Consider the following 55,765-nt stretch of genomic DNA (forward strand, 5'->3'; position numbering starts at 1 on the left):
TCTACCCTGGCCATCGTCGCCTCAATGAACGACACCAATGGCGGCCTCTACATGGCGCTGATGGGACAGTACGGCGAACCCCGCGACGTCGGCGCCTATACCGTGATGACGCTCGAATCCGGGCCCTTCCTCACGATGGTCACCCTGGGCGTCGCCGGCCTTTCGGCCTTCCCCTGGCCCACCCTGGTCGGCTCCATCCTGCCGCTGATCGTCGGCATGATTCTCGGCAACCTCGACCGTGACATGCGCGACTTCCTCAGCCGCGCCATCCCCGTGATGATCCCCTTCTTCGCCTTCGCCCTCGGCAGCGGGCTGGATCTGGCGAAGGTTTGGCAGGCAGGTCTGCTCGGCCTCGGCCTCGGGGTGGCCGTGGTGGTCGTCACCGGCATCCCCCTCTTCCTGGCCGACCGCGCCATCGGCGGCTCTGGCGTGGCCGGGGTAGCGGCCGCTTCCACTGCTGGCAACGCGGCGGCAGTCCCGGCCATTGTGGCGGCGGCCAACCCGGTCTACGCACCGGCAGCCGCCCACGCGACGATCCTCGTGGCCGCGGCGGTCATCGTCACGACGGTGCTCGTGCCGCTGCTCACCGCCTGGACGGCCCGCCGCTTTGGACCCACCCCGCAGCCCGTCCAAGGACCGGTTCCTGCCGAATGACCACACGCTGGCTGATCCTGGCCGATGACCTGACGGGCGCCGCCGACTGCGCCATTGCCTTCGCCCGGCGCGGCCTCTCGGCTTCCGTCGGCTGGCAGGGCGTGGAAGGAAACCTGGACGGCGAGGTGCTGGCCATTGATGCGGACAGCCGCCGGTTGTCGCCGGGCGCGGCCGGCGATCGCCATGCCGCCCTTCTCCGTGCCCGGCACCGGCCGGGCACGGGGCTGATCAAGAAGATCGACTCCACCCTGCGCGGCCAGCCCGCGGCGGAACTTGCCGCCACCTGCGCCGTCCTGCGGAAGGCCGGGCAGCCCGCGCTGGCGATCCTCGCCCCTGCCTTCCCCGCCACCGGCCGCACCACCGAAGCCGGCCGCGTGCATCTAAACGGCGCGCCTCTGGAAAGTACTGCCCTCTGGGCACGCGACCACTCCTACCCCAGTGCCGTGCTGACCGAGGTCCTCCAATCCGCCGGCCTTTCCGCGCGGCTGCTGCCGCTGGACCTCGTCCGCACCGGTGAGGCGGCCCTGGCCGAAGCCCTGCGCGCCGCCCTGGTGGAAGGGCTCGATGCCGTCGTCTGCGATGCCGCGGCCCCGGGCGACCTCGAGGCGCTCGCCCGCGCCAGCCTGCCACTGGCCGGGGAGGTTTTCTGGGTCGGCTCGGGCGGCATCGCCGCGGCCCTGGCGGCCGCCCTTCCCGGCAGCGAGACGGCCGCCGCCCCCGCCCTGTCGCCCCTGCCCGGCGGCGTCCTCATCGTCGTTGGCAGCATCGCCGAGGCTTCCCGCATCGCCGCCCGCCTGGTGGTGGAGGACGGGGCCGCCGAGTTCCCGGTGCCGCCCGACCTGCTCCGCGCCGGCCCCGCCGATCCTCGCTGGGCTCCGCTCTCGGCCGGCATCGCGCGGGCGCTGGCCGAGGGCCGCGACACGCTGGTCGAGATCGCGGAGGACCCGAAGGCCGACCTCTCGCAGGGCGCCGCCCTGGCCGAGGCCCTGGCAAACCTCCTCGCCCCTGCCGCCAGCCGCATGGGCGCCCTCTTCGCCACGGGCGGCGAGACGGCCTGCGCCCTGCTAGGCCATCTCGGCGTCCATGGCATTCGCCTGCTGGACGAAGTGGAGCCCGGCGTCCCGCTCGGCCTCACCCAGGGGGCACTCGAAATCCCCGTCATGACGAAGGCCGGCGCCTTCGGCGATGGCGGAACCATCCTGCGCAGCCTCGCCCGGCTGCGCGAACTCACGCGGGAGAGCGCGATATGACCGAGGATACCCGCCCCATCGTTGCCATCACCATGGGCGACGCCTCCGGCATCGGGCCGGAAATCATCATGAAAGCGCTCGCCCGCGGGGACGTGCAGGCCATGTGCCGCCCCCTGGTCGTCGGCGACGCCACGCGCCTGCGCGAGGCCGACGCGATCACGAAGACGGGCCTGACGGTGAATGCCATTCAGTCCCCGTCCGAGGCGCGCTACGCCCCTGGCACCGTGGAGTGCATCGACCTCGGCATCATCCCGCCCGGCCATCCCTTCGGCCAGCTCTCTCCCCTCTCGGGCGAGGGGGCCTACCGCTACATCGAGCGCGCGACGCGCCTCGTGGAGGCGGGGGAAGCCGACGCCATCTGCACCGCGCCCCTCTCCAAGGAGGCGCTGCACGCCGCCGGCCATAAGTACCCGGGCCATACGGAGCTTCTGGCCCATCTGACCGGCACGCCCGAGGTCTCGATGATGCTGGTCGCGCCGAAGCTGCGCGTGATCCACGTCACCACCCATATCGGCCTCCTCGACGCCATCCGGAAGATCGAGCCTGGCTTGGTCGAGCGGGTGATTGCCCGCGGGCACGCCACCCTCGTGAAGTCCGGCATGGCCGATCCGCGGATCGGGGTCTGCGCCATCAACCCCCATGCCGGGGAGAACGGCCTGTTCGGCCAGGGCGAGGAGGAGGAGAAGATCATCCCCGCCATCAAGGCCTGTCAGGCGAAGGGATGGCGCGTGGAAGGCCCGTTGCCGGCCGATACCCTCTTCTTCCGCGCCGCCCGCGGCGATTTCGATCTCGTGGTGGCCATGTACCACGACCAGGGCCACGGGCCGGTAAAGGTGATGGGGCTGGAATCGGGTGTGAACATCACGGTCGGCCTGCCGGTGATCCGCACTTCCGTCGATCACGGCACCGCTTTCGACATTGCGGGCAAGGGCATCGCGGACGAGGGATCGCTCGTGGAGGCCTTGAAGCAGGCCGTGGATCTCGCGCCACGGCGCACCGAACGAAGCGAAATCGAAACGATGTCAAGCTGAGAAATTAATTAGCGGCGTTAACGAAGATCACGCTTGCGTGATACGCGCGATGGTTGCATACTCCTTCTCACAGCAGCTTGGCCTGCCAAGCCGCTGCTTTCTTGGACGTTTCCTCCTATAAACTCAGGCGGTGCCCCCGGGCACCGCCTTCTTTTTTGCCCACTTGATCGATGGTGGTCAGTTTACCCGTCCGGTTGAACCGAGGCCCAACTCCCGCCGGTAGCGCTCGAAGCAGGCCGCCCCACATTCCAGCCGCATCAGCGCTCCCTCTGCGATGGCTGGCGCCAGGGATGGGTCTGCCGCGACCAGCGGGTGGATCGCCTCCTTGTTCCAGGCCGCGGAGTGCTTCACGTCCAGCACCGCGTGCAGGTCGAAATAGTGCCGGTCGCCCGAGGGCACCCCCAACCGCTTCAGCCCCCGCGCCACCATCGCCGCCCTTCCTGGCGCCGTCTGCTCGATCACGCCCAGCGCGCCCACGGACTGGTAGGTGTAGCGTCGGTTGGCCGCCAACCCAGCCATGACATTCGCCAGAGCAAGCGATTCCCAAACCGTCGTCTCCAGGCGCGGATTGAGGCCGAGGCGGCGTGCCAGGGTCTCAAGCAGAGGCCCGTGCATTCCTTTGGGATTCCCCCGCCCCATCTCGTCCCAGTAGTTCCGCGCGATCTCGAGCTTCGGGCGGACCGGCAGGCGCACCTGGGTGATCGCCGCAAGGTCCTCGAAGCCGGCCTCACCGGCCACCTCCTGCGTCAGGAACCAGCAGAACTCCTCCCGCGTCGCCGTCTCGGCCAGCCAGGGGAAGAGGGGGTCGCCCTGGCCGGGGCCGTTATGCTCCAGCGCCTCGAACCAGGCGACAAAGCCGTCGGCGTCCCGCGGCGCCTCCGCGGCACGCGCCGCCACCGCGGCCCGACGCTCCTCCAGGAACTCGCCCTCCTCCTGCAGCCACTCGGCCGCGCGGGCGATGTCGCCCCGCCAGTCATGCTTCGGCAGCGCCGGCCGGAAGCGCTCCTCGTTGAAGGCAGCGAGGCTGCGCTGCAGGCGGTCCTCCCGCGCGAACGCCGCCGTCTCACCCATGTTGTAGCCGCCTTCTGGCATGCGTTACTTCCTCCTGTTCACCGTGAGGACCACGGCGGCGATCCGGTCAGCCTCGCGATAAGCCTCGGACTCCAGCTCCTCGCCGAAGACATCCGGGTCCATCTCGCGGTAGCTCCACTCGACCCCGCGCCCGGCAAGTCGCGCCGCCACGTCGGAACGGAAGGGGTCCGCCCCGTTCACGACAGCGGCACCGCTGTACAGAACGAGCGTTCCATTCTCTGAAAGACGCTCCAACGCGGCGTCGAGGATTGCGAGCGACAACCCGGCACCGAGGTCGCCGCCGCCGTGCCGGTAGGCGCGCCTTGCCGGATCGACGAGGTAAGGCGGGTTCGAGACGATAAGGTCGAAACGCCCCTCCACCCCTGTCAGCAGGTTGCTGTTCACCGCCCGCGCCCTCGTGGCGCCCGCAAGGAGGGCGTTCACGCGGGCCATGCGCAGCGCCGCATCGTTGATGTCGACCATCGCGACCTCGGCCCCGGGATGCGCCCGCGCGACCACGATCCCGCCCGGCCCGGCGCCGCAGCCGATATCCACCGCACGCCGCACCGGGCCCGGGCGCCGCTCCATCTCGGCCGCGATCGCATTCGCGAAGCGATAGGTGTCGGGCCCGAAGAACACCGCCTCCGCCCCCGTCGTCGGATAGGCGGAGTGCAGGAAGAGCATCCCGTCCAGTGACGACACCCGCACGAGGCTACGACAGAGCGCGCCCTCCCGAACCAGCACCCCACCTTCCTCCATCAGCCCGAGCAGTTCGGACGGAAGCAGCCCTGGCTTGAAGGGTCGGCTCCAGCCGAAGACGTCCCGGAGGCTGCGCGCCTCCTCGTTCCCCGGTCGGCCGTTCACCCGCGCATGGGTAAGAGGCGTGGCGGTGATGAAGTGGTACTCGCGCTCCCTGAGCGCCTCGACCAGGCGTCGGAGTGCCACGTCCGATGCAGGAAGGATGGTGGGGTCGGACATGGGGGCATTACGCGGGGCACCCCAAACGGTTGCGGTCGCCGGAACGGGGCAGCCGTCCCCTCGCCCGCGCGCCGGCCTGCGCGGGCTACACCTCGCGCCGCACTGTCACTTCGGCACGCAGGAGAAGTCGGCCACCGCCGTGCCCGAGTTCCAGATCGAGGACATCTGCCCCTCCCCCAGTTGCAGCTCGGCACGCTGGCCCCGTTCGGCGCAGAAGGATCGCGCCCTCGCCGCTACGGCGCCCTGCCCCCGCGGCTGCGAGATCCGCGTCGCCTGGGTTGCCCGGTACTGGTTCGGCCCGAGGGTTGTCACCTCTGGCGACGAGCAGCCGGCCAGCAGAACCGCCGCAAACAGGATCCTGCGCCGCATTCAGCCCTCCCGGTCCTACGAACGCCGAGCGTCCGTCGGCGAATCCCTCGGATGACCATAGACCGGCCATCACCGCCCAGGAACCGCGCCGCCCACGACACGGCTTCACGGGCTTATGCGCGTCCTGCCCAGTGACCATCGCCGGCCACGGGGACCATCTGCCTCGCGGCCGAACAAAGGAGAGAGCCCTTGGAGATCATGCGCGTCGGGTCCCGCCCTTCAGCGAAAGGCCTTGGGGACTGGTTCACCGGCACCGTAAGGGTGGACCCCCTCTTCGATGCGCCGGATCCGGCGCGTGCCGCCGCTGCCCATGTCACCTTCGAGCCTGGCGCGCGCACGGCTTGGCACACGCACCCCCTCGGCCAGATGCTCTTCGTGACCTCCGGCCTCGGCCGCGTGCAGCGGGAGGGCGGGCCGGTCGAGGAGATCCGGCCGGGAGACGTCGTCTGGTTTCCGCCAGGCGAGAAGCATTGGCACGGCGCCGGCCCAACCACGGCCATGAGCCATATCGCCGTTCAGGAGAAGCTCGACGGCTCTCCCGTGACCTGGATGGAAAAGGTTTCCGACGCGGACTACCTCGCTCAACCCGTGACTTGAGCAAGGCGGAGGTGCGTGGACCGACTCGGGTTCCCGCGCCTCGTCCTGCCGCCATCCTCGGCAGGTCCAACTCGACTGCTGACCCCCCCTCAGCAGCCGACAGTCGGGTGACGCGTAGAAAAGCGCGTCAAAGTGAGCCCTCGCCGCCTCCGCAAAGCACGCAGCAGAACACGTCGTCTTTCCAAGTTGCATCAACGATGGCGCACGTTCGTGTAAGTCTGGTAAAAAAATTGAGACTGCAACCTTCGGCGGAAGGCGGCCTCAGAAATGGTCACAAAACTCAGGAAGCTCCCCAGGACCGCGCCGAATATCCTTGCGGCGGCCCGTAGCGCCCCTCGCCGCCCGCCAACCCTTCGCCACCGCCTCCTGGTCTTCGCCATCGCGGCCGCCCTGCCGCTCCTCCTTCTCGCGGGCGGCGCCGTCTGGCAGCAGAACCGGGCCGAGCGGCTGCGCGCCGAGGAAGCGCTGGTCGCTCGGGCCCATGCCATGGCGCTGTTGCTCGATCGCGAGTTTGCCGTGGCCGAACAAATGCTTCGCAGCCTCTCGGGCTCGCCCGCGCTGGCGCGCGGCGACTTCTCAACCTTCTGGTCCGAGATGCGCGGCGCGACGATGGCGACCGGGGCCAAGGCGGTGAACCTTGTCGGCTCGGACGGTCGGATTCGGCTCAGCACCAGCTGGATGCCCGGGGAGCGCCCGGGCGTGATGTCCACCGGGCCGGCCGGAGAGGCATTGGCAACCGGCCGCACCGTGGTCAGCAATCTCTTCGTCAGCCCAAGCGTCGGCGGATGGGCGGTCGCCGTGGCCGTGCCCGTCATGGCGCCGGATGCCGCGGGAGAGCAGGGAAGGCAGGTTCTCGGCCTCGTCCTTCCGCGTGAGCGCCTGCTCTCGACGCTCACCGACCAACGCTTGCCGCCCGAGGCGGTGGCCGCCGCGCTGGACCGGGAGCTGACCATCGTGGCGCGCACCGCGCGCGACCACCAGACGGTGGCGAGCAAGCCGCCTGCCGAGGTGCTGGCCGCCATCACGGCCCAGGCAGGGGTCATCCCACCCTATGCTGCGCTCGAGGGCGGCCTCGTGCACGGGGCCTATGCCCTAGCTCCGCAATCCGGCTTCCGGGTGAAGGTGAGCGTGCCCGAGGCGGCCTTCGAGGCGCCGCTTCGCCGAGCCCTGCTGCCGACCCTCCTGATCGGCTCCGGCCTCATCCTGGCCACGCTCGTGTTCAGCATCCTCTTCGCTGACCGTCTGGCGCGCTCACTCCGGCGCCTCGGCGAGCCCGGTGGGCGGGGTACGCCTGGCGGGCACCTCGTCCGCGAGATCGACGAGCTCAGCCAGGTTCTGGCCCGCCGTGCCGAGGAGCGCGAGCGGGTTGCCGCCCGGCTGCGCGCGCTGTTCGACGCGAGCCCCGTCGGCGTCTTGCGTTCCGATGCCGGCGGACGCGTCTCCGACGCCAACGACGCCTTCCTGCGCATTGTCGGCATGACGCGGGAGGACCTCGCGGCGGGGCGCGTGCGCTGGGACGACCTGACCCCGCCCGAATGGATCGGGCGCGACGAGGACGCGATCTCCCAGGCCGCCCGGAGCGGTTCCTGCGCTCCCTACGAGAAGGAGTTCGTCCGCCCGGATGGCACCCGCGTCCCGGTGCTCATGTTCTTCGCATTTCACGACCGCGACGTGGGCGCCGCCTCGGCCTTCGTCGTGAACCTCTCGGGCCGCGCGGCAACCGAGGCGGCCCTGCTGCGCCTGCACGAGCGGATGCGCCTCGCGATCGGCGCCGCGGGGATGTTCTTCTGGGACTGGAACATCGTCACCGGCGAGGTCGAGTGGTCGGAAGGTCTGGAAGAGCTTTGTGGGCTGCGCCCGGGCGGCTTCGGCCGCAGCGCCGACGCCTTCATGGCCATGATAGACCCCGAGGACCGCCCCCGGGTGCAGGCGGCGCTGTCGCGCGCCCTCTCGGACGATGCGCCCTATGACGTCGAGTTCCGCATGCGCCGCGGGGATGGCCGCGAGCGCTGGGTGCTGGCGCGCGGCACGGTGCACCGCGACGGCACGGGCAGGCCGACCCGCATGGTCGGCATCGACCTCGACATCACCGGCCGCAAGGCCACCGAGGCGGCCCTGGCCGAGAGCGAGGCCCGCGCCCGGCATGCGCTCGAGGAGATCGGCGCCGTCTATGCCACTGCCCCGGTCGGCCTTGGCCTGATCGGGCGCGACCATCGCTTCCTCAACATCAACGCCGCCCTCGCCGGCATGAACGGCCTCCCGCGCGAGAAGCAGATCGGCCGCCCCGTCGCTGAGGTGGTGCCGGAGCTCTGGGCGGAGATCGAGCCGGTCTGCCGGGCCGTCCTGGAGCGCGGCGAGGCGGTGGTGGAGCGCCCCATCTCCGGCCGGACCGCCGCGGCGGAGAAAGCGGGGCACTGGCTGGCCTCCTTCCACCCCGTGCACGACGGGTCGGGCGCGGTCTGGGGCATCAGTCTCGTGGTCAGGTCGGTGCCGCCGCCGGCCCCTCGGGCGTCCGCCGACGAGGCCTGGCTGCGCGACCTTCTGGCGACGCTCGACCTCGGCGCCTTCATGGCCCGCGACCTCGACGGCAAGATCCGCTTCTGGTCCAGCGGCTGCGAGCGGCTCTATGGCTGGACCGCCGGGGAGGCTATTGGGAAGGTCTCGCACAGCCTGCTCCGCACCGCCTTTCCGATGCCGCTCGCCGAGATCGAGGCCTCGTTGGAGAGGACGGGCGAGTGGCACGGCGACCTGCGGCACCGCACGCGCGACGGGCGTGAGGTGGTCGCGGCTGCCCAGAAGGTCCTGCGCCGGCGGCCGGACGGCACCGCCTTTGTGCTCGAGCTGCTGGTGGACGTCACCGCTCAGCGCACGGCGGAATCCGAGCTCGCCCGTGCCAACACGGAGCTGGAGCGGAGCGTGGCCGAGCGCACGCGCGCCCTGAAGGAGGCCGCCGAGGAACTCATCGCGGAGATGCGGCGGCGCGAAGTCGCCCAGGCGGCCCTGTTGCAGGCGCAGAAGCTGGAGGTGCTCGGCCAGCTGACCGGCAGCGTTGCGCACGACTTCAACAACGTCCTCGCCGCCGTCATGGGCAGCCTCCAGCTGATTGCCCGGCGAGCGGGGGGCAACCAGCAGATCCTCAATCTCGCCCGCGGCGGCGAGCAGGCGGCGGAGCGTGCCGCGGCCCTCATCCGCCAGCTCATGGCCTTCGCCCGGCGCGAGGAGCCGACGCCGGTGGTTATCTCCCCGGCCAAGGTGCTGGAGGACGTGGACCAGATGCTGCGGCGCTCCGTGGGCATGGGCGTCACCCTCGCACTGCGGGCGGCGCCAGACGCCTGGCCCGTCCTGGCAGATCCGCACCGCCTGGAGGTGGCGCTGCTGAACCTCGCGGTGAACGCGCGCGACGCCATGCAGGGCGCCGGCACCCTGCGCGTCGAGGTGCGCAACTCCCCCGTCGGCATGGGGCGGCCCGAGGGTCTCTACGCCGAGGCCGCCTACGTTGTCTTCTCCGTACGCGACAGCGGGCCGGGGATGTCGGCGGAGGTGCTGGCCCGTGCGACGGAGCCCTTCTTCACAACCAAGCCGCTAGGCAAGGGCACTGGCCTCGGCTTGGCAACGGTGCAGAGCTTTGCCCAGCAATCCGGCGGCGTGCTGCGCTTGCTGAGCACCCCCGGGCAGGGCGCCACGGCGGAGCTCTGGCTGCCGCGCGCCGCGCGCGGGGTGCCGCTCGACGTCGAGCCGAGGGCCGAGCCCGACCCGGCGCTGCACGGCGGCGCCACCCTGCTGGTGGTGGACGACGAGGACCAGGTGCGCCTCGTCGTTGCCACCCAGTTGCGCGACCTCGGTTACGAGGTGATCGAGGCGGATGGCCTCGCCTCGGCCATGGTGCAGGCCCTGGCGGCCGCGCAGCTCGATCTCGTCATCACGGACGTCACCATGCCCGGCGGGCGCGGGCCGGAACTCGCCCAGCGCCTGCGCGCCGCCCGGCCCGGTGTTCCCGTCCTCTTCGTTAGCGGCTACGGCGATCCGGGCACGCCGGGCAGCGAGATCGTGCTCGCCAAGCCCTTCACCCCCGGGGAGCTCGCACGGCACGTCCTCTCGGCCCTCGGTCGCCTGCCCGCGCCCGCTGCTCCTGCGGCTCAGCCGGCCGGAGCTGCGCAACCTCCATGCCGCCTGGCACCGCCTGAGTGACACGGCTGGCGCCGGCACCCTTTCAAGGCCGGCCGCGCTGGACATCGGCCACTGCGCCGGGGCGGCGAACGCCTTCACGGTGGCAGTCGAACCGGCCAAGGACGGCGGCGGGCTGCGGGACGCGTGGCTAAGGATCAAGGAAGGCAGCGGGCGTGGCCGTAAGGGGAGTGTCCCCAGGAGGGCCAGCTTGCCGGGTCCGCCTCCGGACCCGCCCGCCTTATGTTGCAGGAACGACTCAGCACGTCGTCGGGTTGCCGAACTCGCCCCCTTCGGCGCTGAGCCCTGCCTTCAACCCATGTCACCCACGGACCCGAGAAGAGGGCCGATGCCTGCCCTCCCCCCGCGAAGGCCGGCCGCCCTTCCGGACGGGTCCCGCTCCCTGGCAGGCCACACTCACGCCGCTTGCTTCGAGGCCTTGCCCGTGCACAGGCTTCCTCATCATTCATGCGAGAATGCATGGCGGATGGGAGGGCAGGATCAATGACCAATATCCGACGCCGCGGCCTGCTCGGTGCCGCCGGCGCCGTCTTCGTCGGCTGTTCCTGTGGCGCAAATCCCGTCCTGGCGGCGGACGCGCCCGCCGAGCCGCGCCGTGTCTCGCTGGGCGGCCGCCGCGTGCAAGTCTGCGATGTGCACGCCCACTGCGCCTTCCCCTCGGTGGGCGAGGTGGTCCGCGGCACGCCCTTCGACCGGCCGATCGCACCGCCGTCTCTGGTCGTCGCGCCGGACCGGATCGCCGCGATGGATGCGCGCGGCATCGACGTCGCGCTGCTCTCGGTGAACATATACTGGTGGTACGACGCCGAGCGCGATCTCGCAGAGCGCGTCGTGCGCCTGCACGACGAAGGACTCGCCGAGCTCTGCCGCGCCTATCCAGGCCGTTTCCTCGCGGCCTCCTCGCCGGCGGTGCAGTTCCCGGAACTGGCGGCCGAACAGCTTGAATACGCGGTGCGGCACCTCGGCGCCCGCGCCGCCTCGGTGGGCGGCCACGTCAAGGGAGAAATCCTCTCCGCGCCCCGCTTCGACCCCTTCTGGGCCAAGGTCGTCGAGCTCGGCGTGCCCGTCTTCATGCATCCCGACAACGCGCAGAACCTCGTGCCGCCGCGCAGCTGGGCCGGCCGGGGGGATCTCGCCAACGTCATCGGCAACCCGCTCGAGACAACCATGTTCCTGAGCCGGATGATCTTCGACGGCACCCTCGACCGCTTTCCGGACCTCCGGATCATCGCGGCGCACGGCGCCGGGTACCTGCCCTCCTACCTCGGCCGCGTCGAGGTGGCCTGCGACGTCCGCCCCGGCGCAAACTGCCTCAACCGCCGCCGCCCGGCGGAGTACCTGCGGACGCAGATCATGGCGGATTCGATGGTCTTTTCGGCGGAGGGCATCCGCCACCTCGTCGCCGAGATGGGACCCGGCCAGATCGTTTTCGGCTCGGACATGCCCTATGTCTGGCCTGACACCATCGACAACATTCTCCGCACGCCGGGCCTGGGTGACGAGGAGAAGCTTGCGATCCTCAACGGCAACTTCCGCCGCGTGATCCGGATGGATTGAGAACGGCCCATCCTTCAGCCGAAGGGATTCCGCACGGTGTCGTTGCCCTCGCCCGTCACGACCCGTTGCGGAAGCCGCTCCCCTTCGCCCTCCAGCACCGCGATCGCGGCCTGCAGGAGCGATTGCAGCCTGCGCGCGCTCTCGAGTCCGGCGCGATCACGGGTGAGGTCCAGGCTGCCGTAGAGAGACACCCTGTCTAGCCGGTTCTCCACCATCATCCCATCCAGCCGCATCGTCGCTGCCTCGTCGGCATAGGGGATGAACTTCACGGCCCTGCCCTCCTCTACCGACGCCCGAGCACTCGGACGAGCGCGATCACCATCAGCACCGCGAACACCACCGCCAGGATCAGTCCCGACCGTTCCTCGATCCAGGAGGATGGCTGCGGCGCGGGCTGCGGCGGCTCGGGCCTTGGTCTGGACCTCGGCGGCTGCGCCTCACGATCGTTGCTCGCCACGTCCGGCTGATTGTCGCAGCTGCCCCGGACATTGCTCGGACGCGGCTCCGGCAGGGGCTCGGCGCGCGCCTTCATTGCAGCGGGAAGCAATGGAAAGGCGTCGATGCCAGCGATCCACTGCAGTTCGTTGAGCGACACGGCTCGCCACGCCAAGCCCGGCTCGTTCGGAGCCAGGTAAGCCCCCGCCACGCCCCGGCTCGGCACGTAGATGGCCTTGTAGAGAGAGGTCGGCACCAGCACCCGTCCGTTCAGCCGCCGCAGGTTCTGGCCCTCGAAGATGGGACCGGTGAGCACCCAGACCTCGCCCTCCTCCATGGCCAGCTCGCGCACGGTGCTCTCCACGCCTTCCCAGAGGCAGCGGTTCGAGCCGGGGCTCTGCGGCACCATGTTGGCGAGCGAGAAGCTCTCCGCCTGAGCAGAGGCGGTCGGCATGTCGCCGGAGGGCGCCATGTGGCCGCGGTCGAAGCCGGAGCGGGCGTAATCCGACAGCCGCGCCCTCTCGTCCTCCGGCAGTTCTTCCTCGGCATGGAAGGCATCGTCGCGCTGCAGCTGTCGTGCCCGCTGGATGCGCCGGCGCGTCAGGTGCTCGGCGGAAGCCAGGGCGGTGCGGGAGACGCCGCTATGCAGCACAGCATAGCCCTCGAAGCACAGCTCGCGCACCTTGGCCGCAAGGGCCGGGCGGGTAATGTCTGGCGCGACACCGCCGGGATAGTGCTGCGGACAATCTGTCGGCGCGGCATCCGCAGCCGTCATCAGCCCGAACAGGCAGAGAGCGATCATCAGGGCGCGGGTCGGCATCGTGCGGCCCACGATCATGGCTCCTGGTGGGAAAGCAACACGACCACTCTCTTTCAGGCGTCGCAAACGATCTGCGTGGAGAGGACAGATGCCGCGCTGAACGTCAGCGCGGGCTGCACCGTCCTCCCGCCGGCCACGAAGGGGCAGGCCGGCCGCTGCCGCAGATCCTGCCGCTCGGTGTCGGCCCCGTCATGGCCGGAGCATCCGGGGAAGAGCATGCCGTTACTCCCTCTCGCCGCGAGTGTGTGCGCACCGGCAGCGCCCGTCTAAAGCAAAATGCGACGAGGGGGAGATGGCAAATCGGTCCGCTGATCACGCCGAAAGCCGTCACCTGACGACGTGGCGCCCGGCAGCAAGCGGGGTCGTGACGGCCTCAACCCGCATCGGTCATCGCTGCGCGGTCCAGGGGATGCCGTCCTGCACCGTGAAGGACAGCGTCGAGACGTAGCTCGTGCGGTCGTAGGCGACCGCTTCCTGGCCACCCGCGGTGGGATCGACGTGCTGCACCTCGGCAACGTAGCGACCAGCCCAGGGCGTCGGCAGGGTGACATGCCCCTCGGCATCCGTCTGAAGTTCCTTGCTCCAGCCCGGCGGCCCGATCAGCACCACCTTCGCGCGCCGCAGGGGCTCTCCCCGGAACAGCAGGGTGAAGGCGTCGCCGTCCGAACGGACTGGCACGAGCTCGAGGTCCAGCACGGCCCGCGTGTCGGTCCGCCCTTCGCGGGCGAGGTAGACCGAGCGCGTCCGCCCGCCCCGCGCGCGGTCACTCCACGGGGCAAGTTGCCCGGTGGCGCGGGCGTCGCCGCCCGGCAGCGGCCCGAAGGCGACGTGATCGGCCTCACGCGAGGCGGACGCGTTGCTTCCGACCAGCTGGGGCGCCGCGATGGCGTCGAGGTGCCCGCCCCGGCGCTCGCGCAGGTTCTCGGCGTACTCGCCAAAGAAGAGCCGCACGGTGTCCTCCCCGCGCTCAAGCCAGACCATGTGGGCGGCGGCGGGCTGGACAAGACTGCCGGCGATCAGGAGGGCGCCGAGGAGCGAACGGTTCACGGTCATGGTCCTTTGCGAAGGGGCCGCGGGCCGCGGCCAGGATTACGGCGCCCGGGTGATGAGCGACGCGGCGGCTCGCCACGGCGCGTGGCAGGGGGCTCGTTCGTGAGATCGAGCATCAGCCCCCCTTGCCCGGGTTACACCGCGGTTATATGAGAACGATTCTCATTCACAAAGTAGACTGGGGTAGCGGCGCATGCAAGATCGAGTTGCGGAAGAGCGAGTGCGATGCTGGCGCTTCCTCGTGCTCGGCGCGATGGCCTCCGCCATCCTGCCGCCGCAAGCCCTGGCGCAGGACGGACGGTCACTCGGAGACCCGGCGGGCGCTTCAACCGTCCAGGTTCCGGAGGTGAATGTTCAGGCCGGGCTCGAGCGCGGCTACAGCCCTGTCGAGGGCTTCGTGGCAGGCGTCAGCGCCACCGGCACCAAGACCGACACGCCGCTGATAGAGACCCCGCAATCGATCTCCGTCATAACGGCGGACGAAATTGAGGCGCGCGAGGCGCGCACGGTGACGCAGGCCCTGCGCTACTCCGCGGGCGCCATCACCGACACGCGCGGGTCCACCGCCGTGCGGCTGGATGCGCTGACGATCCGCGGCTACTCCCCCGCCGCCTATCTGGACGGCCTGCGGACGGCAGGCGGCCGCGACGCGAACCCGAGCACCGACTTCTACCGCATCGAGCGGCTGGAGGTGCTGCGCGGCCCGGCCTCTGTGCTCTACGGCAGCTCGCCGCCGGGCGGGCTGTTCAACATCGTCACCAAGCGGCCGGCCGACCAGCGGATCCGCGAGGTGCTGCTCGAGGCCGGCACGCGCGACCGGTACCGCGCGGCCTTCGACCTGAACGGGCGGCTCGACGAGAGCGGCCAGTGGCTTGGCCGCGTGATCGGCTCCTATTCCGAAGGCGACGGCGAGTTGGACCGCACGCGGGAGCGCCGCTACTACATCTCACCCTCGCTCACCTGGCGCCCCGACGCCGACACCACCATTACGCTGCAGGGCCACTACCAGCGCGACCCGGAGTCCGGCTCCTACGGCAGCGTGCCGGCCTACGGCTCCGTCCTTCCCAATCCCAATGGCCGCATCCGCCAGCGCTTCTACGACGGCGATCCCAACCTCGAGAGATCCAACCGCGAGCACTATTACATCGGCTACCAGGCCGAGCACCGCGCGACGGAATGGCTGACCCTGCGGCAGAACTTCCGCTACCTGCACACGAAGGGCGAGTACCGCAGCGTCTACAACGCGGGCGTCACGCCTGATTACCGCCAGATGGTGCGCTCAGTATTCGGCACGGACACGGACATCGACGTGTTCACGATCGACAACCAGGCCCAGGTGCGATTCCGCACGGGCCCGCTCGAACACCTCGCGCTCGGCGGCCTCGACTACTACCGGGTGCTGAGCGACGTCTATCAGGGCTCGGCACTCTCCACCACGGCACTCGGGCAGCGGCTGTCGCGTCAGGATCTGTTCAACCCGAACTACGACAACCAGCGCACCTTCTTCCCGCCCTTCAACAGCTACTCCAGCCAGCGCCAGAACCAGCTCGGCGTCTACCTGCAGGACCAGGTGAAGTTCGACCGGTTGACGCTCCTGTTCGGCGGACGGCTGGACTGGTCCGACACCTCCACCGAGAACAGCAACCTGACCACGCAGACGGTCTCCTCCCGCTCGCGCTCCACCGCCCACGCCTTCACCGGGCGCGCGGGCGCGGTGTACCGCTTCGACAACGGGATCGCCCCCTACGCCAGCTACAGCGAGAGCTTCGAGCCGCAGGCGGGCGTGGACCGGTTGGGCAGCCCCTTCGAGCCGACGACGGGGCGGCAGTACGAGGTGGGCCTGCGCTACCAGCCGCCGGGCGCCAACCTGCTGCTGAGCGTGGCGGCCTTCGACCTGCGGCGCCAGAACGTACTGACGACCGATCCCGTGGCACCCAGCTTCAGCGTGCAGCAGGGCGAGACCTCCTCCCGCGGGATCGAGTTCGAGGCGAAGGCCAGCCTGATGCAGGGGCTGAACCTGACGGCGGCCTATGCCTACCAGGACGTGGAGTTCAGCAAGACGCGGAACACCACCGTCGTTGATCTCGGCTTCTTCCCGACGCGCACAGGCGGAACGGTGGCCCTGCAGGGCAAGACCCCCTGGGGCGTTCCGCGGCATTCAGGTTCCGCCTGGCTGGACTACACCTTCCAGGACGGCACGCCGGCGGCCGGGCTGGGCGTGGCCGGCGGCGTGCGCTACCTCGGTTCCTCGTTCGGCGACGACGCGAACAGCTTCAAGGTCGACGCCGCGACGCTGTTCGACGCCTCGATCCGCTACGACCTGGGCCGGCTGGGCCAGAGCTTCCAGGGCGCGACCGCCTCGCTGAACATCACCAATGTGGCGGACACGCGCTACGTCAGCAGCTGTTTCGCCTACTCCACCTGCTGGTACGGCACGGGCCGCACGGTGCTGGGCACCCTGCGCTACCGCTTCTGAGATGGCGCGGATCGGCCCCTCCTTCCGGAGCGTCGCGTCGCTCCGGGTCCGGCTTCCACCCGACACGGAACGGCGTCGGCTGGGGGGGTTGCTGCTGCGCTCCCTCGCCGGAATCGGCGGCGGCTACGCGCTGGCCGCGCTCGCGACGGTCGTGCTGTCGCTCTCCCTGCCGCTGGCACGGTCCGAGGCGGTGCTCGCCGCCACGATGGCGAGCTTCGCCGTTCACGCCGCGGCCATCATCTGGGCCTTCGCGGCGCGCAGCGCCCTGAGGGCCGTCACCGGTCTGGTCACGGGGGCGGCGTTGCTCACCCTCATCCACCTCGTCGTGCAAGGTCAGCTTCCATGAAGGAAGGCTTCCGCCAGTCCATGGCGTGGCTCCACCGCTGGGCGGGCTTGCTTGTCGGCTGGGTGCTCTTCGCCGTGTTCCTCACGGGCACGGCGGCCTATCTGCGGCCGGAGATCTCCTATTGGATGCGGCCGGAGCTTGCGCTCTCCCGCCCAGGACCTGCGGACGCGGAGGTGGCGGTACGGGCCATGCAGGCGATGGCACCAAACTCGCCCAGCTGGTTCATCAACCTCCCCGACGAGCGGGACACAACGCTTCGCGTGTTCTGGCGCGAGCCCGGCGCGCGCGGCCGCGGCTTCCGCGAGGCGGTGCTGGACCCCGCCACGGGCCGCACGGTGGAAGCGCGCGAGACGCTGGGCGGGGAGTTCTTCTATCGCTTCCACTTCCAACTGCACTACGTGGGCGTGCTCTGGGGCCGCTGGATCGTCAGCATCTGCGCGATGTTCATGCTGGTGGCGATCGTCAGCGGCATCATCACGCACCGGCGCATCTTTGCCGACTTCTTCACCTTCCGGCCCGGTAAGGGCCAGCGCTCATGGCTGGACGGGCACAACATCTGCGCCGTGCTCGCGCTGCCCTACCACCTGATGATCACCTACACCGGCCTGGTGCTGTTCATGCTCATGGTCATGCCCTGGGGGATCGACCGCGCCTATCCCGGCGGGCGCGCGGCCTTCAACGCGGAAGCGTTCGGCAGCGCGCCGCCGCGCCCGCGGGCCGGCAACGCCGCCCCGTTGTCGCCCGTCCTGCCCCTCGTGCAGGAAGCGGAGCGGCGTTGGGGCGGCGGGCGGGTAGGCCGCATCGTCGTGGCCAACCCGGGCGACGCGAACGCCACCATCCAGCTCGTGCGCGCGGATTCCGAGCGCATCTCCTACAACCCGCAGAGCCTGACCTTCGATGGGCCGACCGGCGCGCTGATCCAGGACAGCGGAGAGGGGCACCCCGTCGCCGAGGTGCGGGGCTGGATGTACGGCCTGCACATCGGGCGCTTCGCCGGGCCGCTGCTGCGCGCGCTCTTCATCCTCTCCGGCCTGGCGGGCACGGCGATGGTCGCGACCGGCTGCGTCCTCTGGGCCACGAAAACGCGGCAGCAGGCCGCCCGGCAGGGGCGGGTGGGCTTCGGCACGCATTTGTTGGAGCACCTGAACGTGGCGACCATCGCCGGCTTGCCTCTGGCGATGGCGGCCTTCTTCTGGGCCAACCGGCTGCTCCCGGCAGGCATGCCGCAGCGCGCTGATTGGGAGGTGCACGTCTTCTTCGCCACCTGGGGCCTCTGCCTGATCCATCCCCTGTTTCGCCGGGGGCGCCAGGCATGGATCGAGCAGTTCGCGATCGGCGCCCTCGCCTTCGCGCTGCTTCCGCTGCTGAACGTCCTCGTCACACAGCGCCACCTCCTCGCGACGCTGTCGGAAGGCGACCACGTGCGAGCCGGCTTCGACCTGGGGCTACTCGGCTGCGCGCTTATGCTCGGCGCGCTGGCGTGGAAGGTCGCGCGGCACAGGCCGGCGCCGGCGTCCAGCCGCGTCCCCTCATCAATCCCAAGGCCGGGCCGATCGGTGGAGGCGGCCCGATGATCGGCTTCGGCGCCTCGCTCGCCTATGCCGGCTTCGTCGCGATGTGCCTCGCCATGGAGCGGCATCACGAACAAGTTTTCCGAACGCGCGCCGTTCCACCCCGACGGCGGCGCCTCCTCAGTGTCCTGGGATGGCTGCTCCTGGTGGCATCAGTGCTGGCGATGGTGTCGGCCAGCGGCTGGGGTCTCGGCCTGGTTCTCTGGGCGGGCATCCTGACCGCCACGGCCATCCCGCTCTCCATCCTGCTCACCTACGCGCCCCGCATGGCCCTGATGCTGGCAGCCGCGCCCCTGCCCGCTGGGCTCGCGTTGCTCCTGTCGGTCCCCTGAACGGCCGGCACAGTGGCCCCGCGTTCACGCCGCGCCTGTCCCGGCTGGGGCGGAGGAGAACCCACCCGTGACTGAAGGAGCAACGGCCGGGGCGCGAGACCGGCTTGCCCCGGCCGGTCCGCACAGGCCCCGCCGTCTTGCGCTATGCTTCGCTGCCCTCACCTGCCTCCCAAGGCTTGCCCGAAGGTGCTACTGAGCGAAACGAACACGCAGCGAGAGAGCGTTGGCTGACAAGGTGGGGCACATCGGCCCAATGGAACCTATCCGTGAGCGGCAGGGCCGCAGCGCCAGCGGGCGCCGCTCGGCTCGTCCGTGAGGCTTCCCCTTCCCGCCCCCCGCGCGCAGGGACCGGCCGATTCAGGACCGAGCCCCGCCTTCCTTGCCGGCGGCGGCGAAGCCGGCGCCCTGATGCGAGCCCATGACTGGTCCACCTCGTCACTCGGCGACCCATCCGCCTGGCCGCAATCGCTGCGATCGGTTGTCGGCCTGCTGCTCGGCTCCAAGTTCCCGATGTTCGTCGCCTGGGGCGAGGAGCTGGGCTTCCTCTACAACGATGCCTATGCCGAGATCCTCGGTGCGAAGCACCCGCGCGCCCTCGGCGCTCGTTTCCACGACATCTGGGCTGAGATCTGGCCCGACATCTCCCCGCTGATCGACGCGGCCATGGCCGGGGAGGCGACCTATCGTCAGGACCTGCCGCTCCTGATGAACCGCAAGGGCTTCGACGAGCAGACCTGGTTCACCTTCTCCTACTCCCCCGTGCGGGACGAGGGCGGCCGCGTCGCCGGCATGTTCTGCGCCGTGGCTGAGACGACCGCCCGGGTGCAGATGGAGAGGAAGCAGGCCTTCCTCGTTCGGCTCGGCGACTCCCTCCGGGGCCTCGAAGGCCCGCACGTGCTCCCGACAAAAGCGGCGGAACTGCTCGGGGCGGAACTCGGCGCCGATCGCGCGGGCTACGGCATCGTCGATGCGTCCGGCGAGGCGGTTTCGGTCGAGCGCGACTGGACGGGCGGTGACGTGCCGTCCCTCGCGGGGGAAGCCCGCCTCCTCGACGCCTTCGGTCCAGCCGTCATCGCCGAGTTGCGTGCCGGCCGCGCGCTGGTGGTGGAGGACTGCCAGACGGACCCGCGCACCGCCGACCCGGCCTATCTGCCGACATGGCGGGGCATCGAGACCCGCGCCTTGGTCGTCGCCCCCCTCGTCCCGTTCGGGCGGCTGGCGGCCATCCTCTACGTCCACAGCCGGCACCCGCGCCGCTGGACGGGTGCCGAGGTGGAACTTGTGGAGGAGGCCGCCGGGCGCACCTGGGACGCGGTCCAGCGGGCCTGGGCGCAGGCGGAGCTGCGCGAGAGCGAGGGGCGGCTGCAGCTGGCCCTCGACGCCTCGGGGATGGTCGGCCTGTACGACTGGCTCGTCCCTGAAGACCGCCTCTTCGCCGACGCGCGCTTCGCCCGGCTCTTCGGAGTGGAGCCGGAGCGGGCCGCGGCCGGCGCGCCGCTCGCGGACTTCACGCGCGTGATCCACCCGGAGGACGGACCGCGGGTCGAGGCCGCGATGAACCGCACGGTGGCGACCGGAGAGCCCTACGAGGCGGAGTATCGCCTCATCCAGGCCGATGGCGAGGTCCGCTGGGTCGCCGCGCGCGGCCGCTGCCTCTACGGCCCCGACGGGGCGCCTATCCGTTTCTCGGGAACCGTGGTGGACATCACGAAGCGCAAGCAGGCTGAGGAGCGGCAGGCGCTCCTGTCGCGCGAGGTGGACCACCGGGCCAAGAACGCCCTCTCGGTCGTGCAGGCCGCCCTGCGGCTGACGCGCGCGCCCGACCTGCCCGCCTATATTCGCGAGATCGAGGGACGAGTGGCCGCCCTGGCACGGGCGCAGACCCTGCTGGCCGAGGAGCACTGGGCCGGCGCGGACCTGCTGACGCTCGTGCGCGGCGAGCTGGACGGGTTCCTCGGTCGCGACGACGGGCGCTCACAGGTCACGGTGGAAGGTCCCACCGTCGCGCTTCCGGCCGGGGCGGCCCAGCCTTTCGCGATGGCGATCCACGAACTCGCCACGAACGCGGTTAAGTACGGCGCCCTCTCGACCCCTGCGGGCCGTGTGGCAGTCACCTGGAGAGTGGAGGGCAGCCCGCCCGGGCGGCTGCGCCTGTGCTGGGCGGAGGCGGGCGGGCCGCCGGTCGAGCGGCCGCCGGAGCGGCGGGGCTTCGGGACGCGGGTGCTGGACGGGACGGTGCGGGCGCAGCTCGGCGGGACGCTGTCGCTCGGCTGGGAGCCTTCGGGTCTGGTCTGCGAGGTGGACGTGCCGCTCAAACCGGGGCCGGCACCTGATGACCACTGGAACGAAGGCGGTGGCGGCTAAGCCCAGGCCTCCGGCCCATCGGGAAGCGAGGAGACCAGAAGTCGGCGCCACCCTGGCGAAGGGAAGCGTCGCACAGGTTTCTGATTGTCCCGATGAACGCCTGCACGCCCCAAGCCTTAGCAGCGCGGTCACCGCTCCACCGACGAGCACGGGTCGGTCCAGTCTCAGCCGACTGAGCCGCTGACGGGCGGCGCCAAGCTCACTCGGGCCGTTCCCTCCGCGAATACGCGCCCGCACCGCCGCCGTTCCCGGTATTGAACGCCTCCCCGGCAGCATACAGAGCAGTTTCGTGCAGCCTGCTTAAGGACGCGAAGCGGGCCTGCATCTCCTCACACGACACGCCGGCCGACACGTTCAGCAGGCTCTGGTACTCGGCCGTCTCATCCGCAGTCAGGCCAAGCATGACCCGCCGTCCCTGAGCGTCCGTGGTCCAGCCAAGATCGTTCATTTCCTCCTCTTCCTCAGCCGAGCGCCTGTCCCTCGCACCATCCAGCCTCGTGATGCCGCTGCCTCACGTCATCCCGGAAGCCGCCCACCATTCGCCACACAGGCCTCGATGAGCCGCTGCCGCTCATTCCGGCTCCGGGAAAGGGAGCCGGGCGGGTACTTCCGATCCACCTCCTGTCGGCACTGGGCCTCGAGGGTCGAGGGCGGCGGCCGCTCCTGAGCCGAAGCGCTGCCACATAGGGCCGCGACGGCCAGCCAGGATGCACTGACGCTGCACAGCCGCTTCATGCCATCTCCTCTCTGCGCAACCGCACCCCCTGATCTTCGGGATGAACTTGCCCCGCCTGCTATCTCAGAGGTCAACCTCGAGACTGAACAGGGCGCGATACTTGGGAGAATCCCTGCCGATGCCAGCACCTCCCCCGAAGCCGGCCGTCACCCGCTCGCTCAGCCGGTGCCGGACGCCAACTTCGACGATATTCGCATCGCGCTCCCCGAATTCCTGGCGTTCGCGCACGTAGTCCACGATCAGCGCCGTGTCGCGACCGAGAAGTTGACTATAGCCTGCGACCACCCGGTACTGGTTGTGCCTCTCCTGGACGGAGGGGGCAAAGCGCGTGATCCAGGCCGCATTCAGGTGCAGACGCTTGTTGCCGGCCGGGTCGATGGTCCGCGTCGCAACCCCCGTCAGCTGCAGCTGGGTGGCCCTGTCCCCGGGCCCGAGGGGCGTGCTGGCATCGATGCCGACGGCGAAGGCGGGGAGCCAGCGCGTCTCCCGATTGAAGTTGTACAGCGCACCCGCGCTCACCTGCCCCTGATTGGCACGATCGCCTGAGCCGACGATGTAGGGGACACTGACGTTGAGGAGCAGACCATCGACAGGGCTGGCCTGAAATTGCGGGAAGATCTGCAGATCGTCGTGGCCACGGCGCCGATCGAAGCGGAGTCCGGCTTGCAGCTCGCCTTCCTTTGGCTTGCCCGTGAAGGCGTCCTCCAGTGTCGTCGGTAGGAAGACGTCGAGGTCATCGACGTCACCTGCCTGGGCCGTGCTCGCAGCGGCAAGGAGTCCGAAGCCCAGCAAGAGAGAAAGGCGGCCGATGCTCCAGTACCGACTGTCCTGACCAGTGCTCATCCGCTTCCTACTCTGCACGCTTCCGCAGCCGCTCACCGGCGTCTCTGCCGCCCCCCTGATTGTTCTGAGGGGGGGGGGTCAGACCACCTACCGCAGCATACGCTACCTGCGGAGTAGGGGAGCATCGAGGCGATCGTCTAGCCTGCGATCGTCTCAACATCTTCGCTGAGTAGTGTGAGGGTGATTGTGGGGTGCGGGAGTTGGACCGCGCATAAACCCAGCAATTCAACGCCGGCTGGCGTCCCCAAGGGGATTCGAACCCCTGTTACCGCCGTGAGAGGGCGGTGTCCTAGGCCTCTAGACGATGGGGACGTGGCCTGCGGGAGCGGCCTTCTATCCGCGATCCCCGGAGGGATCAACCCGGGTCCGGCATCTTCTCCGCATTTTTTCCACGCCTTCCTCCGGCAGCCGGGTGCCGCCCCTCCCGACAGGCCTCCGAGCAGAAGCGGACGGCCTCCCAGTCCCGCGCCCATTTCCGGCGCCAAGTAAAGGGGCGCCCGCAGGCGGCGCAGTTCTTCTCCGGCAGGTTGGGCTTGTGGTGCGCCACGTCCTCACTCCCCTAGCCGGACCTCGCCCACTGCTTGCCCGCTGCGCGTATCGAGGATCACCACGCGGTCCCCGTCCGGCCGCTGCACCCAGACAGCAATGCGCCCCTCGCCCCCGGGCGCGATTCCGCCGATCCGGCTTCCCGCGGGCTGGCTGAGCGTCAGCCCCGCCGGAAGTGGCGTCCCCGCCGGCACGGCCACCACAGCCGGCGCCGAGGGCACGGCCTTGCTCGCGCGCTGAATGACCAGCACAACCAGGGTGACGGTGCCGACGACGATCAGCACCCCCATGCCCACGACGAGAACCTTGAGCGCGCGCACAGACCCCTCCACCGCACCGGCCGAGCCCCTCTCCTTCACCGCCACCGCCGAACAGGCGGGCGAGCGGCTGGACCGGGCTTTCGCCGGCATGGGCGGTCTCTCGCGCTCCCGCGTCAAGGCGCTGGTGGAAGCAGGCCACGCCGCGCGCGATGGCACCACCACCACCGACCCCTCCGAATCGCTCCGCCCCGGTGCCCGCTACACCCTCGCCGTCCCGCCGCCGGAGCCCGCGACGCCGCTGCCCCAGGCCATGGACCTGACCATCCTCTACGAGGACCGCGACCTCATCGTGCTCGACAAGCCCGCAGGGCTCGTCGTCCACCCCGCGCCGGGCCACCAGGACGGCACGCTGGTCAACGCCATCCTCGCCCATGCCGGGGAGGACCTCTCCGGCATCGGCGGCGAGAAGCGGCCGGGCATCGTCCACCGACTCGACAAGGAAACGAGCGGCGTCATGGTCGTGGCCAAGACCGAGGCCGCCCACCAGGCCCTCTCCACCGCCTTCGCCGAGCGCGATCTGGACCGCAGCTACCTTGCGCTTGCCTGGGGTACCCCCTCCCCCGTCTCCGGCAGCGTGGAGGCCCCGGTCGGCCGCCACCCGGCGGACCGCAAGCGCATGGCGGTCGTCGCCCGTGGCAAGCATGCCCTCACCCACTACGCGACGGAGCGGGCCTGGGGCGCCGCCTGTTCCCTCCTCCGCTGCCGCCTCGCTACCGGCCGTACCCACCAGATCCGCGTCCACATGGCCCATATCGGCCACCCGCTGGTAGGCGACCCCGTCTATCTCCGCCGCACCCCCGGAAGCGCGAAGCTGCTTCCGCAGGCGGCGCGGGATGCCCTTCTTTCTTTCCCCCGGCAGGCGCTGCACGCCCAGTCCCTGGGCTTCAATCATCCCATCACGGGAAAGCCCCTATCTTTCTCGACCCCCCTCCCGTCGGACATGGCTGCCCTGATTTCGGCGCTGGACACGCAGGAAAGCCCGTGAACAGGGCCTGAACACGAGCCCGGCACGCCATGTAACCGGACCGTTTCAGTCGGGTTTCTCTTGCTTTTTCCGGTGGTCCAGATTACAAGCACGACAGCTTTCGCAGCGGGGTGCCTCAAACATCCCCTTCCGGAACGACCGTCTTCTTCCCTCGCGGATGCGAAAACCTGGGGGATGGCAGGCGTTCTTGATGGGCTCAGGGCCCAGCGCGCGAAGGCATGGCTCGGATTCCCCGGGCCGCTGCTCAGCCGTTCGCGCGCCCGCCACTCCCGGGGGCACAGCCCGGCTGAATCAGGAGGCAGTTGCTTTTATGGCTTCCACTTCGATGATCCCGATTGCCCCCGAAGGCAACCTCTCCCGCTACCTGCAGGAAATCCGCAAGTTCCCGATGCTCGCGCCGGAGGAGGAGCTGAACCTCGCCAAGCGCTGGCGCGACAACCAGGACGAGAACGCCGCCCACAAGCTGGTCACCTCGCACCTTCGCCTTGTGGCGAAGATCGCCATGGGCTACCGCGGCTACGGCCTGCCCGTTGGTGAGCTCATCAGCGAGGGCAACGTCGGCATGATGCAGGCGGTCAAGCGCTTCGACCCCGACCGTGGCTTCCGCCTGGCCACCTACGCCATGTGGTGGATCCGCGCGGCTATTCAGGAATACATCCTGCACTCCTGGTCGTTGGTGAAGATGGGCACGACCGCCGCCCAGAAGAAGCTCTTCTTCAACCTGCGCCGCCTGAAGGGCCAGATGGCCGCGCTGGAGGAAGGCGACCTCAAGCCCGAGCAGGTCGAGAAGATCGCCCGCGTCCTCCAGGTGCCCGAGCAGGACGTGGTCTCGATGAACCGGCGCCTCGCCAGCCCGGACAACAGCCTCAACTCCCCCATCCGCGCTGACAGCGAGGGTGAGTGGCAGGACTGGTTGGTGGACGAGGGCGAGAGCCAGGAGAGCGAGGTGGCCGAGCGCGAGGACATGTCCAACCGCCGCGACCTGCTCAACGGGGCGCTCAGCACGTTGAACGACCGCGAGCGCCACATTCTCATCGAGCGCCGCCTGAAGGACGAGCCGACGACGCTCGAGGAACTCTCGCAACAGTACAACATCTCGCGCGAGCGGGTGCGGCAGATCGAGGTTCGCGCCTTCGAGAAGCTGCAGAAGAACATGAAGACCCAGATCGTCGAGCGCCGCTTGGCGGTGACCTGACGGCTTGGGCCGGCTGAACTGAAAGGGGCGGCGGAGCGATCCGCCGCCCCTTATCTATGCCTGCGCCGCCCTGCCGCTCCGCAGCAGCAGCGCCATTCCGGTGAGGCAGGCGATCCCGCCCGCCAGGAAAACCGCGGGGAAACCGCCGAACAGTGCGATGAGCCCACCGATGGGCCCGGCAAGCCCCATCGCCGCGTCGAAGAAAGCCGAGAAGCTGCCCACTGCCAGCCCGCGGCTGGCTGCAGGCACCCGCCGCACCGCCTCTACCCCCAGGGCCGGGAAGATCAGCGACATCCCCGCCCCGCTCAGCGTCGCGCCCACCACCGCCATCACTGGCCCTGGCGCCGCCCAGAGCAGCGCCTGCCCCAACGCCTCCACCCCCAGCGAGATCAGCGCGACACGGCGCCCACCGATGCGATCCGGCATTCCCCCGAAAAGCAGCCGCGCGGCTACCACGCCGGCGCCGAAGCCCGTCAGCGTCAGCCCAGCCCCGTCCCAACCGCGGCTGGCGAAGTGCAGCGCGACAAAGCCGCTCAGCAGTGCCTGCGGCGCTGCGCCAAGGAAGAGCACCACCCCCTCACGCCAGATCAGCCCGAACACCCTCAGCGCCGAGGTTTTCACCCCGCGCGCGAGAGGCGCCACCGGCGACAGCGGCAGCACGAGGGCCAAGCCCAGCAGCGCCACCACGATCATCGCCACGGAAACACCGGCGAAGCCGAACCGGCCCATCAGCAGGAGGCCGACCGGCGCGCCGATCCCGAAGGACACGAAGATGGCCATCCCCTGCCAGGTCATCACCAGCCCCGTGCGCGCGGCACCGAGCCGGGTAATCCCCCAGGTCATTGCCCCGACGAGGACAAGGCTCTCCGCCGGCCCCATCAGCAGCCGCGCCACCACGAGCACCGCCAGCGCCGGGACTGGGTCCGGCAGCAGCGCCGAGAGAAGGGACAGCAGTCCCGAGAGCCCTGCCAGCGGCAGTCCCAGCAGCACCGCCCGCTTGGAGCCCGCCCGGTCCACCAGCCGCCCCGCCCATTGCCGCGTCAGGATCGTGCCGACGGATTGCACCCCGATCACCACCCCGGCGGTCAGAAGGCTGAATCCCAGCCCCTCGTTCACGTGCTGGGACAGCACCGGCAGCGGCAGCGCGATGGAGAGGAACCCCACCAGCACGATCAGCGGATAGGGCAGCAGCGCCCGGGCGGGAACGGCGGAAGGGGACATCAGGGGCGCCCGGCTCGGGCCACGGCGGCCCCGTCGTGCGTTGATGGCGCCAACGCCCGCACCAGGCCGAAGGGGCCGGGCCCCCCCCTTCTCCGCGCCCTCCGCTGCCCGGTCAACCGCGGCCGCCGATCCCCGCCAGCGGGGCCGCCGCGCCGCCCGCCTTACCCGCCCTGCGACGGGTCCGGCCCGCGCGTCGGCCCCAGCGGCCTCGGCATCTCGATCGGCCGCCCCTCCTGGGCGGAGCGGTAGATCCCCGCCATCAACTTCTGGTCCTGCAGCCCTTCCTCTCCGGGCGTGTGCGGCTGGCGGTCCATGCGGATGCATTCGGAGAAGTGGTCGATCTCCGTCGCGAACTGGTTCTTGTGCTCGATCGTCCGCTCCGTCCGTGCGGTCATGCTGCCCGCACGCTGCGACACGTACATCCGCTGCCCGACATAGGAGAAAGCATCGGGCATCTCGACCGTCCCGCGCTCGAAATGCAGCGTCATCGACTTGTCGTTGAACGCATCATACTGCGTCAGGCAGTTCGCGATCACGCCGGACGGGTAACGGAGCATGAACGACACGCTCTCCTCGATCTCCGACCAGCGGGGATCGCCGGGCGGCGAGTAGCTGCGGGCGAAGACATCGATCGGCTCCTCGCCGGTGAGATAGCGCGTGGCGTTGAGGCAGTAGAGCCCGATATCCGGCAGCGCGCCCCCGCCGGCCAGACGGTGGTTGAAACGCCACTGCGCCACCTGCCCCTGGGACTGCGTGTTCACCGCCTGGATCGACCGCAACTTGCCCAGTTCCCCGCTGCGCACGATGCGGATCGCCTCGCGGTTATAGGGCTCGTACTGGCAGCGATAGGCGATCATCAGCTTCACCCGCGCGCGCTCGCAGGCCGCCACCATCTCCGCCGCTTCCTCGACGGTGGCCGCCATCGGCTTCTCGCAGAGGACGTGTTTTCCGATCGCCGCTGCACGCACCGTGTATTCGCGGTGCATCGCGTTGGGCAGGCCGATATAGACGGCCTTCACCTCCGGGTTGTCCCGAAGCTTTTCCATCTCCTCGTAGGAATGGACGGCGCTCTCGGGGATGCCGTAGCGCCGCGCCACCTCCCGCGCCTTCTCCGGGCTGCTGCTGACGAGCGCGACGGGCTTCGACTGCTTGGCTTCCCCGAAGGCCGGCAGCGCCTCCTCCACGCTGATCCGCCCAAGGCCGATGATGGCGTAGCCGACACGCTCGGACGGCGGCAGCGGGTTGGGCGTCGGCCCCGAGGGCGTGTCCGCCTCCCCCCGCCAGTTCGGGAAAGTGATGCGCCCTTCCGTCACCCCGCCCAGGTCCGTCGGCGTCGGCGCGGGATAGCCAGGCGCGCCGGCCGCCCCGAGGGCAAGGCCCGCCGCCGTCAGCCCCCCGCCCCGCAACAGGCCGCGCCGGCTCGCCCCATCGGTATCCTGGGCCATGTCGTTCTCCACAACGGAAAGGGGAGCCCGAAGAACGCCCGCTCCCCCGCGCCGTTGCCGACCACCGCGCGCCGCATCCGATACGCCCCGTCCATGCCGCCCATTTGGTCAGGGGATTGGACCGCCCGCGCCCGGCGGCCCAGATAAGAGGGTGAAGGAGCCGCCCATGCCCGACACCATTCCCGTCCCCCTCCGTCCGCGCGCCCCCGCCGGCCTCTCCATCGGCCACACGCACCTGAAGGTCTCCGACCTCGACCGTGCCTTAGGTTTCTGGCGGGACGTGATCGGGCTGGAGGAGACCGCCCGCTATCCCGGCGCCGTCTTCCTCTCCGCGGGCGGCTATCACCACCACATCGCCCTCAATGTCTGGGAGAGCGCGGGCGGCCCGCCACCGGCCCCCGGCACAACGGGCCTTTACCACGTGGCGCTGCTCTATCCGGACCGCGCCTCCCTCGCCCGCGCTCTGCGCACGGTGCTCGCGGCCGGAATCCGCCTTGACGGGGCCTCCGACCATGGGGTCTCCGAGGCGCTCTACCTGCACGATCCCGATGGCAACGGCGTGGAGCTCTACCGCGATCGCCCTCGAGAGGAATGGCCGCGCAACCCCGACGGCTCCCTCGGCATGTTCACCCGTCGCCTGGACCTTGCGAACCTCCTCGCCGAGCCGGAGGACGCGGCGGGCGGCTGATGGTCCGCACTCCCTGAAACGGAATGGATGCACGGCCAGGATCTTCGGTTTCGAGCAGGGCCAAATCAGGCCGCTGGACAGAGAATTGTAACAAACCGCTCCCGCCGTGAATAACACCGTGCCGACGCTAGTCTGCAGATGGGGCAAGCGAGGTTGGCCATGAACGGTTTCGGAAGGGCACGACCTGGCCGTGGCGAGCGATGTTCACGAACGCGGCGCCGCGTGGACCAGCGCAGGGGCCGCGACGAAACCCGACCGGGAGATCGTAGCGGCGCCCCGCGGGCCGCACCGCCTCCGGTGAACGGGGCGGCCGTGCTCTTGGCAGGCCCGTTCCCCGCCGGCCGCCTGCGCGCCCGCCGGCCGGGGAGCGACAGGCCGCGATCAGGACAGGCCAATCCCTGGACGTCCCTGCTGGCATTTTCGGAAGATCCTCCGGGCAGGCCCCGGGCGCGGGTCCGGCCCGCCAACGAGACCGGTGCGTGAGATGGTCCCGCCGGGCGAGGACCGGGCCGGTGCCGGATCCTGCCAGACTTCGCGTCGAGAACGTGGTGCTGACCCACCTGGACGCCGCGTACAGCCTGGCGCGCTGGCTGGTGCGCGCTCCCCATTTCGCGGAGGACGTCGTGCAGGAGGCGGTGCTCCGGGGACTGAGCTACTTCGCATCCTTCCGCGGCGAGGATGGGCGTGCCTGGCTCATGCGCATCGTACGCAACACCGCCTACACGATGCTCGCCGCGCGCCGGCAAGGCGGACAAGCCGCGGAGCAGGGCCAGGGGCTCGACGGTGACATGGTGCGGAACCTTCCGGACACAGGAGAGGGCCCGGACGCGGCACTATCGAGGCTTGAGGATGCGGCGCGCCTCGAGCAAGCGCTGGCGGCCCTGCCGATCGAGCTGCGAGAATGCATCGTGCTGAAGGAACTTGAGGAGCTCTCCTACAAAGAAATCGCCCAGGTCACCGGAGTACCCATCGGGACGGTGATGTCCCGTCTTTGGCGCGCCCGTCGCGCCCTCCTCGTCCAGGAAGGAGCAGCCGGTGAAGAGCGGTGAATCCTGCGACGAGATAAGGCTGCTGATGCAGGCGGACGTGGACGGTGAATTGCAGGCAGCCGAATCCGCGCGCGTCGCCGCGCATCTGGGAACCTGCCCCGCCTGCGCGGAACTTCAGACCCGGCTCATCGCGCTGTCGGGCGCGTTGCGCCGGGATGTCCCGCGCCACCGCGCCCCAGGACACCTGCGGGAGGCTGTGCGGAAGAGGGTCGGCGCCAGCGAGGTAGGACGTCCGCGGTCGCTGCGCCGCTGGTCGACGGGAGCGCTCGCGGCGGGCGCCCTGGCCGCGGGCGTGGCCTTCCTCAGCCTGCTGCCCATCCGGGACGCGGGGCCCGGCATCAACCCCGATTTCATCGTGGCGTCCCACATCCGCGCGCTCCAGCCCCAGCATCTTCTCGATGTCGTCTCCACTGACCAGCACACGGTGAAACCGTGGTTTGCCGGGCGGCTCCCCTTCGCGCCGCCCGTTCAGGATCTGGCCGCCAAGGGCTTCCCGCTCGTGGGCGCGCGCCTCGACCACGTACCCGGCAACGCGGCCGCCGCCCTCGTCTACAAGCGGCGGGAACACATCATCGATCTCTTCGTCTGGCCAGCCGAACCGGACGAGAGCACGGCAGGCGCTACAGGAACCCGCGAGGGCTACAACTACATCCACTGGTGGGCGAACGGCATGATCTTCTGGGCCGTCTCCGACCTGAATGCCCGCGAGCTGGCCGAGTTCGCGAGCCTGTGGCGCTGATGATAAGCGTCCCGGAAAGCTGCCGAAAAACTGACTGGTCACGAATAGATCGCCTCCACCCCTGGTCTTTTATCGAGTGATAGCTCGGGGTGGGACGAATGACCGGGACTGGGGATGCCGCTGGACAGGGGAGCCGCGCGTCGTCGCCCGGCTTGCTGTTCCCCACTGCCCGCGCCGGCGGCCTGGGCGAAGGATGCCGGCGGTGAGCGCGGTGATCTCCTCCCTGCTGCTGGGCGCCGGGGTCGGCCTGTCGATCGCGGCGCCGATCGGGCCGAGCAGCCTTCTGTGCATCGAGCGCACCCTCACGACGGGCATCGCGCGCGGCATTGCGACGGGCTGCGGCGTGGCAACGGTGCATCTCTTCTACGGCACGCTGGCCGTCGCGGGCGGGATCGGGCTCGCGCAGAGATGGCTCTGCATGGAGCTTGTTCCGATCACCTCCGGCCTCGTGCTTCTCCTTTTCGCAATCAGGGTGCTGCGGCGGAGCGCGATCAAGGCGGTGGCGCCCGCCGCACCCTGTTCCCTCCTGTCCTCCTACTGCGGTGCCGTCGGCTTGGGCTTCCTCAATCCGGCCACGCCGCTGCTCTTCGCCGCGGCGGCCCCGCTCCTTCTCGGGCGGGGAGCAGTGGCCTCGGCACCGCTGCTGATCGCGGGCGTCTTCGTCGGCTCCCTCGGCTGGTGGTGCGTCCTGAGTGGGGGAATATCCCTGCTTCGAGATCGTGTGACAGCGCGAATCCTCGGGCTGATGAACAGGGTCGCCGGCCTGGCCCTGGCCGGCGTGGCCGTCACCATAATCGTACGGAGTTGGAGCGGCTGATCGGCCGGACGCAGGCTCGGTGCTGACGGGAGCTACTCCGGCGGAGCATCCGCGGTGGGATGGCGCGGCGCCGACAGGCGCCGGACATCCAGCACCGCCGCGGCGAACTCCGCCGGCCGCTCCTGCGGCAGGTTGTGCCCGCCTCCGCGCAGCACCCGGTGCTCGTACGGCCCCGCGAAGTGCCGCGCGTGCCCGGCCGTGCCACCGCCCGCCAGAACCCCGTCCGCGTCGCCGTCGAGCGTGATGGCCGGCACCGTGATCGCCGGCCGCAACGCAAGCCGCCGCTCCACCTCCGCCACCGCCGGATCGCCCGCCACGAGGCCGAAGCGGTGCCGGTAGGAGTGGATCACCACCTCCACGAAGTCCGGGTTGTCGAAGCTCGCCGCCGTGCGCTCGAACGTCGCCTCGTCGAAACTCCATTCCGGCGACCACAGCCGCCATAGCAGCCGGCAGAGCCCGCGCCGGTCCCGCTCCAGCCCGGCCCGTCCACGCTCGGTGTGGAACAGGTACTGGTACCAGAGCCGGTGCTCGTCCTCGGGCGCGATCGGCTCCATCGCATGGGCGATGTCCTGGATGTTGTAGCCGTTCTGGGAAACCAGCCCCGCCACACGCTCTGGCCAGAGCGCCGCAACGACGCAGGCCGCGCGCCCACCCCAGTCATAGCCCGTCAGCACCACGCGCCCGATGCCCAGCGCGTCCAGCAGGTTCAGCAGATCCTGACCGAGCGCTCCCTGTTCCCCCGAGCGCGGCGTCGCGTCGGCGCGGAACCGCGTCCCGCCATAGCCGCGCAGCCAGGGCACGATCACCCGCGCGCCCGCCGCCGTAAGATGCGGCACCACCTCGTCATAGGCCCGCGCGTCATAAGGAAAGCCGTGCATCAGCAGCACGGGCCAACCGCCGGGATCGCCGCTCTCCTCGTAAGCGACGGCGAGAGCGCCCGCCTCGACGCGTCGCGGCGTCATGCCACGTCCGCCGCCGCCCCGTGCGGCAGCTCCGTCTCGGGCTCCCCCAATGGCACCCCTTCCAGCGGCACCGCCCAGGCGTCGTAGCCATAGACCCAGTCGCCGTTCCCACCCGCCCGCAGCCAGTTGTTCCCGCGGGAGCCGATCTGAATCCGTGCCGTGCGCTCCTGCCGCAGTGCCTCGTAGCGGCGCAGCGCCGCCGGCACGTCCTCCCTGCCCGAGAGGCAGCGCGCCAGCACGATTGCATCCTCCACCGCCTGGCCCGCGCCCTGCGCCATGAAGGGCAGCATCGGGTGGCAGGCATCGCCGAGCAGCGTCACCCGCCCGCGCGACCAGCTGGGCAGCGGATCGCGCTCGTACAGCGCCGTCTTCAGCACGCTGTCGCAGGCCCCGAGCAGCGCCCGCGCCTCTGGGTGATAATCCGCATACGCCGCACGTAGTTCCTCAACGCTCCCCGGCAGGGTCCAGCTCTCCTCACGCCAGCTCTCCTGCGGCGTGGTCGCGAAGATGAACACGTCCCGCCCCGCGCTGATCGGGAAGGTCACGATCTGGCTGGAAGGGTTCGGCCCCCACCACTTGGTGAACTGGTCGAGCCCCGGCAGGTCCAGCCCCGCTCGCGGCACCACGGCACGATAGGCGACAACACCCGTGAAGCGCGGTGTCTCCTCTCCGAACAGCGCCGTCCGCACCGCAGAGTGGATGCCATCGGCCCCTACCAGCGCCGAGACCTCCTCCGCACTCCCGTCCTCGAACAGGACGCGCACTCCTTCCCTGACCTCCTCCAACGAAGCCACCCGCCGCCCCAGCCGCACGCAATCCGCCGGCAGCGCCGCCTCCAGCGCTACCAGCAGGTCCGCCCGGTGCAGCGTGAGCTGCGGCGCGCCGTATTTCGCCTCCGCCTCGTCCGACATCGGCAGGCGCGAGGTCTCCTCCCCCGTGTCGTAGGTGCGGCTCACCCGCGCGACCGGCCGCGCGCCGTGTTCCCGCAGCGCCGTGCCAACCCCGATCCCGTCGAGCGCGCGCACCGCATTCGGCGTCAGGTTGATGTCGGCCCCAACACGCCCGAAGCGCGCGGCCTGCTCGAACACCACTACTTCGTGCCCCGCTTGCCGCAGGGCGATCGCGGCCGTCAGACCACCGACCCCGCCGCCGACGATCCCAATTCGTTCCATGCTTCAACCCTCCGGTCGGATCATCCTTCGGCGGATCGCGGGGAGAAGGAAGTCCCCGGTTTTCCGCTCTTGCGGCCTCGGAGAGGGCGCCGCCCTCTCCGAACCTCTCCCGCCAAGGGCCTGAGGCCCTTGGATCCCCATCTGGCTGCCGCGGATGCAATGGTTAGGGACCGGCTCTTTCCTGGCCCCCTTTCTGCGTGTGCGGTCGCCTCGGGTCTATGACCCGAGGCGCACCGGACACAAAGCATTCCGAACTCGAAGAAAAAGATGATGAGAGGGGTCTGGGGAGAGGAAGAACTCCTTCTTTCTCTCCCCAGAGTCACAAGATCTGCCCGCTCAGAGCATCCGCACCGCCCGAGGCGGCAGAAACTCGTCCGTATAGGCCATTTCCGGCGTCGGACGGTTCGGCAGCTTGAAGGTCTCCACCGTGGCGTCGATCTGCCGTTTCAGCCGGTCCGCCTCCACGAAGGAGAGCCCGTGCTGCCGCACCTTGTCCGACAGCATCATCTCGTCGAAGGAGATCTGCTGCCGCTCCGTCTCGATCGCCACGTCCGTCAGCGGCTCGCGCGCCTTCAGCGCGACGATAGCCTCGTTCGGGTTCTTGTAGGCCCAGATCATCCCCTCGGTCAGCGCACCAACCGCCGCGCGCACCGCCTCCGGCTTCTCCCGCAGGATTGCCCGCGTGGTGACGATGCCCGAGCCGTAGAAGTCGAGCCCGTGATCCCGGTAGTAGAAGACGCGCTGCTGCGGCCGGTCCATGCCCAGCGCCTTCAGCGACATGGCGGTGGAGGTGATGAAGCCCGTGATCCCATCGGCGCGCTTCTGCACGAGCATCGGCTCGCGCAGCTCGGGCGAGACGCTCATCCAGTTGATCGAGCCAAGGTCGATCCCGGCCGCATTCGCGAAGACGGGGAAGATCTGCCGTCCGCCGTCGAATTCGGGCGCCGCCAGCGTCTTGCCGTTCAGCGCCTTCGGCTCGCGGATCGGCCCATCCGCTCGCACCGTGGCCGAGAGCGGCGAGCGGTCATAGAGCACGCCGACACAGACGAGCCCGCGGTCCGGGTTCTCCGCCATGAAGCGCAGCTGCGAGGTCAGGTCGCCGAAGCCGATGTCGTAGGTACCGGCCGCGATATCCACGGGCACGCGCCCCGAGCCGTAGCCGCGGTTGATCGGCATCTCGAGGTTGTACTTGCGGAACAGCCCGCCCCGCTCCGCCGCGACGGCGAAGGAGTAGCCGCCGTGGATTACCCAATCGAGGGTGAAGCGCAGCTTGTGCGGCGCCTGCGCCAGGGAAAGCCTCGGCGCCGCCAGCAGTCCGGCGCCGAGGCCCAGCGCCGCGCGCCGGCCAATCGTCTGACTCATGCTCTGCCCTCAGAGAAGGGGGCGGCCAGCCGCCCCTCGTTTCCGGGTCAGGTTTTGCAAGAACCAAGCCAGGACTGGGCAGCTCAGCCTGGCCCGTCTGCGTCAGGGAAAGGTCACGCTGGAGACGTTGCAGAGGTCCACGGCCCGCCGCTCCTCGGCCGAGCGGTCGTCGTACTCCACGCGGATGTCGTAGTTGCACTCGCCGGCCGGCAGGCGGATGGCAAAGGTCCCGCCCGGCGCCACTACGGCGTCACCCAGCCGGTCGTCGCCCCAGCTGCTCTGCGAACTCGGCGAGGCCCGCAGCACCTGGATCGTCTTGCGCGTCCGGTTCACGAGGTTGAAGGAGGGATTGCCTGTGCGCCCCGCCGCCTGCGCGCCTCCCTTGCCGGACCCACCGGGCGCGCCGGACCCCTGGCCGAAGACCACCTCGTTCAGCGGGCAGGTATCGATCGCGCGCCGCTCCTCTGACTGCCCGCCATCATAGACCACGCGAATATCGTTCACGCACTGCCCGCTCGGCAGCCGCACGGGGAAGGAGCGCCCATTGTCGAGCACGTTCTGACCCAGCAGGTCCTGCCCCCAGGAATTCACCTGCGCCGAGGAGACGTAGAGTTCCTGGATCGTCCGGCCGGAGCGGTTGACCACGTTGAAGCTCGGATCGCTGTTCTGGGCCCGCACCGGCGGGGCGGCCAGGCCGCCGACAAGGAGGCCAAGGGCCAGGAGGCCCCGGCGCAGCAAGGCTGACCGCATCATCTTTATCTCTCCGAGGGTAATGGGATCGATGTTGAACCGGCCTTTCGATACGGAACAGGCCAGGAGCCGTGATAATGGCGTGATCGTGTGTGGGGCAGCGCCACGCAAGGCGCCGGCCCTCAGCCCCCCGCGCGCATCCGCCCCGGGTTCAGCCGCCCGCCCGGATCCAGCGCCGCCTTCACCCGCGCCGAGAGGGCGGCCAACGCCGGCACCTCATCGGGAATCACGGGCACCGAGACGCGCATCGGGTCGGGGGCGCGGAAGAGGGTAAAGGTGCCGCCCGCCCGCCGCGCCGTCTCCATTACCGCCTCATGCACCGCCGACGTCGCCGCGCCGGCCACCCAGACCAGCCCGCCGCCCCAGTCAAGCATCACCCGCGCCCCGATGCTGCGCAGCGCGGCCACCGCCGCGGACGCCCGGGAGGGCCGGACGGAGAGGCGCCACACGGCCTCCCCCTGCGCCACCGCCAGCGGTGCTGCGTCCCGAACCGCGCGCCACAGCGCCCGTGACTCGTCGCCCTCCAGCACGCGCCCGCCCGGCAGCGCCGCCCGCAGCCGCTCCATCCGGTAGCGCACGGAGGCCTCCACATCCTCCAGGCGCAGCAGGGCGACGGGCCCCATTACCCCGTTCGCGGAGACTCCTTCCGGCAGCATCGCCGCCCCCGTCACGCCGAAAGGGCTCGTCAGCCCGGCGGAGAGTGCCACCACCCCCGCTGCCTCGTCGGCCACCGGCAGCACCAGCGTCGCCGTCCGCTCCGGCGCTGGCCCCACCTTCAGCGTCACCTCCGTGATCACCGCCAGCGTCCCGTGACTGCCCGAGAGCAGCTTGCAGAGGTCAAGTCCCGTGACGTTCTTGTGCACCCGCCCGCCCGAGCGAAGCACCTCGCCCTCCCCGTTCACGAAGCGCAGGCCGAGCACCAGGTCGCGCGTCGCGAAGCCGGCCACGCGCCGCGGACCCGAGAGGTTGCAGGCCACCACCCCGCCGATGCTGCCCTTCCCGCCCCCGGTGGCGCCCAGCAGCGCGCCGAGGTCCGGCGGCTCCGCTACGATCCTTTGGCGCCGCTCCGCCAGCGCCGCCTCGATCTCCTCCAGCGGCGTTCCGGCGCGCGCGCTGATGACCATCTCCTCGGGCTTGTAGAAGGTGATGCCCGAGACGGCGCGCAGCGAGAGCGTCCGCGCCGCCTGCACCGGCCGCAGCATGGCGGCCTTGGTGCCGCGCCCCTCAACCGCCAGCGGCACCCCTTCGGCATGGGCCGCGACCACGGCAGCCGAAACCCCGGCCTCGTCGGCCGGCGCGATCCTGGACCCTTCCCCGCTCATCGTATTCCGCCCCCGAACCCCGGCCAGGCCGGACCGGCCCGTCCCCGCCACGCAGAGGCCTCGCCCATCGCGCAGCCCGGCGCAAGCCGCGCGCGCGACAACGCGCCCGCCCCTAATGCGCGGGCGGTGCCAGCGCTCCCTCCAGCGGAAACACCTTCGCCGGGTTCAGCAGCCATTCCGGATCGAAGGCCTCCTTCACCCGTCGCTGCTGCTGCAGCTCCGGCCGGGTGAACTGCACGCCCATCAGGTCGCGCTTCTCCACGCCCACCCCGTGCTCCCCGGTCAGGCAGCCGCCGACCTCCACGCAGAGCTTCAGGATGTCCGCCCCAAAGGCCTCGGCCTTGGCGAAGCTCTCTGGGTCGTTTGCGTCGAACATGATCAGCGGATGCAGGTTCCCGTCCCCCGCGTGGAAGACATTCGCGACGCCCAGCCCGCAGGCCGCGCTCATCTCCCCAATCCGCCGGAGCACATACGGCAGCTCGCTCGTCGGGATGGTGCCGTCCATGCAGAGATAGTCGGGGCTGATCCGGCCCACGGCCCCGAAGGCGCCCTTGCGGCCCTTCCAGATGGCCATCGACTCCTCGGCGCTCGCCGCAACCCGCATGCTGATGGGGTCGAAGCGCTCGCAGATCTCGCGGATGCGCCCGAGCAGCGCGTCCTGCTCCTCGCCGCTGCCCTCCACCTCGATGATCAGCATCGCCTCCGCGTCCAGCGGGTAGCCGGCATGGGCAAAGGCCTCGCAGGCGTGAATGCAGGGCTTGTCCATGAACTCCAGCGCTACGGGGATCACGCCGGAGGCCATGATGGCGTCTACCGCCGCCCCCGCGACCTCCGTGGAGCGGAAAGCCGCCAGCATCGCCCGCTGCCCCTCCGCGGCGCGCAGGATCCGCACCGTCACCTCGGTGACGAGGCCGAGTTGTCCCTCGCTGCCCGTGATCAGCCCCAGCCAGTCATAGCCGGCAGCGTCGAGATGCCCGCCGCCCACCTCGATCACCTCACCCTCGATCGTCACGAACTTCACGCCGAGCAGGTTGTTCGCGGTCACGCCGTATTTCAGGCAGTGCGCCCCGCCCGAGTTCATCATGACGTTCCCGCCGATCATGCAGGCGAGTTGGCTGGAAGGATCGGGCGCGTAGAAGAACCCCTCCCCCTCCACGGCCTTGGTGATGCCGAGGTTAGTCACCCCCGCCTCCACCACCGCCAGCCGGTCGGGGAAGGAGACGTCGAGGATCCGGTTCATCCGCATCAACCCGACCACCACGGCATCGGCCAGCGGCAGCGCCCCGCCCGAAAGGCTCGTTCCGGCGCCTCGCGGCACCACCCGCACGTCGTTCTCGTGGAGGAAGCGCAGCACGGCCGCGACCTGCTCGGTCGAGGTGGGCAGCACCACCGCCAGCGGCGGCTGCCGGTAGGCCGAGAGCCCGTCCGTCTCGTAGGGCCGGAGGCGCAGCGTCTCCGCGATCACGCCTTCGCCCGGCACCAGCGCCCTGAGCCCCGCCACGATCTCCTCGCGGCGGGCGAGCACCTCGGGCTTCGGCGGGGGCAGGGCAATCATGTGCGTGCCTCTTCGTTCTCGGCGCCGGTGTTCCCACGCCTCCAGCCTCAGCAGGTTGGGCGTCCCGCGCGGTCCCGCAAGCCGGCGCAGAAGCACGAAAATCCGCCGGACGGGTTGTCCGACGGAGGATCGCAATTCGGTAGAACCGCCCGCGGCTGCAGCCGCGGCGCCCCTCTCAGCCCTGGCGGGCCTTCAGGCGGGGGTTCTTCTTGTTGATCACGTACATGCGGCCGCGGCGGCGGACGAGCACGCAGTTCTTGTCGCGAACCTTGGCAGTCTTGAGCGAGTTGCGGATCTTCATGGTCTGACCTGGTCACACGTCGAGGGGCGGGGCGACAAGGCCGTCCCCGAGGGAGGCGGCGGTATATGGGCAGGGCGGCCATGGGTCAACCGCCCCGCGCGCTTCCGACCACCGTTCAGCCCTCAGAAACCCATTCGCAACAGGATCGTTCCGCCCGCAGGAGACCGCTCGATGCTGGAACGCCTGATCCTTATCCTCCGCCGCCTCCGCTACAAGCCCGAGCGCCGCTACATGCGCGGCGCCCGAACGCGCTAACCCGCCCCGCGCCCCATCAGAGCCAGCCCTTCGGCCACCGAGACGAACTCGCCGCCGCCGAAGACCCGCTCCTCCCCGAAGCGCCGCGCGAAGATGGTCCGCACCGCCGGCACGAGGGAGGTTCCGCCCGTGAGGAATACGCGGTCCACGCCCTCCGCCGGCACCCCCGAGTCGAGCAGCGCCGCCTCCACCGCCGCCTCCATCCGCTTGAGGTCCGGCGCGATCCAGGCCTCGAAATCGGCCCGCTCGATCGGCGCCTCCACTGCGAAGTCCTCGTGCCGGAAGCGCAGCACCGTCCGCTCCTCGGAGGAGAGCGACGCTTTGGCCGAAGACACTGCACGGTAGAGGGCATAGCCCGCCTCGTCCTCGATCAGCCGGATCAGGTAGCCCAGCTGCTCCGGGTGATCGGCCGTCCGCGCCACCTCCGCGATCTCGCGCAGCGTCTTCGGACCGCGCATCAGGGGAAGCTGGTGCCAGCGCGCGAAGCTTGCGTACCAGCCGGGCGGGATCGGCAGCGGCTTGCCCATCACTCGGTACTCGCCCCCCTTGCCCAAAAGGGGGGAGATCACCCGGTCAATGATCCGCATGTCGAAGGCATCGCCCGCCAGCCCTACCCCCGCGTGGCCCAGCGCGGTCAAGCGCCGCGAATGGCCGGCCGCGTCTCCTGGCTCGAAGCGCAACACCGAGAAGTCGCTCGTCCCGCCGCCGAAATCCCCGACGAGCACCGTCTCCGGCCGCTCGATCCCGCCCGCGAAGCGCTGCCCCGCCGCAGCCGGCTCCAGCGCCACCTCCAGCCCGGGCAACCCCGCGGCGGCGAAGGCGGCCCGCAGCCGGGCCTCGCCGAAATCGTCGTCGGCGCGATCCCCCACGAAGCGCACGGGCCGCCCCACCACCACCCGCGCCCCCGCCATCTCCGTCCCGAAGGGCGCGAGCAGCTCCTGCAGGAAGAGGGCGATCAGCGCCTCCAGCGTGAAGCGCCGCCCGAGGATGCGCGTCTCCACGAAGCTCCGCTGCGCCAGGTAGCTCTTCATGGACATCACCAGCCGGCTGGCGAGAGGCTCCTCCAGATAGGCTTCGATCGCCCGCGGCCCCGCCGCGTGCCGCGCCGCCCCGCCCACCGGGTCGGACCAGAAGCAGAGAACGGAGCGGAACACCTCTCCCGTGTCGTGGCGCAGCGTCACCACCTCTCCGTCCGGGTGCAGGGCGGTGACGACGCTGTTGGTTGTGCCGAAGTCGATGCCGATGACAGGTCGCAAGGCCGGGCTCCCCGCCAGGAAAAGGGGGCGGGTTCAAGCCTGTCCGGACGCCGATGGCAAGGGCGGGTTCAGGTCACCAGCGAGTAGATCATCCGCACGGCCGTGATGCCCAGGAACACCGCGAAGGCCCGCTTCAACGCCAACGGCGGGATGGTGTGCGCCAGATGCACCCCCCAGGGCGTCGCCAGCATGGAGGTCGGCACGATCAGCAGGCAGCCGATGAGGTTCACGTAGCCGATGCTTGCCGGCGGCAACAGCGGGTTCCCCCAGCCCGCATAGACGAAGCCGATCGCGGCCGGGATCGAGATCACGATGCCGAAGGCCGAGGCGGTCGCGACGGCCGAGCGGATCGGCGTGCCGAACAGGTTCAGCAACGGCACGCCGACCGTCCCGCCCCCAATCCCCATCATTGCGGAGACGCCGCCGATGAAGAAGCCGAGCACCTGCCGCAGGATCCCCTTCGGGAAGCTCTCCCGCAGCCGCGAGTCCACGCCCGTGAAGCCCATGTTGATCGCGACCAGCAGCGCGATCGCGGCGAACACCGCCGTCAGCGTGGAACCCTTCACCCAGATCGCGATGAGGGTCCCCGCCAGCACGCCCACCACCAAGGAAGGAATCATCGCCTTCAGCAGCGGCACGTCCATCGCCCCCCGTGCATAGTGCTTGCGCGCCGACTGGATGGAGGTCGGGATGATCGTCGCGAGCGACGTGCCCACCGCCAACTTCATCTGAATGGCCTCGGGGATCGCCAGGAACGGGAAGACGTTGAACAGCACGGGCACGATCACGATGCCCCCGCCCACCCCCAGCAACCCCGCCAGCGTGCCGGAGACCAGCCCCGTCGCCGCCATCACCGCCGCCAGCGCGGCAATCCAGACGGGATCCTGCATATGTTCCATGGGGGTATCCTGCTCGTCCGCGGGCAGGACCCGGCGGCGCTGATCCGCGGATCACGCCGCGTGGCGGAGGCTCTAGGCCCGAACGCCGCCCCTGTCAGGGGGGTGCTTGGCGTGAAGCACGCGCCGGGCGCATCATCTCCGCGTGCCCCTGCTCACCGATCCTCTGTTCTACGCCCTCGCCATCCCCGGCTTCATCCTCAACGGGATCAGCAAGGGTGGCTTCGCCTCCGGTGCGGGTAATGTCGCCGTCCCGCTCATGGCACTGGCCGTTCCCGCCCCCCAAGCCATTGGAATCTCGCTCCCCGTCCTCTGCGTGATGGATGTCGCGGGGCTGCGGGCCTGGTGGGGCAAGTGGAGCGCGCGGGAGATGCGGGCCATCCTCCCCGCCGGCCTCCTCGGCCTCGTGCTCGGCATCCTCGCCTTCGGCCTCATCCCCGCGCGGGGGATGAGCCTCTTGCTCGGCGGCATTACCCTCGTCTTCCTCGCCCGCAGCCTCTGGCAGCGCTTCCGCGGCGCCTCGCCCGCGCCCGAGCCGCCAAACCAGGGCAAGGCCTGGTTCTGGGGCACCGCCTCGGGCTTCGCGAGCACCGTCGCCCACACCGGCGGCCCGCCGCTCGCCATCTATCTCTACCCGCTGAAGCTCGACCGCGCCTCGCTCGCCGCCACTACCACGGTGTTCTTCGGGGTGATGAACTACGCGAAGCTGGTGCCCTATTGGGGCCTTGGCCTGCTGGACACGACGAACATCCTCACCAGCCTCGTGCTCATCCCCGCTGCGCCCATCGGCGTGAACCTCGGCATCTGGCTGCAGAGCCGCATCAGCGACCGCCTCTTCTACAACATCGTCTACGTCCTGCTCGCCATCACTGGCGCGAAGCTCATCTGGGACGGGCTTTCCTAAGGAGGTCCCCGCATGACCAACCGAATCCTCGGCGTCCTCGGTGGCATGGGCCCGCTGGCCAGCGCCGAGTTCATGCGCCAGCTCACCCTCCTCACCCCCGCCGAGCGCGACCAGGACCACATCCCCGCCGTGCTCTGGTCCGACCCCCGCGTGCCGGACCGCACCGCGGCCCGCCAGGGCCATGGCCCCGACCCCCTGCCCGCCCTCATCCGCGGCATCCGGGGCCTGGAGGCCGCCGGCTGCGGGGCCATCGCGATCCCCTGCAACACCGCCCATGGCTGGATCGACGGCATGCGCGCCGCGACCCGCCTGCCCATCCTCCATATCGTGGACGCCGCCGCCGAGGCCCTTCGCCGCCGGGGCATCGGCCCCGGCCCCATCGGCGTCATGGGCACCGCCGCCACCCTCGCCATGAACCTCTTCCAGGACGGCTTGCGCGCCGGCGGCTGGGAGGTCTCGATCCCGACCGAGGAGGAAATGGCCCGCCTCGTCACCCCCGGCATCGCGCTGGTGAAGGCCAATCGCGTGGCCGACTCCCATGCCCCCCTGGCCGAGGCCGCCCAGGCTCTCGCCGCCCGCGGCGCCCGCGCCGTGGTGCTCGGCTGTACCGAAATTCCCCTCGGCATCGCCGCCGGACCAGCCCAGGCGTTTCCGGTGATCGACACGATCGAAGCGCTGGCCCTGGCCTCCATCCGCTGGGCGCGGGACTGACATCGCGGGGAGCCCGGGGAGGAGGAGGAAGGAATTCTTCCCCTCCCCCGCCCCCTCACCATCATCTTTTTCTTCGAGTTTGGAATACTGGGCTGCCGGTGCGCCTCGGGTCACGAACCTGAGGAGCACCGGCAGCACGGGAAGGGCGCCAGGAAAGAACCGACCCTTCATTATCGCATCCGCGACAGCCAGATGCGGGTCCAGGGGCCTCATGCCCCTGGCGGGAGAGGTCTGGAGAGGGCAGCGCCCTCTCCAGGGCCGCGAGCGACGCCCCTACTTCGCCATGGCCGGCGCGCCGCGTTCCCCGCAGGCCCAGCCGTGCTCGTGGACCAGCCCGTCGTCGTGGTCCACCGGCTCGCCCCCGATGCGGGGCGTCGGGCCCCATCCCTCCTTGGGCGCGTCGTGGAACTGCGCCGCCTCGGTCGAGGTCTTCAGTGCGGTGGTGGAGGACTGTCCGCCGCTCGCAGCCGTCGCCACCGCGTCGAAGTAGCCCACTCCCACCTCGCGCTGGTGGCGCGTCGCGGTGTAGCCGTCGGACTCGGACGCGAACTCCGCCTGCTGCAGTTCGGAATAGGCGGCCATGCCGCGCTCCCGGTAGCCCTTGGCGAGCGTGAACATCGAGTGGTTCAGGCTGTGGAAGCCGGCGAGCGTGATGAACTGGAACTTGTAGCCCATCGCCGCGATCTCGGCCTGGAACCGGGCCGCCGCCTCCTCGCCCATCTTGCGCTTCCAATTAAAGCTCGGCGAGCAGTTGTAGGCGAGCAGCTTGCCCGGGAACTCCTTGTGGATCGCCTCCGCGAAGCGGCGCGCGTCCTCGAGGTCGGGGTCGGAGGTCTCCCACCAAAGCAGGTCGGCATAGGGCGCGTAAGCCAGGCCGCGTGCGATCGCGTACTCCTTCCCGCAGCCGGGGCGGATGCGGAAGAAGCCCTCCGGCGTGCGCTCGCCGGTGATGAACGGCCGGTCGCGCTCGTCCACGTCGCTCGTCAGAAGCTGCGCGCTCTCGGCATCCGTGCGGCACAGCAGCACCGTCGGCACGCCTTCCACGTCGGCCGCGAGGCGCGCGGCATTGAGCGTGCGGATGTGCTGGGAGATCGGCACCAGCACCTTGCCGCCGAGATGCCCGCACTTCTTCTCGGAAGCGAGCTGGTCCTCGAAGTGGACGCCTGCGGCGCCGGCCTCGATCATCGCGCGCATCAGCTCATAGGCGTTCAGCGGCCCGCCGAAGCCGGCCTCGGCATCGGCGATGATCGGCGCCATCCAATGGGTGGTGTCGCCGCCCTCCTGCGTCGCGATCTGGTCCGCGCGGCGAAGCGCGGCGTTGATCCGGCGGATCACCTTCGGCACGGAGTCCACGGAATAGAGGGACTGGTCCGGGTACATCTCCCCATTCGAGTTCGCGTCCGCCGCCACCTGCCAGCCGGAGAGATAGATCGCCTTCAGCCCGGCCTTCACCTGCTGCAGCGCCTGGTTGCCCGTCAGCGCGCCGAGCGTCGGCACGAAGGGCTCGCTGTGCAGCAGCCGCCACAGCCGCTCAGCACCCATCTCGGCCAGCGTATGGCGGATCCTGAACGAACCTGAGAGCCGCTCGACATCGGCCGGCGTATAGTCGCGCCGGATCCCGTCGAAACGCCCGGGCGAAGCGCCGTAGCCGCTGCCGGAACCGTCGGGGGAAAAGGTGGGATTGGTGTGGTTGCGCATTGCATGTCCTCCTGCGGTGAATGATTGACATTGCAACGCGAGAAAGCGAGCGTTCGTAGGGGGTTACACCCCGTAAACCCGTGAAGTCCTTCACTGTTCAGGCCCGAAATCAGTAAAGGATGTAAACCATGGCGCGCCCCATGATCGGCCGGGTCGTCCGGCGGCTGAGGCAGGAACGCGGCATTACCCAGGCCGCGTTGGCTGCCCGCCTTGGCATCTCCGCCAGCTACATGAACCTCATCGAGGCCGATCAGCGCGCCATCACCGCCAGCCTCGTCTTCAAGATCGCCGACGCCCTCTCGGTGGACCTCGCCCTCCTCTCCGGGCAGGCCGAGGGACGGCTGGAGGCCGGGCTGCGTGAAGTTTTTCGGGACCCGCTGCTCGGCGCCGAAGCCGTGTCGGAGGAACAGGCCGCCACCCTCGCCTCCGCCGCCCCGGACGCCGCCCGCGCGGTCCTTGCCCTATGGCGCGCCTGGCGCGTGGCGCGGGAGGATTCCGCCGGTCTCTCACTCCCCTCCGGCCGCCGCCTCTTGCTGCCCGGGGAGGAAGCGCGCGACGCCTTCCACGACGCCGCCAATCACTTCCCCGCCCTGGAGGAAGCCGCCGAGACCCTGCGCACCCTCCTGGGCGACCCCACGCCCCAGTCCCTGGACCACGCCCTCGCCGAGCGCCTGCGCGCCCATCACGGCCTGACCGTGACGGTCGGCGTTCTGCCCGGCGCCGCGCTGCGCCGCTACGACGCGGCCACGGCCCAGCTGGCGCTGAGCGAAACCCTCCCGCGCGAGAGCCGCAGCTTCCACCTCGCCTTCACCCTCGCGCTGCTCGAGGCACGGGAGACGGTGGAGCGCGTGATCGCCGCGATCGAGCCGAGCACGGAGGAGGCCGCGGGCATGCTCCGCATCGGCCTGCTGAACTATGTCGCGGCCGCGGTGATGCTGCCCTACGCGCCTTTCCTGGCGGCCGCCCGCGCGCTGCGCCATGACGTGGCGGCCCTCTCCGCCCGCTTCGCTGCCTCCTACGAACAGACCTGCCACCGCCTCTCCACCCTCCAGCGAGAGGGAGCGCGGGGCGTGCCCTTCTTCTTCCTCCGCGTGGACCCCGCGGGGAACGTTTCGAAGCGCTTCTCCGCCGCCGGGTTCCCCTTCGCGCGTGGCGGTGGTTCCTGCCCGCGCTGGATCCCGCACGCGGCCTTTGCCACACCGGGTCGCATCGTGGTGCAGGTGGCCGAACTGCCTGATGGCGCCGAGTTCCTCTGCTTCGCGCGCACGGTGGAACACCCCGCCACCCGCTGGGGCGAGCCCGCGCCCATCCAGGTCGTGGCCATGGGCTGCGCCCTCGGCCGCGCCTCTGAGGTCTGCTACGCGGACGGGCTGGACCTCGCTTCCGCCAAGGTCGGCATCGGCCTCTCCTGCCGCCTCTGCGACCGGCCGGACTGCCGCTCTCGCGCCTTCCCGCCGCTGGAACACCGCTTGCTGCTGGACCCCGCCTCGGCCGGGGCGCCCTTCGTCTTCTCGCGGCCGGGGGCGCCGGGCTGAGGTGCGCGGACATCTCCTGCCCGCCAGGACCTAGCCCGCGAGCACGATCCTGAACTGCATCAGCGCCGCCATCACGATCAGGGCCGCGGCAACCGCCCGCGCGTCTCTCCGGTGTGCCGCCATCGCCCCATGAGCCTGGGGTGAGAAAGCGCCCCTCCCACTGCGAGGAAGAAAAGGAACGCCGTGGATAGGACGGCCAGGGGAATGGCCGCCAGGGAGACACCTTCCCGTGGCCGGCCGAGCATGTATCCCGCGAAGAAGGTGGCCGTGACCGGGTTCATCACGCTGACGAGGAATCCGGCAACGAAGGTCGCGAGGCCGCCGGCGCGCGCGAGCGCCGAGGCGCAGGGCGCCCCGGGACGAAGGGCGGGCCGCGGGAACTGCCAGGCGACCACCACCAGCAGCACGCAGCCTGCCGAGCGCAGCGCGCCCGCCATGTGCTGGCCGACGAGGAGTTCCCCCGTCCCCGCCATCAGCGCCACGGCGCCCGCGAGGGTTCCCGCCCCCGCGGCGATGCCAGCACAGGCAGGAACGGCCCCGCCAATGCCGTGAATGGCGGCGATCCCACCGATTGCCGCCTGTTGGGTCCTGGAACCGTCAGCACGACAAGTTAAGCCGGCAGGAAGCCGGGAGCACCTCGATGAGCGATGGCACAGCGCCCTCGCGATGTCGGACACCGAAGTGGACGTCTAGCGTGCCGCCTCGGGCGCCGCGGCCTTTTCATCGGCGACACGGTAGCCGTAGGTGTCGTACTCCTCGTTGCCGGTCACCGTGCCGACGAAAGCCGCCTGCCGCTCCAGCTGCGGCGTCGGCGACACGTAATCAGGCATCGGGCTCAGCCCGACATCCTCTTCAGACCACTCCGTCTCCGGCAGCGGCATGGCGACTTCACTGGTGGCTGCCCATCCGGGCATGGGCAACAGCAAGGGCGAGACAAGCAGGGCCCAACGAAGGGCATGGACGAGCGGACGCATACGGCCTCCCTCTTCTTTCTGCTGCGTTGATGATCGGAATAATGAATCTTTGTCGGACCGACGCCAGCACAGAAGAAGCGGGCGTGGACTTGGATCCGACGCCGGTGATGCTGCTCTACATTCCCGATGTGTGCGCAGTGAAAATTTCTGTAAATCAAACGAACTTGATTGGGAGCCGGCCGTATATCGAGTCCGCAATATTACGAATACTTAGTAGGTCATCTTCGTAAATATACTGACTGCCCCGCCAATCAGGCTTCCAGGCACAGCAGCCGCATGAAGGATGATGTCGAAGCGCTGTCAGGAGACCGGTCCAGGTCCGTCCTGCGCAGACGGCACGCTCCAACCGGGGCCAGATGGTCATGGGCTCGGCCCATCAGGCGCGAGAAGGCACCCATCACCCGCGCACATTCAGTCGCCGGAAGCGAGCTTCAGCCCCACCAGCCCTGCAAGGATCAGCCCCGCCGAGGCCAGCCGTAGCGGGGTTGCCGCCTCGCCCAACACCACGATTCCCACGAGGAAAGCGCCCAGCGCCCCGATGCCCGTCCAGATCGCATACGCAGTGCCAAGCGGCAGGCTTCGCATGGCAAGCCCGAGCAAGCCCACGCTCGCGACCATGGCGACAGCCGTCAGAGCCGCCCAAGCTGGCCGCGTGAATCCCTCCGAGGCCTTCATCCCGAAGGCCCAGACGACCTCCAGCAGCCCCGCGAGAATGAGAAGAACCCAGGCCATGGCGCACTCCCGTCAGGCCCGGCAGAAAACCGGCCCTACGGCGCGTTTCGCGCCAAGGCCGGGCCTTATCGTGTCAGTCGCACTCGCAGCCCGGCGTCGGGCCGGGATCGGCGCGCACCACATGGTGGTCGATCCACTCCGCCACCAGCCGGCGCGCCTCGGTCATGCTCGCCTCAGGATGGTGGATCCGATAGAGCGAGGTGCAGGCCCCGAAGGCGCTGTAATCGCTCGTTCCGACGTCCCGCAACTCGCGATAGGCGGTCACCACGGCACGCTCGCAATTGCGGGCGATGTAGCTGTAGTCCTGCCCCATCCGGTCGAACCCCACTTCCCGTTTGCGCAGTTGTTGAGAATAACTCGCAACCGCTTCACGTGTTATACCGATACCTGTACAAGCGTTCAAGTGTGCGCTGCGCCCATGCACCGATTCGCCGAATACAGGGCCTGCCAGGATCGTTACGGCTCCGCGCCGCCGGGAAGGCCCTTTTAGGTTGCGGTCACCGCCCGGCCCACCGCCGCGAGTGCCGCGTCCCGCACCTCCAGCGGCGCAGCGGACTCGGTGAGATAGGCGGCGACCAGTATCGGCCGCCCGCCCGGCGGCCAGATCGCCGCCACGTCGTTGCTCGTGCCGAACCCTGCCGTGCCGCTCCGGTTCCCACAGATCCAGCCCTGCGGCAGCCCCGTGCGGATCTTCGTGTCCCCGGTCCGGCACCCGATCATCCAGGCGTTCAGCAAACCCCGCAGCGGCGCGGAGAGCAGGTTGCCCACCAGCAGCCGCTCCATGCTCACCAACATGAAGTTCGGCGTCGTCGTGTCCCGCGGGTCGCCCGGCCGCCCCTCGCCGAGCGCCGTCTCCCGCCGGTCCAGCCGGAAGCCCGCGTCGCCCCAGTCCCCGGCGCGCTCGGTCAGCCCCTCCGGCCCGCCCACCAGGGGCAGCAGCAGGTTGGCGGCGGCGTTGTCGCTCCAGACCATGATCGCCTCGAGAAGCTCGCCCACCCGCATTCCCTCGGGCCCGACCCGCTTCTCCGTCACCGGCGCGTAGTCCACGAGGTCCGAGGCCGTGATCGGCACCCGCCGCTCCAGGTCCTCCCGCCCCTCGTCAACCTCTCGCAGCACGGCGCCGGCGAGAACGAGCTTGAAGGTGCTTGCCAGCGGGAAGCGTTCCGCACCGCGCCAGGTGGCCCAGGCCCGCGTCGCCGTATCGAGCGCCGCGACGCCGAGCCGCCCCCCGCCCGCGCGCTCCGCCTCGCGCAGCGCTGCCATGAAGGTCTCGCCGAAGCGCCCACCGGAGGAGAAGGCGGCCTCCGGCGCGCCGAACGCCCCGCCTTCGGCCGGCGCCGCCCCTTGGCCCAGCACCGGCCCCGCCAGCGCCACCTCGGCCAGCGCCAGCCCACCCAGCAGCTCCCGCCGGCCCAGCATCGGCCTCAGCCCCGCGCCACGGCCTCGGCGAGGGCTTTGCCCACCTCCACCGTGCCCGCATTCCCGCCGAGGTCCCGCGTGCGCGGCCCGCCTTCGGCCAGCAGCGCCTCGATCGCCGTTGTGATCGCTCCTGCCGCCTCCGCCTCGCCCAGGTGTTCCAGCATCAGCGCCCCCGACCAGATCTGCGCGATGGGGTTCGCCACGCCCTTCCCAGCGATATCAGGCGCGCTGCCATGCACCGGCTCGAACATCGAGGGATGCGCCCGCTCCGGGTTGATGTTGGCGCTCGGCGCGATCCCGATCGAGCCCGCGACCGCCGGCCCCAGGTCCGAGAGGATGTCCCCGAAAAGGTTCGATCCCACCACCACGTCGAACCAGTCCGGGTGCTGCACGAAATGCGCGCAGAGGATGTCGATGTGGAACTGGTCCGTCGCCACCTCCGGGTAGTTCTTCGCCATCTCCGCGAAGCGCTCGTCCCAGAAGGGCATGGTGAAGGTGATGCCGTTCGACTTGGTGGCCGAGGTCAGCTTCCGCCGCGGCCGCTTCATCGCCAACTCGAAGGCATACTTCATCACGCGGTCGCAGCCGTGGCGCGTAAAGATGCTCTCCTGGCTGACGAACTCGCGCGGCGTGCCCCGGAACATCCGCCCGCCGGAGGAGGAGTACTCGCCCTCCGTGTTCTCGCGCACCACGACGAAGTCGATGTCCTCCGGCGCCCGGTTGGCCAGCGGCGAGCGCACGCCCGGCATCAGCCGGCACGGGCGGAGCGAGATGTACTGGTCGAAGTCCCGCCGCATCGGGATCAGCAGGCCCCAGAGCGAGACATGGTCCGGCACCCCCGGCCAGCCCACGGCGCCAAGGAAGATGCTGTCCGACCCGCGAAGCTGGTCCAGCCCGTCCTCCGGCATCATCCGACCGGTCTTTTGGTACAGCTCGCAAGACCAGTCGTAATGCGTCAGCTCCAACTCGAAGCCGAAGCGCCGCCCGGCGGCCTCGAGCACCCGCAGCCCCTCTGGCGTGGTCTCCTTGCCGATCCCATCGCCGGGAATGACCGCGATCCTGTGCCTGCGAGCCATGGGGTTCCTCCGTCCTTCGGCCCCCTCCTGCCTCCGGAACGGCGCGCGGGCAAGGGCCGGTGCGAGCTCCTGCCGGTGGGCCCTCCCCTTCCCTGGCTGTCGCCCGTGGCGCTGGCGAGAGGGAGAAGGAGTTCTTCCTCTCCCCAGCCCCCTCACCATGATCTTTTTGTTCGAGTTGAGAATGCTTTACGGCCGGTGCGCCTCGGGTCCTGAACCCAAGGCGACGGCACGCACAGGAAGGCACCACGAAGGGTTCAACCCTTAATCATCGCACCCGCGACAGCCAGATGCAGGTCCAGGAGCCTCACGCTCGTGGCAGGGGAGGGCAGCGCCCCCTCCGCGACCACAAGGACCGGCTCTCAACCGAGGAGCCGCGCCCGCACCACCTCGGCCACCTGCCCGCTCTCGTCGAGCGGCGCGCGCGGGGGTGCCTCGGGGTAGCGCGCCATCGGCACCGCCTGGCCCGCCGCCTCCAGGGCCGCGATCAGCGCCCGGTGGCGCGGTGCCCCCGGCGGCGGCCCCGCCACGAAGACTGGCCCCGCCGTCGCCAGCGCCTCGGACAGCATCGAGACCGAATCCCCCGTTACCACCACCCGGTCGGCATGGGCGAGGAAGCCGGCATAGGGGTTGGGCCCTGCCGCCCCCCAGCGGTGAAGCACCCCGGGCACGCCTGAAAGCCGCGCGGCCAACGCCGCCCCCGCCGCCTCGCCCGTCCGCCGGCTCGTCGTCACGAGCAGGCTGCCCGCACCGGGCAGCGCGCGCTCGACGATGTCCAGCGCGGCCGAGGGCTCCATCCCCTCCCCCCGGACAGGGCCGCCGAGCAGCACCGCCACCCGCGGCCCCGGCAGCGCGGCCAGCGAGGTCCATTCGTCCCGCGCCGCCGCCAGCACTGCGGGCGAAACGCGGTGCGTGGCCCCGAGAATCGGCAGCAGGTTCGCCGCCGCTTCCGGCGCGTCGTGCCGGCCGATCACCAGAAGGTCGAAATCCTCCGCCCCGGCGCCGGGTCGCATGCAGTGCACCGTCCGTACGCCCTGCCGCCGCAGCCAGCGCGATACGGGCGCCGAGCGCCGCCCCGCCGAGATCACCACCCGAGGCCAGGGCGGCACGATCGCCGCCCGCGCCTGCGCCGAAAGCCCGATGAGGCCCGGCCACGGGAGCGGCAGCGCGGCCAGCGGCCCCCATTCCATCGGCACGATGCGGAAGGGCACCCGGAGCCGCTCCGCAATGCCCAGCGCCTGCGCCGCCGTCCCCGCCCGCGGGTCCGCCAGCACCCAGACGGCTGCCGAGTCGCCTCCGGTGCTGCTCAATCGCGCCCCTCCTCCCGCCGTGGGGCAGCCCCGGCAGGCATCATGTCATGCACGACCACCGGCAGCGATGCGCTCGGGCAGGTTCCACGGCGTGGCGCGGCCCCGCCCCGCGCAACCGCGCATGGACGCCGCCCCGCCGCCCCGCTAGGGAACGGCCGTTTGACCCCCCGCCTCCCGGCCCGCTCGGTCCTGGCCCGGGGGCTGCCGCCGCGAGGGAGAAGATCCATGGCCATCCAGCACGCCTCCGAGTGGGACCGCGACGCGGCGCTCACCACTGCCCGCATTCTCCTCGAGATCAAGGCGGTGAACTTCCGGCCGGAGGAGCCCTATACCTTCACCTCGGGCTGGAAGAGCCCCGTCTACATCGACTGCCGCCGGATCATCTACTTCCCCCGCGCGCGCAAGACGATCTGCGACCTGGCCGCCGAGAAGATCGGCCGCCACATCGGCTACGAGACCATCGAAGCCGTGGTCGGCGGCGAGACCGCCGGCATTCCCTTCGCCGCCTGGATCGCCGACCGGATGATGGCGCCCATGGCCTATGTCCGGAAGAAGCCGAAGGGTTTCGGCCGCAACTCGCAGATCGAGGGCGACGTGCCCGAGGGCAAGCGCACCCTGCTGGTAGAGGACCTGACCACCGACGGCGGCTCCAAGATCCGCTTCGCCCAGGTGCTGCGCGACGCCGGCGCGAAGTGCGACGACACCTTCGTCGTCTTCTTCTACGGCGTCTTCCCCGGCGCCTTCGACACGATGAAGGCGATGAACCTCAACCTGCTGCACCTCTGCACCTGGTGGGACGTGCTCGAGGTCTGCCGCGAGCGCCCCTATTTCGAGGAGCCCGCCCTGCGCGAGGTCCGGCGCTTCCTCGAGAACCCCGTGGAATGGTCCAGGTCCCATGGCGGCATCGGCAGCGCCGAGGAAGCGGCCGCCAAGGGCATCACCGCCGCCTGAGGACGGCCCTCGGGTAAGGGCCCCGCACGGGCGGGGCCCCAGGACTTCAGCGCGCCGGTCGCGCGGGCGCTGCGCCGCCGGGCGAGGGCTGTGCCCCGCCGGGGGAGGGCTGCGCCCCGCCGGGCGGTTGCGTCGGCATCTGCATCGTCTGGAAGCCATCCGGCACCCGGAAGCGCGTGGCGTCCTGCGCGCCGTAGCGCACCTCCGTCGCCTCAAGCCGCGACGTGCCGCTCCCGTCCGGCAGCGGCGAGGCCGCGCGCAGCATCACCCCGTCCTCCGTCACGCAGATCGTGCTCGTGCCCTGCGGCACCGCCACGTCCCACTCCTGGCAGGATAGCCCGGCAACCTGCGCCGTGCCCTTGCGGGTAAAGCGCGCGTTGGGTGGCGCGTCCTGCGACATCGCCGCCGCGGCATCCGCCGGCAGCGTGAGCACCATGCGCTGCGGCTCCATCACCATGACCGCGGAATTCGCGCGGCGGTCGATCAGCATCCAGCCCATCCCCCCCGGCGGATCGACGCGCTGCTTGCCCTCGGTAATCGACCAGGACATCCGCATTTCCTGCGGCCCCGCGTTCGGCTGCCCTGGCATGCCGCCCAGGCGGTAGGTCACCGCGACGTCGCGCGTCGGCCGGATATTGGCCGGCGCTCCCTGCGCAAACGCAACGCCCGGCAGCGCCAGCACGGCGGCGGCGACGAAGATCCTCAGCATGATGCCCTCCCGGCATGTTCCACCCCCATCTGCTCCTGACCCGCCACCCCGCCCACCCGGACCTCCCGCACGATCCGGAGAGCGGGTGCCGGATGGAGCTGCTTGCGGCAGGGAAACGGCTCAGGTAACAAGGAGCAAGATATTGAAAAACAACACAATCTATCGACATATCGCGATCTGAACACCTGTTCATTGATCAGTTGTTCGCCGCGGAGAAGGGATAGCGATGGCGCGACACATGGGCCGCTTGCCCGAGGCCGTTCCCGGACCGGTGCCTGGGCCGGGAGATGCCACGCCTAGCCTTCCGGAGGTGAACCGCAGCATCGCCGTTCCCAACGCTGGAAGCTGGCTGCGCCGGCTGATGGCCTTCGTCGGCCCCGGCTATCTCGTCGCTGTCGGCTACATGGACCCCGGCAACTGGGCCACCGCACTCGCGGGCGGGTCGGCCTTCGGCTACACGCTGCTGACGGTCGCGCTCCTCTCCTCGCTGATGGCGATCCTTCTGCAGGCCCTCTGCGCCCGCATCGGCCTGGCCACGGGCCGCGACCTTGCCCAGCTCTGCCGGGACCGCTTCCCCCGCGCTGTCGCCATCCCCCTCTGGTTCCTCGCCGAGATCGCCATCTGCGCGACCGACCTCGCGGAACTGATCGGCACCGCCATCGCGCTGCAGCTCCTCTTCGGTATCCCTCTGCTAATCGGCGTGCTGCTCACCGCGCTCGACGCCTTCCTCATCCTCTGGCTGCAGAACAAGGGGATGCGCTGGCTCGAAGCCTTCATTATGGGCATGATCGCCCTTATCGCCGGCTGTTTCGTCGCGCAGCTGGTGATGGCGGATCCGAACTGGGGTGAGGTGATCCGCGGCTACCTGCCCTCCGCCTCCATCGTGACGAACCAGACGCAGCTCTACATCGCGCTCGGCATCCTCGGCGCTACGGTGATGCCGCATAATCTCTACCTGCACACCGCCGTCATCCAATCTCGCGACATCCGCCGCGACGAAGCGGGCAAGAAGGAAGCAATCCGTTTCGCCACCATCGACAGCACCGTGGCACTCGGGCTTGCGCTGCTGATCAACTCCTCCATCCTCATCCTCGCCGCCGCCGCCTTCCACGCGAACGGCAACACCGAGGTCGCGGAGATCGGCGACGCGCACGAACTCCTCGCGCCGCTCCTCGGCACCGCCGCCCCCTATCTCTTCGCCATCGCGCTGCTTGCCTGCGGCCTCAACTCCACCGTCACGGCAACGCTGGCGGGCCAGGTGGTGATGGAGGGTTTCCTCCGCTTCCGCCTCAACCCCGTGGTGCGCCGCCTGCTCACGCGCCTCGTCGCCATCGTCCCCGCCGTCATCGTCACCGCCCTCTACGGCGAGAGCGGTACGGCGCGCATGCTCGTTCTCTCTCAGGTCGTGCTCTCGCTCCAGCTCCCCTTCGCGGTCATCCCGCTGATGCTCTTCGCCGGCGACCGCGCCCGCCTCGGCGCGCTCCGCGCCCCCGCCTGGCAGCTCGCCCTCGGATGGGCCTCGGCGGCGCTGATCGTGGTGCTGAACATGAAGCTGCTCTTCGACTTCGTGACGGGCGACTGAGCCGTGAGCGGGCGGGCGGGCCCTACCTTCCCGCCCGCGGGCGCGCCATCATCCCCTCATGCAGATGGCACCCACGCACACGGCCTCCTGGGGCCGCCGCGCCCTCGTCGCCCTCCTGGCCCTCCTCGCGGCCCCTCCCGCCGGGGCCCAGCCGCGAGACACCCTCACCATCGGCATCTCGCAAGCCACGGGCACCTTCCACCCGAACATCGAGAGCATGGCGGCGAAGTCCTACATCCTCGGCTTCGCCCGCCGCCCGCTCACCGGCCACGGCCCCGACTGGCTCCCCCTCTGCCTCGCCTGCGAGACGCTGCCGACAATCGAGAACGGCGGCGTCGTCCTGGAGACCACGCCCGACGGCAAGCCGGGCATGCGCGTCACCTGGCGGCTGCGCGACGACCTCCGCTGGGGCGACGGCCGCCCCGTCACCGCCGAGGACATGCGCTTCGCTTGGGAGGCCGGGCGCGCCTTCGAGACCGGCTTCGGCGGCGCCGAGTTCTACCGCTCCGCCTACGAGTTCCTCTCGGACGGCCCGCGCAGCGTCACGCTGCGCTTCGACAAGCGGAGCTTCGATGCCGGCTCCGCCGAGGGCTTCGAACCCCTTCCCGCCCATATCGACCGCGCCATCTGGGAGGCGGATCGCCGCAACTACCGCTCGCGCACTGC

Annotated in this window: 54 protein-coding genes and 1 tRNA gene (2 of these 55 only partly in view); 23 read left to right on the plus strand and 32 right to left on the minus strand. The window is 70.2% G+C overall.

All coding sequences use genetic code 11. The features are described from left to right. The 3 genes in view from D9599_RS12190 to pdxA are tightly spaced (each overlapping or abutting the next) and all read left to right on the plus strand, a layout consistent with a single transcriptional unit that may run on beyond the window. On the plus strand, positions 1 to 654 hold the 3' portion of the coding sequence (locus D9599_RS12190; protein ID WP_198381511.1) for a 2-keto-3-deoxygluconate permease. It extends 333 nt beyond the left edge of the window; 654 of the gene's 987 nt are visible here — the last part of the coding sequence; its start codon lies beyond the left edge, outside the window; it ends in the stop codon at positions 652 to 654. Then, positions 651 to 1,904, plus strand: a complete 1,254-nt coding sequence (locus D9599_RS12195) for a four-carbon acid sugar kinase family protein (protein WP_198381512.1) — start codon at positions 651 to 653, stop codon at positions 1,902 to 1,904. The genes D9599_RS12190 and D9599_RS12195 overlap by 4 nt, the downstream gene beginning before the upstream one ends. Further along, on the plus strand, positions 1,901 to 2,935 hold the full coding sequence (gene pdxA / locus D9599_RS12200) for a 4-hydroxythreonine-4-phosphate dehydrogenase PdxA (RefSeq protein ID WP_198381513.1): 1,035 nt from the start codon (positions 1,901 to 1,903) through the stop codon (positions 2,933 to 2,935). Before D9599_RS12195 ends, pdxA begins: the two co-directional genes overlap by 4 nt. A 177-nt stretch (positions 2,936 to 3,112) precedes the next feature. On the opposite strand, the gene D9599_RS12205 is transcribed toward pdxA, so the two are convergent. The 3 genes from D9599_RS12205 to D9599_RS12215 all read right to left on the minus strand — a co-directional run bounded on the left by D9599_RS12205 (position 3,113) and on the right by D9599_RS12215 (position 5,353). Then, a complete protein-coding gene (locus D9599_RS12205) occupies positions 3,113 to 4,027 on the minus strand; it encodes an iron-containing redox enzyme family protein (RefSeq protein ID WP_232480425.1) in 915 nt (304 codons plus the stop codon). Positions 4,028 to 4,030: 3 nt separating this feature from the next. Further along, complete coding sequence (locus D9599_RS12210) at positions 4,031 to 4,984, minus strand: class I SAM-dependent methyltransferase (RefSeq protein WP_198381514.1); 954 nt, start codon at positions 4,982 to 4,984, stop codon at positions 4,031 to 4,033. A 105-nt stretch (positions 4,985 to 5,089) separates the two neighbouring features. Beyond that, positions 5,090 to 5,353, minus strand: a complete 264-nt coding sequence (locus D9599_RS12215; RefSeq protein WP_198381515.1) for a hypothetical protein — start codon at positions 5,351 to 5,353, stop codon at positions 5,090 to 5,092. A gap of 189 nt (positions 5,354 to 5,542) precedes the next feature. Here D9599_RS12215 and D9599_RS12220 point away from each other — a divergent pair, with 189 nt between their 5' ends. The 3 genes from D9599_RS12220 (at position 5,543) to D9599_RS12230 (ending at position 11,692) form a co-directional block, all read left to right on the plus strand. Further along, positions 5,543 to 5,950 (plus strand): cupin domain-containing protein, encoded by a 408-nt coding sequence (locus tag D9599_RS12220; protein WP_198381516.1) that lies wholly within the window; start codon positions 5,543 to 5,545, stop codon positions 5,948 to 5,950. A gap of 267 nt (positions 5,951 to 6,217) precedes the next feature. After that, positions 6,218 to 10,138 (plus strand): PAS domain S-box protein, encoded by a 3,921-nt coding sequence (locus D9599_RS12225; RefSeq protein WP_198381517.1) that lies wholly within the window; start codon positions 6,218 to 6,220, stop codon positions 10,136 to 10,138. 480 nt (positions 10,139 to 10,618) lie between these two features. After that, on the plus strand, positions 10,619 to 11,692 hold the full coding sequence (locus tag D9599_RS12230) for an amidohydrolase family protein (protein WP_198381518.1): 1,074 nt from the start codon (positions 10,619 to 10,621) through the stop codon (positions 11,690 to 11,692). Between the two features lie 14 nt (positions 11,693 to 11,706). Here the strand turns inward: D9599_RS12230 and D9599_RS12235 are convergent, their stop codons facing one another. The 4 genes from D9599_RS12235 to D9599_RS12250 all read right to left on the minus strand — a co-directional run bounded on the left by D9599_RS12235 (position 11,707) and on the right by D9599_RS12250 (position 13,994). Then, the gene (locus D9599_RS12235) at positions 11,707 to 11,961 is read right to left on the minus strand and encodes a hypothetical protein (protein ID WP_198381519.1); all 255 of its coding nucleotides are present in this window, start codon (positions 11,959 to 11,961) and stop codon (positions 11,707 to 11,709) included. 14 nt (positions 11,962 to 11,975) lie between these two features. Next, positions 11,976 to 12,959 carry a DNA/RNA non-specific endonuclease gene (locus D9599_RS12240; protein ID WP_198381520.1) on the minus strand — a complete coding sequence of 328 codons (984 nt, stop codon included), beginning with the start codon at positions 12,957 to 12,959 and terminating at the stop codon, positions 11,976 to 11,978. 41 nt (positions 12,960 to 13,000) lie between these two features. Further along, complete coding sequence (locus tag D9599_RS12245; protein ID WP_198381521.1) at positions 13,001 to 13,165, minus strand: hypothetical protein; 165 nt, start codon at positions 13,163 to 13,165, stop codon at positions 13,001 to 13,003. Between the two features lie 169 nt (positions 13,166 to 13,334). Beyond that, complete coding sequence (locus D9599_RS12250) at positions 13,335 to 13,994, minus strand: hypothetical protein (protein WP_198381522.1); 660 nt, start codon at positions 13,992 to 13,994, stop codon at positions 13,335 to 13,337. Between the two features lie 223 nt (positions 13,995 to 14,217). On the opposite strand from D9599_RS12250, the gene D9599_RS12255 reads away from it, so the two are divergent. The 5 genes from D9599_RS12255 to D9599_RS12275 all read left to right on the plus strand — a co-directional run bounded on the left by D9599_RS12255 (position 14,218) and on the right by D9599_RS12275 (position 21,086). Further along, entirely contained in the window at positions 14,218 to 16,473 is a 2,256-nt protein-coding gene (locus D9599_RS12255) for a TonB-dependent siderophore receptor (RefSeq protein ID WP_309228616.1), read from the plus strand. A gap of 1 nt (position 16,474) precedes the next feature. Then, positions 16,475 to 16,819: a DUF3649 domain-containing protein gene (locus D9599_RS12260; RefSeq protein WP_198381523.1), complete on the plus strand. Its 345-nt coding sequence runs from the start codon at positions 16,475 to 16,477 to the stop codon at positions 16,817 to 16,819. Further along, positions 16,816 to 18,393 (plus strand): PepSY domain-containing protein, encoded by a 1,578-nt coding sequence (locus tag D9599_RS12265; protein ID WP_232480426.1) that lies wholly within the window; start codon positions 16,816 to 16,818, stop codon positions 18,391 to 18,393. The genes D9599_RS12260 and D9599_RS12265 overlap by 4 nt, the downstream gene beginning before the upstream one ends. Further along, positions 18,390 to 18,722, plus strand: coding sequence for a DUF3325 domain-containing protein (locus tag D9599_RS12270; protein ID WP_198381524.1), 333 nt, complete (start codon positions 18,390 to 18,392; stop codon positions 18,720 to 18,722). The genes D9599_RS12265 and D9599_RS12270 overlap by 4 nt, the downstream gene beginning before the upstream one ends. A 312-nt stretch (positions 18,723 to 19,034) precedes the next feature. Continuing rightward, positions 19,035 to 21,086 (plus strand): PAS domain-containing sensor histidine kinase, encoded by a 2,052-nt coding sequence (locus D9599_RS12275; protein WP_198381525.1) that lies wholly within the window; start codon positions 19,035 to 19,037, stop codon positions 21,084 to 21,086. A gap of 199 nt (positions 21,087 to 21,285) precedes the next feature. Here the strand turns inward: D9599_RS12275 and D9599_RS12280 are convergent, their stop codons facing one another. The 5 genes from D9599_RS12280 to D9599_RS12300 form a co-directional block, all read right to left on the minus strand. Beyond that, positions 21,286 to 21,534, minus strand: a complete 249-nt coding sequence (locus D9599_RS12280) for a hypothetical protein (protein WP_198381526.1) — start codon at positions 21,532 to 21,534, stop codon at positions 21,286 to 21,288. A 351-nt stretch (positions 21,535 to 21,885) separates the two neighbouring features. Beyond that, the gene (locus D9599_RS12285) at positions 21,886 to 22,665 is read right to left on the minus strand and encodes a hypothetical protein (RefSeq protein ID WP_198381527.1); all 780 of its coding nucleotides are present in this window, start codon (positions 22,663 to 22,665) and stop codon (positions 21,886 to 21,888) included. Positions 22,666 to 22,901: 236 nt separating this feature from the next. After that, positions 22,902 to 22,977: transfer RNA gene (locus tag D9599_RS12290), tRNA-Glu, on the minus strand. Between the two features lie 43 nt (positions 22,978 to 23,020). Continuing rightward, a complete protein-coding gene (locus D9599_RS12295; RefSeq protein ID WP_198381528.1) occupies positions 23,021 to 23,212 on the minus strand; it encodes a DUF2256 domain-containing protein in 192 nt (63 codons plus the stop codon). Between the two features lie 4 nt (positions 23,213 to 23,216). Beyond that, positions 23,217 to 23,531: a DUF6476 family protein gene (locus tag D9599_RS12300; protein WP_309228617.1), complete on the minus strand. Its 315-nt coding sequence runs from the start codon at positions 23,529 to 23,531 to the stop codon at positions 23,217 to 23,219. On the opposite strand from D9599_RS12300, the gene D9599_RS12305 reads away from it, so the two are divergent. Together D9599_RS12305 and rpoH are read left to right on the plus strand one after the other, a co-directional pair. Further along, on the plus strand, positions 23,500 to 24,516 hold the full coding sequence (locus tag D9599_RS12305) for an RluA family pseudouridine synthase (RefSeq protein WP_198381529.1): 1,017 nt from the start codon (positions 23,500 to 23,502) through the stop codon (positions 24,514 to 24,516). The genes D9599_RS12300 and D9599_RS12305 overlap by 32 nt on opposite strands. Before the next feature lie 310 nt (positions 24,517 to 24,826). Next, a complete protein-coding gene (gene rpoH, locus D9599_RS12310) occupies positions 24,827 to 25,711 on the plus strand; it encodes an RNA polymerase sigma factor RpoH (RefSeq protein ID WP_198381530.1) in 885 nt (294 codons plus the stop codon). 54 nt (positions 25,712 to 25,765) lie between these two features. Here rpoH and D9599_RS12315 read toward each other — a convergent pair whose 3' ends face one another. Both D9599_RS12315 and D9599_RS12320 read right to left on the minus strand, forming a co-directional pair. Then, positions 25,766 to 26,932: an MFS transporter gene (locus D9599_RS12315; RefSeq protein ID WP_198381531.1), complete on the minus strand. Its 1,167-nt coding sequence runs from the start codon at positions 26,930 to 26,932 to the stop codon at positions 25,766 to 25,768. A gap of 161 nt (positions 26,933 to 27,093) precedes the next feature. After that, positions 27,094 to 28,377, minus strand: coding sequence for a Gfo/Idh/MocA family protein (locus D9599_RS12320; protein ID WP_198381532.1), 1,284 nt, complete (start codon positions 28,375 to 28,377; stop codon positions 27,094 to 27,096). A 166-nt stretch (positions 28,378 to 28,543) separates the two neighbouring features. Between D9599_RS12320 and D9599_RS12325 the strand changes: the two genes are divergently transcribed. From D9599_RS12325 to D9599_RS12340, 4 genes are all read left to right on the plus strand, one after another. Then, positions 28,544 to 29,065, plus strand: coding sequence for a VOC family protein (locus tag D9599_RS12325; protein WP_198381533.1), 522 nt, complete (start codon positions 28,544 to 28,546; stop codon positions 29,063 to 29,065). Positions 29,066 to 29,577: 512 nt separating this feature from the next. After that, positions 29,578 to 30,114, plus strand: coding sequence for a sigma-70 family RNA polymerase sigma factor (locus tag D9599_RS12330; RefSeq protein ID WP_198381534.1), 537 nt, complete (start codon positions 29,578 to 29,580; stop codon positions 30,112 to 30,114). Then, positions 30,101 to 30,853, plus strand: a complete 753-nt coding sequence (locus D9599_RS12335) for an anti-sigma factor (RefSeq protein ID WP_198381535.1) — start codon at positions 30,101 to 30,103, stop codon at positions 30,851 to 30,853. The genes D9599_RS12330 and D9599_RS12335 overlap by 14 nt, the downstream gene beginning before the upstream one ends. 202 nt (positions 30,854 to 31,055) lie before the next feature. After that, positions 31,056 to 31,670, plus strand: coding sequence for a LysE family transporter (locus tag D9599_RS12340; protein WP_198381536.1), 615 nt, complete (start codon positions 31,056 to 31,058; stop codon positions 31,668 to 31,670). Positions 31,671 to 31,702: 32 nt separating this feature from the next. On the opposite strand, the gene D9599_RS12345 is transcribed toward D9599_RS12340, so the two are convergent. From D9599_RS12345 to D9599_RS12385, 9 genes are all read right to left on the minus strand, one after another. Beyond that, a complete protein-coding gene (locus D9599_RS12345; protein ID WP_198381537.1) occupies positions 31,703 to 32,632 on the minus strand; it encodes an alpha/beta fold hydrolase in 930 nt (309 codons plus the stop codon). Next, positions 32,629 to 33,804 carry an FAD-dependent monooxygenase gene (locus D9599_RS12350; RefSeq protein ID WP_198381538.1) on the minus strand — a complete coding sequence of 392 codons (1,176 nt, stop codon included), beginning with the start codon at positions 33,802 to 33,804 and terminating at the stop codon, positions 32,629 to 32,631. The genes D9599_RS12345 and D9599_RS12350 overlap by 4 nt, the downstream gene beginning before the upstream one ends. A gap of 336 nt (positions 33,805 to 34,140) precedes the next feature. Next, positions 34,141 to 35,166 (minus strand): ABC transporter substrate-binding protein, encoded by a 1,026-nt coding sequence (locus tag D9599_RS12355; RefSeq protein ID WP_198381539.1) that lies wholly within the window; start codon positions 35,164 to 35,166, stop codon positions 34,141 to 34,143. A 102-nt stretch (positions 35,167 to 35,268) separates the two neighbouring features. Continuing rightward, the gene (locus D9599_RS12360) at positions 35,269 to 35,919 is read right to left on the minus strand and encodes a hypothetical protein (RefSeq protein WP_198381540.1); all 651 of its coding nucleotides are present in this window, start codon (positions 35,917 to 35,919) and stop codon (positions 35,269 to 35,271) included. 119 nt (positions 35,920 to 36,038) lie between these two features. Continuing rightward, the gene (locus tag D9599_RS12365) at positions 36,039 to 37,238 is read right to left on the minus strand and encodes an FAD-binding protein (RefSeq protein ID WP_198381541.1); all 1,200 of its coding nucleotides are present in this window, start codon (positions 37,236 to 37,238) and stop codon (positions 36,039 to 36,041) included. 112 nt (positions 37,239 to 37,350) lie between these two features. After that, positions 37,351 to 38,793, minus strand: coding sequence for an FAD-linked oxidase C-terminal domain-containing protein (locus tag D9599_RS12370; protein WP_198381542.1), 1,443 nt, complete (start codon positions 38,791 to 38,793; stop codon positions 37,351 to 37,353). Between the two features lie 175 nt (positions 38,794 to 38,968). Next, the gene (gene ykgO, locus D9599_RS12375; protein ID WP_140885440.1) at positions 38,969 to 39,094 is read right to left on the minus strand and encodes a type B 50S ribosomal protein L36; all 126 of its coding nucleotides are present in this window, start codon (positions 39,092 to 39,094) and stop codon (positions 38,969 to 38,971) included. Positions 39,095 to 39,345: 251 nt separating this feature from the next. Beyond that, positions 39,346 to 40,605: an Hsp70 family protein gene (locus D9599_RS12380; protein ID WP_198381543.1), complete on the minus strand. Its 1,260-nt coding sequence runs from the start codon at positions 40,603 to 40,605 to the stop codon at positions 39,346 to 39,348. A gap of 68 nt (positions 40,606 to 40,673) precedes the next feature. Further along, complete coding sequence (locus tag D9599_RS12385; RefSeq protein WP_232480428.1) at positions 40,674 to 41,504, minus strand: sulfite exporter TauE/SafE family protein; 831 nt, start codon at positions 41,502 to 41,504, stop codon at positions 40,674 to 40,676. A gap of 142 nt (positions 41,505 to 41,646) precedes the next feature. Between D9599_RS12385 and D9599_RS12390 the strand changes: the two genes are divergently transcribed. Then, positions 41,647 to 42,405 carry a sulfite exporter TauE/SafE family protein gene (locus D9599_RS12390; RefSeq protein WP_198381544.1) on the plus strand — a complete coding sequence of 253 codons (759 nt, stop codon included), beginning with the start codon at positions 41,647 to 41,649 and terminating at the stop codon, positions 42,403 to 42,405. A 12-nt stretch (positions 42,406 to 42,417) separates the two neighbouring features. Beyond that, a complete protein-coding gene (locus D9599_RS12395) occupies positions 42,418 to 43,116 on the plus strand; it encodes an aspartate/glutamate racemase family protein (protein ID WP_198381545.1) in 699 nt (232 codons plus the stop codon). Positions 43,117 to 43,389: 273 nt separating this feature from the next. On the opposite strand, the gene aceA is transcribed toward D9599_RS12395, so the two are convergent. Then, on the minus strand, positions 43,390 to 44,814 hold the full coding sequence (gene aceA / locus D9599_RS12400) for an isocitrate lyase (protein ID WP_198381546.1): 1,425 nt from the start codon (positions 44,812 to 44,814) through the stop codon (positions 43,390 to 43,392). Between the two features lie 128 nt (positions 44,815 to 44,942). On the opposite strand from aceA, the gene D9599_RS12405 reads away from it, so the two are divergent. Continuing rightward, on the plus strand, positions 44,943 to 46,349 hold the full coding sequence (locus D9599_RS12405) for a short-chain fatty acyl-CoA regulator family protein (protein ID WP_198381547.1): 1,407 nt from the start codon (positions 44,943 to 44,945) through the stop codon (positions 46,347 to 46,349). A 77-nt stretch (positions 46,350 to 46,426) separates the two neighbouring features. Here the strand turns inward: D9599_RS12405 and D9599_RS12410 are convergent, their stop codons facing one another. The 7 genes from D9599_RS12410 to D9599_RS12440 all read right to left on the minus strand — a co-directional run bounded on the left by D9599_RS12410 (position 46,427) and on the right by D9599_RS12440 (position 51,857). Further along, positions 46,427 to 46,831, minus strand: a complete 405-nt coding sequence (locus D9599_RS12410) for a hypothetical protein (RefSeq protein WP_198381548.1) — start codon at positions 46,829 to 46,831, stop codon at positions 46,427 to 46,429. A gap of 207 nt (positions 46,832 to 47,038) precedes the next feature. Next, a complete protein-coding gene (locus D9599_RS12415) occupies positions 47,039 to 47,323 on the minus strand; it encodes a hypothetical protein (protein WP_198381549.1) in 285 nt (94 codons plus the stop codon). Between the two features lie 411 nt (positions 47,324 to 47,734). Then, entirely contained in the window at positions 47,735 to 48,055 is a 321-nt protein-coding gene (gene sugE / locus D9599_RS12420) for a quaternary ammonium compound efflux SMR transporter SugE (RefSeq protein WP_198381550.1), read from the minus strand. 73 nt (positions 48,056 to 48,128) lie between these two features. Further along, positions 48,129 to 48,368 (minus strand): hypothetical protein, encoded by a 240-nt coding sequence (locus D9599_RS12425; protein ID WP_043834874.1) that lies wholly within the window; start codon positions 48,366 to 48,368, stop codon positions 48,129 to 48,131. Positions 48,369 to 48,541: 173 nt separating this feature from the next. Next, positions 48,542 to 49,474, minus strand: coding sequence for a class A beta-lactamase (bla, locus tag D9599_RS12430; RefSeq protein WP_198381551.1), 933 nt, complete (start codon positions 49,472 to 49,474; stop codon positions 48,542 to 48,544). A gap of 5 nt (positions 49,475 to 49,479) precedes the next feature. After that, the gene (locus D9599_RS12435; protein WP_198381552.1) at positions 49,480 to 50,550 is read right to left on the minus strand and encodes a tartrate dehydrogenase; all 1,071 of its coding nucleotides are present in this window, start codon (positions 50,548 to 50,550) and stop codon (positions 49,480 to 49,482) included. A gap of 359 nt (positions 50,551 to 50,909) precedes the next feature. Further along, a complete protein-coding gene (locus D9599_RS12440; protein WP_198381553.1) occupies positions 50,910 to 51,857 on the minus strand; it encodes a mitochondrial fission ELM1 family protein in 948 nt (315 codons plus the stop codon). 225 nt (positions 51,858 to 52,082) lie between these two features. On the opposite strand from D9599_RS12440, the gene D9599_RS12445 reads away from it, so the two are divergent. Then, complete coding sequence (locus tag D9599_RS12445; protein WP_198381554.1) at positions 52,083 to 52,808, plus strand: orotate phosphoribosyltransferase; 726 nt, start codon at positions 52,083 to 52,085, stop codon at positions 52,806 to 52,808. A gap of 46 nt (positions 52,809 to 52,854) precedes the next feature. On the opposite strand, the gene D9599_RS12450 is transcribed toward D9599_RS12445, so the two are convergent. Next, a complete protein-coding gene (locus D9599_RS12450; RefSeq protein ID WP_198381555.1) occupies positions 52,855 to 53,517 on the minus strand; it encodes a DUF4412 domain-containing protein in 663 nt (220 codons plus the stop codon). 238 nt (positions 53,518 to 53,755) lie between these two features. Here D9599_RS12450 and D9599_RS12455 point away from each other — a divergent pair, with 238 nt between their 5' ends. Next, positions 53,756 to 55,099 carry an Nramp family divalent metal transporter gene (locus D9599_RS12455; protein WP_232480446.1) on the plus strand — a complete coding sequence of 448 codons (1,344 nt, stop codon included), beginning with the start codon at positions 53,756 to 53,758 and terminating at the stop codon, positions 55,097 to 55,099. Between the two features lie 58 nt (positions 55,100 to 55,157). Beyond that, on the plus strand, positions 55,158 to 55,765 hold the start of the coding sequence (locus D9599_RS12460; protein WP_232480429.1) for a peptide ABC transporter substrate-binding protein. The gene runs 1,078 nt beyond the window's last position; the window shows 608 of its 1,686 coding nt (coding positions 1-608); its start codon is at positions 55,158 to 55,160; its stop codon lies off the right edge, out of view.

The sequence above is a fragment of the Roseomonas sp. KE2513 genome (genome assembly GCF_016107305.1).
GTDB lineage: Bacteria > Pseudomonadota > Alphaproteobacteria > Acetobacterales > Acetobacteraceae > Roseomonas.

Coding starts and splice junctions, on each gene's coding strand:
- D9599_RS12195 (WP_198381512.1), top strand. CDS start 651: ATGACCACACGCTGGCTGATCCTGGCCGATGACCTGACGGGCGCCGCC.
- pdxA (WP_198381513.1), top strand. CDS start 1,901: ATGACCGAGGATACCCGCCCCATCGTTGCCATCACCATGGGCGACGCC.
- D9599_RS12205 (WP_232480425.1), bottom strand. CDS start 4,027: ATGCCAGAAGGCGGCTACAACATGGGTGAGACGGCGGCGTTCGCGCGG.
- D9599_RS12210 (WP_198381514.1), bottom strand. CDS start 4,984: ATGTCCGACCCCACCATCCTTCCTGCATCGGACGTGGCACTCCGACGC.
- D9599_RS12215 (WP_198381515.1), bottom strand. CDS start 5,353: ATGCGGCGCAGGATCCTGTTTGCGGCGGTTCTGCTGGCCGGCTGCTCG.
- D9599_RS12225 (WP_198381517.1), top strand. CDS start 6,218: ATGGTCACAAAACTCAGGAAGCTCCCCAGGACCGCGCCGAATATCCTT.
- D9599_RS12230 (WP_198381518.1), top strand. CDS start 10,619: ATGACCAATATCCGACGCCGCGGCCTGCTCGGTGCCGCCGGCGCCGTC.
- D9599_RS12245 (WP_198381521.1), bottom strand. CDS start 13,165: ATGCTCTTCCCCGGATGCTCCGGCCATGACGGGGCCGACACCGAGCGG.
- D9599_RS12260 (WP_198381523.1), top strand. CDS start 16,475: ATGGCGCGGATCGGCCCCTCCTTCCGGAGCGTCGCGTCGCTCCGGGTC.
- D9599_RS12265 (WP_232480426.1), top strand. CDS start 16,816: ATGAAGGAAGGCTTCCGCCAGTCCATGGCGTGGCTCCACCGCTGGGCG.
- D9599_RS12270 (WP_198381524.1), top strand. CDS start 18,390: ATGATCGGCTTCGGCGCCTCGCTCGCCTATGCCGGCTTCGTCGCGATG.
- D9599_RS12280 (WP_198381526.1), bottom strand. CDS start 21,534: ATGAACGATCTTGGCTGGACCACGGACGCTCAGGGACGGCGGGTCATG.
- D9599_RS12285 (WP_198381527.1), bottom strand. CDS start 22,665: ATGAGCACTGGTCAGGACAGTCGGTACTGGAGCATCGGCCGCCTTTCT.
- D9599_RS12305 (WP_198381529.1), top strand. CDS start 23,500: ATGCCCACGACGAGAACCTTGAGCGCGCGCACAGACCCCTCCACCGCA.
- rpoH (WP_198381530.1), top strand. CDS start 24,827: ATGGCTTCCACTTCGATGATCCCGATTGCCCCCGAAGGCAACCTCTCC.
- D9599_RS12315 (WP_198381531.1), bottom strand. CDS start 26,932: ATGTCCCCTTCCGCCGTTCCCGCCCGGGCGCTGCTGCCCTATCCGCTG.
- D9599_RS12320 (WP_198381532.1), bottom strand. CDS start 28,377: ATGGCCCAGGATACCGATGGGGCGAGCCGGCGCGGCCTGTTGCGGGGC.
- D9599_RS12325 (WP_198381533.1), top strand. CDS start 28,544: ATGCCCGACACCATTCCCGTCCCCCTCCGTCCGCGCGCCCCCGCCGGC.
- D9599_RS12345 (WP_198381537.1), bottom strand. CDS start 32,632: ATGACGCCGCGACGCGTCGAGGCGGGCGCTCTCGCCGTCGCTTACGAG.
- D9599_RS12350 (WP_198381538.1), bottom strand. CDS start 33,804: ATGGAACGAATTGGGATCGTCGGCGGCGGGGTCGGTGGTCTGACGGCC.
- D9599_RS12355 (WP_198381539.1), bottom strand. CDS start 35,166: ATGAGTCAGACGATTGGCCGGCGCGCGGCGCTGGGCCTCGGCGCCGGA.
- D9599_RS12360 (WP_198381540.1), bottom strand. CDS start 35,919: ATGATGCGGTCAGCCTTGCTGCGCCGGGGCCTCCTGGCCCTTGGCCTC.
- D9599_RS12365 (WP_198381541.1), bottom strand. CDS start 37,238: ATGAGCGGGGAAGGGTCCAGGATCGCGCCGGCCGACGAGGCCGGGGTT.
- D9599_RS12370 (WP_198381542.1), bottom strand. CDS start 38,793: ATGATTGCCCTGCCCCCGCCGAAGCCCGAGGTGCTCGCCCGCCGCGAG.
- ykgO (WP_140885440.1), bottom strand. CDS start 39,094: ATGAAGATCCGCAACTCGCTCAAGACTGCCAAGGTTCGCGACAAGAAC.
- D9599_RS12385 (WP_232480428.1), bottom strand. CDS start 41,504: ATGGAACATATGCAGGATCCCGTCTGGATTGCCGCGCTGGCGGCGGTG.
- D9599_RS12395 (WP_198381545.1), top strand. CDS start 42,418: ATGACCAACCGAATCCTCGGCGTCCTCGGTGGCATGGGCCCGCTGGCC.
- aceA (WP_198381546.1), bottom strand. CDS start 44,814: ATGCGCAACCACACCAATCCCACCTTTTCCCCCGACGGTTCCGGCAGC.
- D9599_RS12405 (WP_198381547.1), top strand. CDS start 44,943: ATGGCGCGCCCCATGATCGGCCGGGTCGTCCGGCGGCTGAGGCAGGAA.
- D9599_RS12415 (WP_198381549.1), bottom strand. CDS start 47,323: ATGCGTCCGCTCGTCCATGCCCTTCGTTGGGCCCTGCTTGTCTCGCCC.
- sugE (WP_198381550.1), bottom strand. CDS start 48,055: ATGGCCTGGGTTCTTCTCATTCTCGCGGGGCTGCTGGAGGTCGTCTGG.
- D9599_RS12425 (WP_043834874.1), bottom strand. CDS start 48,368: ATGGGGCAGGACTACAGCTACATCGCCCGCAATTGCGAGCGTGCCGTG.
- bla (WP_198381551.1), bottom strand. CDS start 49,474: ATGCTGGGCCGGCGGGAGCTGCTGGGTGGGCTGGCGCTGGCCGAGGTG.
- D9599_RS12435 (WP_198381552.1), bottom strand. CDS start 50,550: ATGGCTCGCAGGCACAGGATCGCGGTCATTCCCGGCGATGGGATCGGC.
- D9599_RS12445 (WP_198381554.1), top strand. CDS start 52,083: ATGGCCATCCAGCACGCCTCCGAGTGGGACCGCGACGCGGCGCTCACC.
- D9599_RS12450 (WP_198381555.1), bottom strand. CDS start 53,517: ATGCTGAGGATCTTCGTCGCCGCCGCCGTGCTGGCGCTGCCGGGCGTT.
- D9599_RS12455 (WP_232480446.1), top strand. CDS start 53,756: ATGGGCCGCTTGCCCGAGGCCGTTCCCGGACCGGTGCCTGGGCCGGGA.